The organism is Ruminococcoides intestinale, from assembly GCF_040095935.1.
Lineage (GTDB): Bacteria > Bacillota > Clostridia > Oscillospirales > Acutalibacteraceae > Ruminococcoides > Ruminococcoides intestinale.
The window spans coordinates 1-54,219 of sequence record NZ_JBBMFQ010000008.1; the positions used below are offsets into that span (position 1 = coordinate 1).

56 protein-coding genes, 1 tRNA gene and 2 pseudogenes are annotated in these 54,219 nt (G+C 36.6%); 9 read left to right on the forward strand and 50 right to left on the reverse strand.

Annotation, left to right across the window (positions count from 1 at the left end; translation table 11 throughout):
- The first annotated feature begins 99 nt into the window (after positions 1-99).
- Complete coding sequence (locus WMO31_RS10250) at positions 100-693, forward strand: hypothetical protein (RefSeq protein WP_367999649.1); 594 nt, start codon at positions 100-102, stop codon at positions 691-693.
- Between the two features lies 1 nt (position 694).
- Entirely contained in the window at positions 695-3,076 is a 2,382-nt protein-coding gene (locus tag WMO31_RS10255) for a tetratricopeptide repeat protein (protein ID WP_367999650.1), read from the forward strand.
- A 26-nt stretch (positions 3,077-3,102) separates the two neighbouring features.
- Here the strand turns inward: WMO31_RS10255 and glyA are convergent, their stop codons facing one another.
- Entirely contained in the window at positions 3,103-4,329 is a 1,227-nt protein-coding gene (glyA, locus tag WMO31_RS10260) for a serine hydroxymethyltransferase (RefSeq protein WP_367999651.1), read from the reverse strand.
- A 496-nt stretch (positions 4,330-4,825) separates the two neighbouring features.
- Between glyA and WMO31_RS10265 the strand changes: the two genes are divergently transcribed.
- The gene (locus WMO31_RS10265) at positions 4,826-5,764 is read left to right on the forward strand and encodes a tyrosine-type recombinase/integrase (RefSeq protein WP_367999652.1); all 939 of its coding nucleotides are present in this window, start codon (positions 4,826-4,828) and stop codon (positions 5,762-5,764) included.
- A 46-nt stretch (positions 5,765-5,810) separates the two neighbouring features.
- Here the strand turns inward: WMO31_RS10265 and WMO31_RS10270 are convergent, their stop codons facing one another.
- The 9 genes from WMO31_RS10270 to WMO31_RS10310 all read right to left on the reverse strand — a co-directional run bounded on the left by WMO31_RS10270 (position 5,811) and on the right by WMO31_RS10310 (position 15,088).
- Positions 5,811-6,674, reverse strand: coding sequence for a BRO-N domain-containing protein (locus WMO31_RS10270; RefSeq protein ID WP_367999653.1), 864 nt, complete (start codon positions 6,672-6,674; stop codon positions 5,811-5,813).
- A 69-nt stretch (positions 6,675-6,743) separates the two neighbouring features.
- Positions 6,744-8,306, reverse strand: coding sequence for a recombinase family protein (locus tag WMO31_RS10275; RefSeq protein WP_367999654.1), 1,563 nt, complete (start codon positions 8,304-8,306; stop codon positions 6,744-6,746).
- Positions 8,307-8,396: 90 nt separating this feature from the next.
- Entirely contained in the window at positions 8,397-8,579 is a 183-nt protein-coding gene (locus WMO31_RS10280; protein ID WP_249377485.1) for a hypothetical protein, read from the reverse strand.
- 15 nt (positions 8,580-8,594) lie between these two features.
- Positions 8,595-8,720, reverse strand: a complete 126-nt coding sequence (locus WMO31_RS10285) for a DUF3789 domain-containing protein (RefSeq protein ID WP_303999341.1) — start codon at positions 8,718-8,720, stop codon at positions 8,595-8,597.
- A 518-nt stretch (positions 8,721-9,238) separates the two neighbouring features.
- Positions 9,239-9,715: a sigma-70 family RNA polymerase sigma factor gene (locus WMO31_RS10290; RefSeq protein ID WP_367999655.1), complete on the reverse strand. Its 477-nt coding sequence runs from the start codon at positions 9,713-9,715 to the stop codon at positions 9,239-9,241.
- 197 nt (positions 9,716-9,912) lie between these two features.
- Entirely contained in the window at positions 9,913-10,782 is an 870-nt protein-coding gene (locus WMO31_RS10295) for an ABC transporter ATP-binding protein (RefSeq protein WP_303999338.1), read from the reverse strand.
- Entirely contained in the window at positions 10,772-13,207 is a 2,436-nt protein-coding gene (locus WMO31_RS10300; protein WP_367999656.1) for a hypothetical protein, read from the reverse strand. Before WMO31_RS10300 ends, WMO31_RS10295 begins: the two co-directional genes overlap by 11 nt.
- Positions 13,200-14,444 (reverse strand): hypothetical protein, encoded by a 1,245-nt coding sequence (locus tag WMO31_RS10305; RefSeq protein WP_367999657.1) that lies wholly within the window; start codon positions 14,442-14,444, stop codon positions 13,200-13,202. Before WMO31_RS10305 ends, WMO31_RS10300 begins: the two co-directional genes overlap by 8 nt.
- Positions 14,445-14,701: 257 nt before the next feature.
- Positions 14,702-15,088: a hypothetical protein gene (locus WMO31_RS10310; RefSeq protein ID WP_117848211.1), complete on the reverse strand. Its 387-nt coding sequence runs from the start codon at positions 15,086-15,088 to the stop codon at positions 14,702-14,704.
- A gap of 238 nt (positions 15,089-15,326) precedes the next feature.
- Here WMO31_RS10310 and WMO31_RS10315 point away from each other — a divergent pair, with 238 nt between their 5' ends.
- Genes WMO31_RS10315 through WMO31_RS10325 form a run of 3 tightly spaced genes read left to right on the forward strand, consistent with a single transcriptional unit; the run spans position 15,327 to position 16,546 of the window.
- Positions 15,327-15,686 (forward strand): PadR family transcriptional regulator, encoded by a 360-nt coding sequence (locus WMO31_RS10315; RefSeq protein WP_117848143.1) that lies wholly within the window; start codon positions 15,327-15,329, stop codon positions 15,684-15,686.
- Positions 15,679-16,053, forward strand: a complete 375-nt coding sequence (locus tag WMO31_RS10320; protein ID WP_367999658.1) for a DUF6120 family protein — start codon at positions 15,679-15,681, stop codon at positions 16,051-16,053. The genes WMO31_RS10315 and WMO31_RS10320 overlap by 8 nt, the downstream gene beginning before the upstream one ends.
- A gap of 13 nt (positions 16,054-16,066) precedes the next feature.
- Complete coding sequence (locus tag WMO31_RS10325; protein WP_303999332.1) at positions 16,067-16,546, forward strand: hypothetical protein; 480 nt, start codon at positions 16,067-16,069, stop codon at positions 16,544-16,546.
- Here the strand turns inward: WMO31_RS10325 and WMO31_RS10330 are convergent.
- The 3 genes from WMO31_RS10330 to WMO31_RS10340 are packed head-to-tail and all read right to left on the reverse strand — an operon-like array spanning position 16,541 to position 19,744.
- Positions 16,541-16,813 carry a helix-turn-helix domain-containing protein gene (locus WMO31_RS10330; RefSeq protein WP_367999659.1) on the reverse strand — a complete coding sequence of 91 codons (273 nt, stop codon included), beginning with the start codon at positions 16,811-16,813 and terminating at the stop codon, positions 16,541-16,543. The genes WMO31_RS10325 and WMO31_RS10330 overlap by 6 nt on opposite strands.
- The gene (locus WMO31_RS10335; RefSeq protein ID WP_367999660.1) at positions 16,806-18,845 is read right to left on the reverse strand and encodes a type IV secretory system conjugative DNA transfer family protein; all 2,040 of its coding nucleotides are present in this window, start codon (positions 18,843-18,845) and stop codon (positions 16,806-16,808) included. Before WMO31_RS10335 ends, WMO31_RS10330 begins: the two co-directional genes overlap by 8 nt.
- Positions 18,827-19,744 (reverse strand): DUF3991 and toprim domain-containing protein, encoded by a 918-nt coding sequence (locus WMO31_RS10340; RefSeq protein ID WP_367999661.1) that lies wholly within the window; start codon positions 19,742-19,744, stop codon positions 18,827-18,829. The genes WMO31_RS10335 and WMO31_RS10340 overlap by 19 nt, the downstream gene beginning before the upstream one ends.
- 188 nt (positions 19,745-19,932) lie before the next feature.
- On the opposite strand from WMO31_RS10340, the gene WMO31_RS10345 reads away from it, so the two are divergent.
- The gene (locus WMO31_RS10345) at positions 19,933-20,724 is read left to right on the forward strand and encodes a hypothetical protein (protein ID WP_304027528.1); all 792 of its coding nucleotides are present in this window, start codon (positions 19,933-19,935) and stop codon (positions 20,722-20,724) included.
- A gap of 17 nt (positions 20,725-20,741) precedes the next feature.
- Here WMO31_RS10345 and mobP3 read toward each other — a convergent pair whose 3' ends face one another.
- The 15 genes and pseudogenes from mobP3 to WMO31_RS10420 form a co-directional block, all read right to left on the reverse strand.
- Positions 20,742-22,157, reverse strand: coding sequence for a MobP3 family relaxase (gene mobP3, locus WMO31_RS10350; RefSeq protein WP_367999662.1), 1,416 nt, complete (start codon positions 22,155-22,157; stop codon positions 20,742-20,744).
- A gap of 6 nt (positions 22,158-22,163) precedes the next feature.
- Complete coding sequence (locus WMO31_RS10355) at positions 22,164-22,583, reverse strand: hypothetical protein (protein WP_367999663.1); 420 nt, start codon at positions 22,581-22,583, stop codon at positions 22,164-22,166.
- Positions 22,584-22,969: 386 nt separating this feature from the next.
- Positions 22,970-23,368, reverse strand: coding sequence for a hypothetical protein (locus WMO31_RS10360; RefSeq protein ID WP_367999664.1), 399 nt, complete (start codon positions 23,366-23,368; stop codon positions 22,970-22,972).
- Positions 23,365-23,901 (reverse strand): gamma-glutamylcyclotransferase family protein, encoded by a 537-nt coding sequence (locus tag WMO31_RS10365; RefSeq protein ID WP_367999665.1) that lies wholly within the window; start codon positions 23,899-23,901, stop codon positions 23,365-23,367. Before WMO31_RS10365 ends, WMO31_RS10360 begins: the two co-directional genes overlap by 4 nt.
- A gap of 15 nt (positions 23,902-23,916) precedes the next feature.
- A complete protein-coding gene (locus WMO31_RS10370) occupies positions 23,917-24,942 on the reverse strand; it encodes an amidoligase family protein (protein ID WP_367999666.1) in 1,026 nt (341 codons plus the stop codon).
- On the reverse strand, positions 24,939-25,178 hold the full coding sequence (locus WMO31_RS10375; protein WP_015524292.1) for a DUF6103 family protein: 240 nt from the start codon (positions 25,176-25,178) through the stop codon (positions 24,939-24,941). Before WMO31_RS10375 ends, WMO31_RS10370 begins: the two co-directional genes overlap by 4 nt.
- A gap of 14 nt (positions 25,179-25,192) precedes the next feature.
- Positions 25,193-25,348, reverse strand: a complete 156-nt coding sequence (locus WMO31_RS10380) for an NlpC/P60 family protein (protein WP_367999667.1) — start codon at positions 25,346-25,348, stop codon at positions 25,193-25,195.
- A 12-nt stretch (positions 25,349-25,360) separates the two neighbouring features.
- Positions 25,361-26,230: a hypothetical protein gene (locus tag WMO31_RS10385; RefSeq protein ID WP_367999668.1), complete on the reverse strand. Its 870-nt coding sequence runs from the start codon at positions 26,228-26,230 to the stop codon at positions 25,361-25,363.
- 108 nt (positions 26,231-26,338) lie between these two features.
- Positions 26,339-26,833 carry a helix-turn-helix domain-containing protein gene (locus WMO31_RS10390; protein ID WP_186934440.1) on the reverse strand — a complete coding sequence of 165 codons (495 nt, stop codon included), beginning with the start codon at positions 26,831-26,833 and terminating at the stop codon, positions 26,339-26,341.
- A gap of 142 nt (positions 26,834-26,975) precedes the next feature.
- Positions 26,976-27,422: pseudogene (locus WMO31_RS10395) on the reverse strand (type VI secretion protein); the annotation flags it as partial.
- A 73-nt stretch (positions 27,423-27,495) separates the two neighbouring features.
- Positions 27,496-28,026 carry a DUF4368 domain-containing protein gene (locus WMO31_RS10400; protein WP_367999669.1) on the reverse strand — a complete coding sequence of 177 codons (531 nt, stop codon included), beginning with the start codon at positions 28,024-28,026 and terminating at the stop codon, positions 27,496-27,498.
- Between the two features lie 57 nt (positions 28,027-28,083).
- Positions 28,084-29,127 carry a recombinase family protein gene (locus tag WMO31_RS10405; RefSeq protein ID WP_367999670.1) on the reverse strand — a complete coding sequence of 348 codons (1,044 nt, stop codon included), beginning with the start codon at positions 29,125-29,127 and terminating at the stop codon, positions 28,084-28,086.
- A 320-nt stretch (positions 29,128-29,447) separates the two neighbouring features.
- Positions 29,448-30,782, reverse strand: coding sequence for a relaxase/mobilization nuclease domain-containing protein (locus WMO31_RS10410; protein ID WP_295240690.1), 1,335 nt, complete (start codon positions 30,780-30,782; stop codon positions 29,448-29,450).
- A gap of 32 nt (positions 30,783-30,814) precedes the next feature.
- Entirely contained in the window at positions 30,815-31,126 is a 312-nt protein-coding gene (locus WMO31_RS10415) for a MobC family plasmid mobilization relaxosome protein (RefSeq protein ID WP_117705833.1), read from the reverse strand.
- Between the two features lie 301 nt (positions 31,127-31,427).
- Positions 31,428-32,498, reverse strand: coding sequence for an AAA family ATPase (locus tag WMO31_RS10420; RefSeq protein WP_367999671.1), 1,071 nt, complete (start codon positions 32,496-32,498; stop codon positions 31,428-31,430).
- Positions 32,499-32,696: 198 nt separating this feature from the next.
- Here WMO31_RS10420 and WMO31_RS10425 point away from each other — a divergent pair, with 198 nt between their 5' ends.
- A complete protein-coding gene (locus tag WMO31_RS10425; RefSeq protein ID WP_117931696.1) occupies positions 32,697-33,629 on the forward strand; it encodes a DUF6076 domain-containing protein in 933 nt (310 codons plus the stop codon).
- A 58-nt stretch (positions 33,630-33,687) separates the two neighbouring features.
- On the opposite strand, the gene WMO31_RS10430 is transcribed toward WMO31_RS10425, so the two are convergent.
- The gene (locus WMO31_RS10430; RefSeq protein ID WP_117931695.1) at positions 33,688-33,951 is read right to left on the reverse strand and encodes a DUF6809 family protein; all 264 of its coding nucleotides are present in this window, start codon (positions 33,949-33,951) and stop codon (positions 33,688-33,690) included.
- Between the two features lie 227 nt (positions 33,952-34,178).
- On the opposite strand from WMO31_RS10430, the gene WMO31_RS10435 reads away from it, so the two are divergent.
- Entirely contained in the window at positions 34,179-34,970 is a 792-nt protein-coding gene (locus WMO31_RS10435; protein ID WP_367999672.1) for a hypothetical protein, read from the forward strand.
- Between the two features lie 80 nt (positions 34,971-35,050).
- Here WMO31_RS10435 and WMO31_RS10440 read toward each other — a convergent pair whose 3' ends face one another.
- The 21 genes and pseudogenes from WMO31_RS10440 to WMO31_RS10540 all read right to left on the reverse strand — a co-directional run bounded on the left by WMO31_RS10440 (position 35,051) and on the right by WMO31_RS10540 (position 53,804).
- Positions 35,051-38,263 (reverse strand): C39 family peptidase, encoded by a 3,213-nt coding sequence (locus tag WMO31_RS10440; protein ID WP_367999673.1) that lies wholly within the window; start codon positions 38,261-38,263, stop codon positions 35,051-35,053.
- Between the two features lie 358 nt (positions 38,264-38,621).
- Positions 38,622-40,055 (reverse strand): VirB4 family type IV secretion system protein, encoded by a 1,434-nt coding sequence (locus WMO31_RS10445; RefSeq protein ID WP_438871057.1) that lies wholly within the window; start codon positions 40,053-40,055, stop codon positions 38,622-38,624.
- A gap of 14 nt (positions 40,056-40,069) precedes the next feature.
- Positions 40,070-40,891 (reverse strand): class B sortase, encoded by an 822-nt coding sequence (locus tag WMO31_RS10450; RefSeq protein WP_367999674.1) that lies wholly within the window; start codon positions 40,889-40,891, stop codon positions 40,070-40,072.
- On the reverse strand, positions 40,878-41,480 hold the full coding sequence (locus WMO31_RS10455; protein ID WP_367999675.1) for a hypothetical protein: 603 nt from the start codon (positions 41,478-41,480) through the stop codon (positions 40,878-40,880). The genes WMO31_RS10450 and WMO31_RS10455 overlap by 14 nt, the downstream gene beginning before the upstream one ends.
- Entirely contained in the window at positions 41,481-41,753 is a 273-nt protein-coding gene (locus WMO31_RS11280; protein WP_117705859.1) for a hypothetical protein, read from the reverse strand.
- Between the two features lie 183 nt (positions 41,754-41,936).
- Entirely contained in the window at positions 41,937-42,884 is a 948-nt protein-coding gene (locus WMO31_RS10465) for a conjugal transfer protein TrbL family protein (protein WP_367999676.1), read from the reverse strand.
- 45 nt (positions 42,885-42,929) lie between these two features.
- Entirely contained in the window at positions 42,930-43,274 is a 345-nt protein-coding gene (locus WMO31_RS10470) for a DUF3852 domain-containing protein (RefSeq protein ID WP_249376195.1), read from the reverse strand.
- Positions 43,252-43,602 (reverse strand): DUF7768 domain-containing protein, encoded by a 351-nt coding sequence (locus tag WMO31_RS10475; protein WP_367999677.1) that lies wholly within the window; start codon positions 43,600-43,602, stop codon positions 43,252-43,254. Before WMO31_RS10475 ends, WMO31_RS10470 begins: the two co-directional genes overlap by 23 nt.
- Complete coding sequence (locus tag WMO31_RS10480; protein ID WP_367999678.1) at positions 43,602-47,279, reverse strand: SpaA isopeptide-forming pilin-related protein; 3,678 nt, start codon at positions 47,277-47,279, stop codon at positions 43,602-43,604. The genes WMO31_RS10475 and WMO31_RS10480 overlap by 1 nt, the downstream gene beginning before the upstream one ends.
- A gap of 79 nt (positions 47,280-47,358) precedes the next feature.
- Positions 47,359-47,958 carry a hypothetical protein gene (locus WMO31_RS10485; RefSeq protein WP_367999679.1) on the reverse strand — a complete coding sequence of 200 codons (600 nt, stop codon included), beginning with the start codon at positions 47,956-47,958 and terminating at the stop codon, positions 47,359-47,361.
- 64 nt (positions 47,959-48,022) lie between these two features.
- The gene (locus tag WMO31_RS10490) at positions 48,023-48,730 is read right to left on the reverse strand and encodes a hypothetical protein (RefSeq protein ID WP_295243513.1); all 708 of its coding nucleotides are present in this window, start codon (positions 48,728-48,730) and stop codon (positions 48,023-48,025) included.
- Positions 48,731-48,794: 64 nt separating this feature from the next.
- On the reverse strand, positions 48,795-49,334 hold the full coding sequence (locus tag WMO31_RS10495) for a flavodoxin family protein (protein ID WP_295243516.1): 540 nt from the start codon (positions 49,332-49,334) through the stop codon (positions 48,795-48,797).
- Between the two features lie 75 nt (positions 49,335-49,409).
- Positions 49,410-49,808, reverse strand: a complete 399-nt coding sequence (locus WMO31_RS10500; protein ID WP_295243519.1) for a SpoVG family protein — start codon at positions 49,806-49,808, stop codon at positions 49,410-49,412.
- An 18-nt stretch (positions 49,809-49,826) separates the two neighbouring features.
- Complete coding sequence (locus WMO31_RS10505; RefSeq protein ID WP_295243521.1) at positions 49,827-50,114, reverse strand: AbrB/MazE/SpoVT family DNA-binding domain-containing protein; 288 nt, start codon at positions 50,112-50,114, stop codon at positions 49,827-49,829.
- Positions 50,114-50,326: a hypothetical protein gene (locus tag WMO31_RS10510; RefSeq protein WP_119252515.1), complete on the reverse strand. Its 213-nt coding sequence runs from the start codon at positions 50,324-50,326 to the stop codon at positions 50,114-50,116. The genes WMO31_RS10505 and WMO31_RS10510 overlap by 1 nt, the downstream gene beginning before the upstream one ends.
- Positions 50,316-51,269 carry a DNA adenine methylase gene (locus WMO31_RS10515; protein WP_367999680.1) on the reverse strand — a complete coding sequence of 318 codons (954 nt, stop codon included), beginning with the start codon at positions 51,267-51,269 and terminating at the stop codon, positions 50,316-50,318. Before WMO31_RS10515 ends, WMO31_RS10510 begins: the two co-directional genes overlap by 11 nt.
- A 155-nt stretch (positions 51,270-51,424) precedes the next feature.
- Positions 51,425-52,265: pseudogene (locus WMO31_RS10520) on the reverse strand (DNA cytosine methyltransferase).
- A complete protein-coding gene (gene dcm, locus WMO31_RS10525) occupies positions 52,247-52,729 on the reverse strand; it encodes a DNA (cytosine-5-)-methyltransferase (RefSeq protein WP_367999681.1) in 483 nt (160 codons plus the stop codon). Before dcm ends, WMO31_RS10520 begins: the two are co-directional and overlap by 19 nt.
- Before the next feature lie 41 nt (positions 52,730-52,770).
- Positions 52,771-53,088, reverse strand: coding sequence for a DUF4314 domain-containing protein (locus tag WMO31_RS10530; RefSeq protein WP_367999682.1), 318 nt, complete (start codon positions 53,086-53,088; stop codon positions 52,771-52,773).
- Between the two features lie 77 nt (positions 53,089-53,165).
- On the reverse strand, positions 53,166-53,324 hold the full coding sequence (locus WMO31_RS10535; RefSeq protein WP_329975342.1) for a hypothetical protein: 159 nt from the start codon (positions 53,322-53,324) through the stop codon (positions 53,166-53,168).
- 404 nt (positions 53,325-53,728) lie between these two features.
- Positions 53,729-53,804: transfer RNA gene (locus tag WMO31_RS10540), tRNA-Asn, on the reverse strand.
- Positions 53,805-54,219: the final 415 nt, after the last annotated feature.

Genomic DNA, 54,219 nt, shown 5'->3' on the forward strand with positions numbered 1-54,219 from the left:
AATAAAGGATAACTTACAATTATCAGCTATTTGCTTAACAAGTTAAGTATAATTAATGTAAAAATAAAATATTGTGATATAATACAAATGGGTGATATTATGTCAATTGCAGGAGAAAATATACATAAGTTTAAGTACATAGATTTTGAAACAAATAGTACTCTGCCGAAAGAAATAGAAGTTTATATAACTAGAAAAATCATAAGTGTTGAATCAAAACATGTTGCAGATTTACAAGATAACACTGGGATATTTTTTGAATATTCTAAAAAAGTCGGTTATATGAACACGATTTTGGGAAACCATAGAAACTCAAGTATAAAAAATGAATATGCTCGTATAAAAAATATGAGCGCATCTGAATGTGAGAGAGCTATTCGTTTTGTGATTACTAAAGACGAAAGATTATGGGCTGATAATACACATTGGGCATTAGCATACTTATTAAAATACGGTTTGAAAACTACATTATTAGATATCCCAACTTACATTATTGATTTTAGGGATTCAACACCTGTAGTTTTTGACAAAAGTGGAGTTGTATTTGATAGTGTTTTTGATATCAAAAGTTCCATTGCGTCAGCTAATAGAATTCAAGAAAGATTAACCATAGGATGGAGACATTTAGAAGTATCGTATACAATAAAGAATTTATATAATGATATTCTATCTATTATTAGTTTTGGGTGTTAATATGTCAAAGATTTACATAGATTCTCTAAAACATCTATATAGGAATGAGGAAAAAGATATTCTGAATTATGTTAATGGTAATAATATGAAAGGCCATATTTCTATATTTGGATTATCCGGTTCCGGAAAAACAGAAACAGTTTTTATTTCATTAAATAATATTAAACAAAACAACTTATATTCTGCATGTACCGTTTTACACTATGACTGTTCTTCTCTTACAGAGGATTGCTCTAAAGATCTTTTCTATAATCTGTTAATTTATAAACTTTTACAAAAGAGCAATTCTAACCAATTTAATAAAACATATGTTACGAGCGATTGTAGCTTTTTATCATTTTTAGATAGAGAAAATTATAAAGAAGAAATTAAATCAAATGCTAAAAAAGCATTAATCGCATCTCTTTCTTTAATTCCGACAATCGGACCTTTAATATATAGAATACTAAACACTAATGATGATAATCTGAAAAAAGAGTATTATTCTAATGAAATTCTTTTTAATGATTATTTACGCTATTTAAGCAATAAAACAGGAATTATTATTTTCGTTGATAATATTCAATGCCTACCTCAAGAAATAACAAAAGATTTCTTTGAATTAATTCGTCAATTAGAGGGAAATGTGTTGTTATTCACTTCTTATACATTAAAGAACGAAATAGATATTACCAAAAAGTTAGTTCAAGACCAAAGATTAGATAGTGAAAGTTTAACATTAAAATTAAGCTATATTACAATTGATCAATTTGAAGAAATATGTAATAAAAATCTAAATTTACAGCAGTTTTTTTATGTAAAAGAACGAATAAAGTATTTTTACTCATTAGTCCAATATGGCAATATGAGAGAGGTAGATGAATTTATCTTTCAGATAAAACAACATGGAACAAATAACATAACTGATATTCCTACGTTACATGGAATAAAAGCACTTGATGAAATTAAGAAAGACATAGTTAATCTAGCTGCACTATTCCCAGAAGGTATAAAACTATCTTTCATAGAACGTATAGTTAAATATAATCATAATTGTACCAAAATGCAATTTCAACAAAGTATTTCAAATCTATGCAAGATGAAATATATCCTGATAGGTGACAATGAAACCCTTAAGGTAGAACACGAAAAAATATCACAAGCCAGCAGAGATAATTTAGAATCAACTGATGAAGAAGAAAGGTTTATTGAGCTATTACATTCATGCAAAAAAGTATTTTCAGATATTCTATACGAACAAATAGATGATAGTGATTTCGTTTTTTGCATTAACGGATTACTTGAACTTGAAAAACAATTCAACTTTTTAGAACACTTAGGCGCTCTTGAAAAGTATATTAACATATTATATGATAAATTTAGGTACTTCCAAATATGCCAACTATACAGAAATTTATCAAGTCGCATAAATGATAAGAAGATTATTTTACTGTTTACGGTCAACTCTATTTTAAAAATACTTGATTCATTTCAAAAAACAAGTTGTTTTTCTGAAGGACTCGAAATAACAGAGCAATTAATTAAATATTACAATGTTGAACTTTATAAAGCGAAATTTTTACTACAGTCATATAAATATGAGAAAACTATAAAAGTGTTAGCAAACAGACTTGATAATTATGAAAGTTGGAGTATTTATTTGAACGCTTTACAACATTTAAGAATGGATAGTTTGGTTAAAGAGAAGGTAATAAATTTAATTAATAATTACAATGAATATGTCGATGTTGAGTATTATTATATAATACTTAGAAATTCAGGACATCTTTTCGAATTTAAACAAGCAATAAAGAATCTTGAGGCTTCTTTAAATTATTTCGAAAAAAACAACAATGAATTTGTAAAGTCTACTTGCTTGAACAATATTGGAATTCTGTATCTATACAGGGGCCAAGATAAAAGAAATATTCAAATTGCACGGAATTATTTTAAACAAGCACAAAAAATAATGTCTATGTTAAAGTCTAACGAAGAATATCAATCAAATATAAATCTAGGCGTAAGTTATTTTTGTGAAAATAATATCCCATTATCTCTAGAATATTTTGAAAATGCACTAACCATCGTACCAAAGAATCTAACATTTGATATTATTAAATTAAAATGTAACATTTTGATATGTAAATACATTTTAAATTTTAAAAATTTGATTGATATACGTAAGGAACTATTGAATCTTTATTCGGATGCAGAAGATTTACCTGATCCATGGATAAAGTTATTATGTATGTATAATTTATTTATCGTTGAAGATAAAGCTATTTCGAAAGATAGCGAAATTTTAAAAACGTATCCTGGTGATATATATACATACGGATTAATAGTAAACTACCAAAACAGCAAAAAATTCATGCTGGGAATATCGCCCCATTGGAGGTATTAATTTTTTATATGTGATAAAAATTATTGCTATTGAATTATTTTATATTTTTTTATAATTTCTTTTGCTAGAAAAATATCAATAACTTTTTTTTGAGTAATAGTTGATGCAATCAATGAAGCTATTTGTCGATATTCTTCTTCAGGCATATTTAGAGTTGCTAAAGTTAAGATTCCTATTCTGATGCCAGAAGCTAAACTTGCCTTTCTGGTATCATTAGGCAATTGGTTGCGATTTACTAGAATGTGTTGTTCTAACAATAAATCTTCGTAATCTTTCCCAGTCAAATTCATCTCCTTTAAGTCTATTAAAATTAAATGTGAATCAGTTCCATCAGTATATAATTTTAGATTGTGTTCCTTGAGAATTTTAATGAAAACTTGTGAAATTTTTAAAATATTATCTGTGTAACTGTCCAGGTCTATTGAGTTTAACTCTGCCAGCATTATGGTTTTTGCGAGAATTTCATTGAATTTTGGGGCTCCCTGAACAATAGGAAATGTAGAATGGTTAATTTTATTTTTGTACTCATTTTTGCACATTATTATCCCACCACGAATACCTCGTGTTGTCTTGTGAGTCGTGAAAGTAATAAAATCTGCATAACCAAAAGGTGAAATATGTTTTTTTGCTGCAACATAAATTGCAGTGTGAGAAATATCAGCAAGTAGTAATATGTTGTATTTATTGCATATTTCATGCAATTTAATGTAGTCGATTTTTCTAGGATATGAACTAGCTCCTGCAATCAATAATTTAGGTTTTTTACTTTTACAGAGTCTTTCTATTTCGTTATAGTCAATTAAATCATCTTTATTAACGTTATATGAAAATATATTGCAAAATGTTTGTAGATAATAATAATGGGAAACATGTCCACCGGATTTTGGATCCATTACTACAACATTATCTCCATATTTTAGAATTGATTGGTAAACAATTTGATTTGCTTGTGTTCCTGAATAGGCTTCAATATTACAATAATAGCCTTGACATTGAAACAATTTTTGCAAATATTCTTCAGCTATTTCTTCAAGAGCATCAATATCTTTGCAAAGAGGGAAAAATCTATTCCCCCTACTTCCCTCTGAAGGGTTAAGGTTGAATGGTGTGTTCATAGCTTCTAAAACAGATGGAAACGCATAATTAGCGCTACCTATGAGATTTATATAATTGTTCATTTGGTTATATTCGTTATCGATAATATATCTAATCTTTTCGAATCTATTTCCTAAAAAGTTTTCTAAATGATACATTTTAATTTCCTTCTACTCAATGGCACAAATACCTACTTTATACTCGCATAATAATCCTTAAATTGTTAAGCAAATAGCTGATAATTGTAAGTTATCCTTTATTCATTATTTTCAGGTAAGGTCAATAATACATTTCTGTTAACAAAATACGCTACACATCTTACATTCAACTGGTATATGTCTATGTAGTGCTTAATCTCATTCTAAGAAAAAAGTATTAAGCCTTAACTAAATCTATATTTTGGGTATGTAATATAAAAATATTTATAATCACCCTTTATGGTATTAATTATAACATAATTTGACAAATATTTAAATAACTTTTACGCAAATCAGTTATAAAATTTCACACGGTATTTTTATGTATTTTGCATAATAGAATCTTGTTCACTGCTTTATAAACATACTTTTATGCAAAATAAATCTAGGCATTTGAATAGACTTTCTTTGTTTTCTATTGCATAATAATTTTATTAAATATAAGGAGCTATATGCGATGGAAATAAAAAATGTACAAGCAAATAATCTAACAACTGATTATCTAAACTTTTGCCTTTCAAGAAAAAATCTTGATCAGAAAACGATAAAATCATACACTATTGATTTAAGGCAGTATTTTGAATTCACTATGGAATCTGCTATTGAATGGACAAACAAAAAATCCATTGAGCAATACATTGATTTACTGCATTTTAAGTACAAACCCAAGAGTGTGAAGCGTAAAATTGCTTCGCTAAAAGCATTTTTTCACTATCTTGAAATTGAGGAACTTATTGATATTAACCCTTTTCATAAGATACAAATCAAGTATAAAGAACCCTTTATTCTCCCAAAAATTATTCCCATAAATAATATTGAGCAAATTATTAGGTTTGCTTATCTACAACTTACCAAAGCTAAAACTGACTATACTAAGAAAGTTGCTCTGCGGAATACACTCATACTTGAATTACTGTTTGCCACCGGAATGAGGATTTCAGAATTATGCACACTCACGACTGAACAAATTGATTTTAATGATTACATAATCAAAATTTACGGAAAGGGCTCAAAAGAACGCCTGATTCAAATCTGCAATCAAAATGTTCAGGAGTTGCTCAAAAAGTATAATCAATCATTTAAATTTGAAATAGCAAACAACAAATTTTTCTTTATAAATAGACTCGGCAACCGTCTATCTGAACAATCTGTTCGTAATATGATTACCAACTATGCAATCGGTGCAGAAGTGCCGCTGCACATTACTCCGCATATGTTTCGTCACTCTTTTGCAACTCTACTGCTTGAAGAAGATGTTGACATACGCTATATTCAACAAATGCTGGGTCACAGCTCCATTACCACAACGCAGATTTACACACATACCAGCATCAACAAACAGAAAAACATCCTTTCTGCCAAACATCCGAGGAACAAACTTGAAATCGGGATATAATAAAAGCCTTGCGGGATTTTTTAACTCACAAGGCAATCAGAATACTTTATTCACTTTTATCAAAATCATTTTCTATTACATTGGAAATGAGATTTGAAAAATCGACGGCATTTTTTGAAGTAATCACAGGTTTTCCTGTTCTTTCCTCGATATCTTTTCGTGCATTTCCGGCGACTTCTCCGCCATCTTTTGCAACACTTCTGTTTTCAGAAAAAGATTGAGGATTTTTCTCTTTGGAAATCTCAGTTGTGGTAGCTTCTGCCAACATATTCAGTACCAACTCAAGCGTACTCATATTATCTCTCAGGTTTTCCTTTTTCAATCCTTTGAGATTTTTATACTGGCGGGTTGTCATTCCTGACCACGCTTTTGTAATTTCATCAGTCAGAATTGCATATTCTACACCCTGCTTTACACCACGAGAATCCCATTCATCAGTAAGCTCTTTTCTCACCTGTATAGCCTGAAGTCTTTGATTTATCCACTCTCTGCTATATCCTTTTTTCAGGTATGTTTCAAGAGCTCTCTCTATGGTAAGTTCGGGATCAATAGTTTCATCTATTCTTTCTCTGCCAACTTCTGCAAGCCACATTTTAAATGGTTCTGCTTTTGGTGACGGAATAGATTGAATTATTCTCAAAAGTTGCTCTGTATTTGCAACATCCGTCTTGTAATTTTTACCATCCTTAGGAGATTGCATTTTCAGTTGTACGATATTTTCGTACAACTGGTTTGCTCCTTCAGCTTTAAGCTTTCGCTTAAGATCGCTCCAGTAACGACGAGGTTCGTTACTGTCAGTCAGAACTGAAATTACATCAACTATGGAAAAATACCATTCTTCTTCCGACTCATTCCACGCAGTACGAATCTTTTTATCTTCAAAAATTTGTATCTTATTTTCTTCGCTCATATATATTCACCCACTTCTAACCTAAAATTATTATAGCAGACTGAGTTTACAAATTCAATCTATTAAGCTTTATAGAGATAGGAATTGTTCATAATTAAGGTCGAAGACAATCTCTAATTCGTATCCCCGTGATACTTTCACTTCTCTTATGAGCTGACAAGCTATCATTTTCTTCTGTTCCATTGTGGAGTTATCAAACTCATCAGCCCAAGTTCTGAACTGTGAATAATAAAAATCAAGCTTGCCCATTGCATTTTGCTGATTGGCAAGCTTGAACTTTATATCACTTAATTCAAATTCTTTTTTATGGAGTAAATCGTTTGTATTGTCAATAGAAGCTGACAGTATGTCTGGAGTAAAGCGGCTTTCGCCGAGTAAAGAGCGTCCTATTTCGGCAGATAATTCCACTACCTGTCTTTTTAGTTTATCAATCTCTTTTTCAATCTTAGTTTGCTTTCTCTTATATTCCGATATTTCTGACTTATAGCGTTTTTCGAGTGCTATATCTTTCGGTGTTGATTTGATTTTAGCGAGATAATCCCTCAGCGTTGCAAGCACAGCACCGTCAATTCTGTGTGCCACATAAGCCGACTGTCCGTCACAAGCACCTCGTTTCATTGCTTTATTTGTGCAAATGTATCTCTGCCTGCGAACCTTATACTGACTGCCATCTGCTCTATCATATTTATCAATGTAACTTGTTGATACCATCTTTTGACCGCAATGAGCGCAATAGATATTTCCGGAAAGTAATGTACTGCCTTTGGTAGTCCTTGCTATCTGTTGCTTTTCTTCATTCTTTGAGGAGCGTTGTTTCAGTATGAACTGAGCTTGGTCGAAGATATTTTCATCTATGATATGCAGTCTTTCTATATACGGTGATTCAACACCGCCTGACACAAGATAACCGCAGTACAGCCTGTTCTTTAGAATACGATTAACCGTATTACATTGAAATTTGCTGTTATTATGGGTTCTGATTCCGTGACTGTTCAGGTAGTCAGCCATTCGATATGAACCATAACCCTCTTTGACTGTCATCTCAAATATCTTCTTGACTATCGGAGCTTCATCATCGTCAATGACTATGTCCATAAGCTCTTTTCCCTTTTTATTGATTTCACCGCTTTTTATAAGTTTGTAGCCGAATGGGGCAACACCTCCGGTAAATTTGCCGTCCAATGTCATCTGGTTAAGACGAGTTTTAACACGAGCTGACGTTTTCTGGCTTTCACCGTTGGCTTGCCAAAATCGTATGTAATTCATAAGCTTATCCACATGATTATCCATACGCTGTTCGCCCTCGTTAACGCTCCACATCTCTATGCCGTGTTTGATGAACCATTCGACGACAAACGGGGTTTCGTCATCAATTCTGCCTATTCTGTCAAACATAAAGACAAGAAGTACATCGAATTCTTTCTTTTCTGCGGCAGCTTTCAAATCCTGAATAGCATCTCGATCACTTGCCGAAACCTTAAAGCCTGACACGCCTTTTTCCTGAAACTCTTTCAGAATTGTCCAGCCATTGCGCTCTGCGAATTCTCTGCACGAGGTTTTCTGCATTGGAATATCATCTTTATCAACCTGACCTTTGGTTGATACTCTGTACAAGCAATATACTCTTTTCATTTTATCACCCTTTCATACGATTTTTGCAAACCAACAATACTACATAATTTTTATAATATCCAGCAAATCTGAAAAATAACTTAAAGAAATTCAGCATCCAATCTGAGTTTTCATTCTGTTCTCAAATGTATCCAAAAGATTTTCGAGAATATTCCTTTCAACATGGTTATTTCTGTTTTTAGAAAAGTAGATTGTGACCTTACAGTCGTTTATAACAGATTCTATTTTGTGTTCAGAATCAATTTTATTTTCATTTATATAGTTTTCGTTCAAATTACCACCTGTTCCTTATTTTTTGTTTTTGTCGTTTATATGATCTTCCATCTGCTCATCAGCTTTTGCCGCTGCATTGCACAGGCACATAATGCATACGCCAATAAATACTCCTATAAAAAGTCCTATAATAAATCCCAATTAAAACACCTCTTTCATAAAGTTTACTTTTCACCGCCCGACAGCAGAAGATTTTTAATTTTCTGCTGTCGGGATAACATCAATCGTTTTGGATAGTTCTAAATTTCACACTATCCGATTGTCGCTATTTATCCTCAATACCCTGCGACAAGGAACACATCAGACGGCTATTGCATATAGCTCCATTGGAATTTCACCACCGTGAGGATCTCCCACGGCCGCCATCTTTGGTTGCGACGGTTCTATCACGCTCGACTTTTGACTTGACGGAAGTATCATTATCCCCTCTGCCTGTCATCGCCGTCATTGAATTTACCTTTCAATGTCTGAGTCCTGAAGTTCTGTATAGAAGTTCGCTCATGTGGCTTGTCCGTACCGAACAGCAGAAGGAATGTATCTGATGTGCTGATATTTTATTTTCAAAGAGCAATATCTGTTCTCTGAAAAAAGAAAACAGGCGAAAGAAAATTAATCCTCTCACCTGTTTCCTCACTTAAAAGCTAAAACACACCCCTAATTTATGAATTTTTTAAAATATTTTTAATTTTTGCCACTGCGCGATACACGGATCTTTGAATACTTTGATAAGTACAGCCTTCTTCAAACGCTATTTCGTCAAAAGTTTTTTCTTCAAAATAATACTTTTTCAGTCTGCGTTTCTGCACTTCCGGCAAATTTTTTATCGCCATGTGCAAATTTTCCATATCCTGAGTATTATCCAAGTATTCTTCCATACATTCAACATTTATAGCGCCTCTTTCGTGTAATGTGCTTTCGTATATTTCAGAGTGTTCATAATGCCTGTCGTATTCATTCATCCAAGAAATATCTTCAAGCTCAAATTTATTAAAACTATCAAATATTTTCTTAGATATTAAAACTTTTTGAATACAATTATTAGCATCTGTAAATGAGATATAGTACTTTCCCTTTTCTGTATGTAATGTGTAAGGATTATACTTATCCTTTCTTCTTTTGGAACGTTTATTGTCCATATTTTGTCCTCCAATCAATCTGAATTCAAAAAATCAAATTGACTGGAGGACTCCTGCTCTTGTATAACAACAAAGTCCTTTCTGCTTTCAATGCAAAAAAGAGCATAAAAATACCGACAGGTAATAGCATTAAAAGCTAAAACCTGTCGGCATTTAACAAGCACATATTAAATATCTTCTTATTTTTTCTGTTTTTGTTATTTCCCGTTCTCAAACACATACAGATACAAATCCTCAAGGGTTGCTTTTACGGATTGTATTTTATAGTTTTCAGGTGGGATATCAGTTACTAATCTTACAATGATTTTTTCGTCGTTATGATAGAGATTTGACACACGGTAATTATCTTGAAAATATTTAAGTTCTTCCTTATTAATTTCGACTTCAAATACCTTATTTTCAATTTCTTTTGTAAGGTTGGTACAGGTATCATGCGACACAAGCTTACCGTTCTTGAGCAATATTATTTCCCTTGCGATAAACTCAATATCTGAAACTACATGTGTTGAAAACAATATAATCTTATCCTCAGCAATCTCACTTATAAAGTTGCGAATACGAATTCTCTCTTTCGGATCGAGTCCCGCAGTGGGTTCATCAAGCAGTATTACTTTTGGATTTCCAAGCAATGCCTGCGCCAGAAGAACACGTTGCTTCATTCCGCCCGAAAAAGAACCCACCTTTTTATGTGCTACATCGGACAAATTAACAAATTCTAACAACCTGTCAGTTTGTTCCTTTGCTTCATTCTTTTTCAAGCCTTTTAATGAGGCTATATATAGCAAAAAAGCTCTTGCTGATATCTGATCATAAAAACCTTGCTGCTGTGACATATAACCAAGATGTTTTCTGAACCTATTACCGAGTTTCAAAATATCTGTCCCGTCATATAAAATCTCTCCTGAGGTCCTCTTGACATTATCAGTAATCAGATTCATAAGGGTACTTTTACCTGCTCCATTTGCTCCGAGAACACCATATATTCCATTTGAGAGCGACAAGCTGAGGTTATCCAATGCACAGTTGTTACCATAGTATTTTGTTAAATTTTTCATTTCAAGTGTCATTACCAAACCTTCTTTCTTTGCACCATTTTTGTCTTGCAAAAAAGATAGATGATATTCCCAAGATAAGCATTAAAACAAGCTGAATAAAATAAGTTGTGCCATTAGATGACAGTATTAACTTCATTGAGGCTAATGGAGGAATAACCGAAATATAACCCCAAAAATCAATTCCAAGTATATAGAGCAGAGCAGGTACAACCAACAGAATTGTCGAGATAATCATACTAATCTCATATTTTCCCAATGTAGAAATCAAACATACAATGAAGCAAGCAGAAATCATAATAAGCAGTTTTGAAATATATAATCCTAATAGAAAAATAATAAGACTGCAATTAAAAGGAATTATATTCAGGAATTCAATACTGTAAATCGGAGCATTTAAGTTTTCAATCGGGTATCTGATGCATACGCTAATAACTTCTACACAACTTGTACATAGCCATATTATTAGGGTAATAATAGTTGCTGCCAGAACCTTTTTCCTAAACAGAAATTGGCGTCCTTTAAACGAAGACATAAGCACAGGATATACCATTGACTGCTTTTCATAGGCAAAAACATTTGACAAAATAATAATAATACAAAAAACAGAAAGTAATGCAAAGTTCTGTTGCCTTGAAAAAGCCTTTGAATCCAGCAGTTCAATGTATCCTTCTGGGTTTACAAGCCAGGCATTGTCACCTTGCTTTTCAGCATAATTTATACGCTCCTGTATAATATTCAGAGCTTCTCTTTTACTATCAAAAGCATCTGATTTCAAGACATGCGAATTATAGTTATTTTGAGTAATTTTACCTTCTCTATAATCCAAATATGCTTGGGCAAGTTCAGAATCCACTTTTTCAATTTCGTCTTTCAAATTCACAGCGTATTGACGCGCAAAATCTGTTAATTGTCCACTATATTTCTCATAAAATTCGTTAACTATGCTTTCTGTTTCACTTTGATAAATTTCTGTTGTATTAACAGTATTAAAAAGGACAAATATCAGCACAGTTAAAACTATCCATCCCTTTTGAATGATTAAGAGTTTATAAAGTTCATAGCCGATAATAGATATTTTTTCAACTATCTGCCAGTATAAATCAGCTAATTTTTTAAAGAACTTATTAAGCATATTCGTTAACTTATTTCCGTTAGATTCAGGGTATTTAAACGCAGAAACCAACACTGTTATTAATCCAAAAATGAGTATAAACGCTATTAAAGAGTAAAATATAAGCCAAAATCTGTTTATAACGATATTCAAAAAATTCAGGTTATGATATTTTGCAACTTCTGTTGTTGGATCCACAAAGCAAAACAAGTTTACGCATTTTAAAATAGACAAATTACTTTGGATTGGCAATAATTTATACAATGTAAATTCAACAGCCAATATTACACCGGCAAAACCCAATGCGATATTAATTGTTCTGATAAGTGAAATTATTAACCAAACAAAAAGTATTAGGACGAATTGAGATAAGGCACTTATAAAAATATAAAATGCAATAAATCCCAGTACTGACATCGGAAATACAAAATTTTGAAATTCCTGGATTGATTGAACACTTCTAAATACATCACCTATGCCACCGTATAACAAAAAAGATGTAATAAATAAAATGGTATATGCAATAGCAGTAGACAGAAAAACACTTACCGTCAGAATTCCTATTCGCTTGATTGCAAGTGAAAATCTTCCTTTTTTAGTAGCATGGATAATATTCCAAAGACCCGATTTTCTCTCTTGAATAAAAACTATGATGATAGCTAAGTTGAAAATAAAAATTATATAATGCACTAATCCAAAATTAACTACAGAAATAATTGGTTTATCATTACCAAGCTCAAGATCTATATGTTTTAGATTTGCGTAATCGTCCGCTGTTTTTTTAATATTTGAGTTAGACAGCGAATCAGCATTTGAAAAAATACTTATTTCGTTCATTTGTTCTGATTTAGAATCAATACTATCTAAATAATCCGGATAGTCAATGATATACTCAATTTGAGTTAAAACTTCCAGAAGCACGGCTTCTTTAGCCGAATAATCATTTTCCGAATATAAGTTTTTATTTTCATCATATTCTTTCGATATTTCCGGATATAAATTACGCAACTCTTCCTCTTTATCTTGCCATACGTCTAAGTAGTTGTCTTTGTCCTCCAGTTTCATTCTCTCAAAATTAATTAATGAATTAACAGTCGAAACATAATCTAATTGTTCCGACACGATGTTTCGCGCCTGCAAAATAGTTTTATTACTTAAGTCATTAAAAAATTCTTTCCTGTAACTGTTTAGCGTTTCAACACTACATCCATTTGAATAAGTATTTTGGTATTGAGTGTAAAGAAAAAAGGAGAAGCATATTGTCATCAGTATTAAAAAGCTGAATATTATTTTTTTATTTAAGAAAACTCTTTTAGATTCATTCATTTAAAATTACTTCCCCGGTATCCGATACAGTATAAATTGTTTTCCAATTATATTTGCCGGTTCCTATTTGATTTTTTGCGAACACCTTTAGTTTTCTATCAGTTGTTTCAATATATAGATTGTCTGAAAGTCCGCCTCTGAAAAATTCACAATCTGAAATAGGAATTGTATCTATTATTTTTCCGCCCGTACTAACAACAAATATTTTGTAAGATGAGGAATCTGTAATTTCATTATCCCAATTTGTCAGGTATAAGTATTTAGTATCACCAACTATCAGCCAAGAATCATCAGGTGCATCAATAAAATTAGAATTGTTTTCTCCATTAAGTTCACATTGAAAAAACTTGTTTGAATCAAAGTAATAAATCTTATTATTCATTACTGTATAACAACCCGTTGTATTTATTATTTTTTTAGTTTGACCTGAATGTATATTAAGACGACATATATACCCGTCCCAATTATCATAACTTTCATCAGTTGCATATGAATATGAAAAATACAAATAATCTCCGGCTCCGATAAATCTCGTTATAAAGACACCATTATCATTTTCCCTGAATACTTGTTCTACTTTTTTGTCATCTAAATTCATTCGAAACAGTTGTGTACCCTTCTGTGTGTTTAATGACCAAAAAGCATATTTTCTATGAATCGTAAACACTCCTATATTATTAATATCAGAAGTTTCAAATAATTTTAATACTTCTTCTCGTTTTGATGCATCCGAGCTAATTTTGTAGAGAGAAACCGAGTTGTCGCTGTCACTGCCTCTTCCTAGCATATAGATATTATCATTATAATAGGCATAACCTTTATCAAAATAAAATATACTATTTGGGAAAAATGCATTACAGTCGCTTTCCCCCTCGTCAACATTTGTTATGTGCTGACAGTCGGGTTTTCCGCAAGCGATAACAGCTTTTTGTACTTTGTTATCATAATAATATAATGTATTGTTATAAAAAGTGTACTCTCCGCTTCCATTTGATATGTTCATACCTGTTTTTGAAATAAAAAACGGCTGATCATCTTTGCCAATTTCAAACGATGTTTTTTCATAAGCCTGAGTCCCGTAGTCTGTTACTGTATCACCGTATTCATTTGATTTTAACCCGTTATTTATTCCGTTAGTTGGATCATCAGATACAGGCTGACTATTTCCCTGCTTACCACAAGCACTTAGAGAAGAGAAAGCAATTATTAATAATAAAACAGATAGAAGTTTTTTCATTTTAGTCACCATACAAATTGTAAAGTTTTTATATAAAATCAATTAGGGGGGAGTATAAACTCCCCCCTTTCTGTTCGAAATATGGTAGTTATACAAAATATTTATTTAACTATTTTGCTTCTTACCCTTACCTAATAACACAAAACCACAGGTGGTTGGTTTTACAAGTTATTACTCATTTGTAAATCCGATACTAAGAATATTAAGATATCAGGCCCAAAAAATTGGATACTCCTGAAGAGATTATCTTAGATATATCAATTTTGCCAATAATAGTCCATAGAATATGTACTGCCCGTTCCAACCTTATATTTTGTGTAGTCATATGTGCTGCTCGCTACAAGTTTCCAGCCGGTACCGGGAGTAACACCTGCGTAAATTGATGTACCGTTTCCAGTTGAGTTTGTATCCCTTACATAAGAATAATTCGATCCATTCTTTGTTCTGCACTGCAAAGGTGAGATGATCAAATTTGTGTAACCACTCGAACGAAGTATTACGCTCACCTTAGTACTTCCCTTTGCTGTGTACTCCAAACTGTGTGTATATGCACTTGCACTGATAGCAGAAAACGATGAGATTGCACAAACCGCCGCCATAATGGTAATAACCGTTCTCCTTACTTTGCTTTTCTTTGTTTTCATTATCGAAAACCTCCTTCCATTATTTATTATTTGTCTAAATTTTATCTGTAATTTGTTGCAACAATCACAAAACTACAATAAATTGGACAATGTTACCATAATTCAATTATCTTGTGATTAAATCATATCACTATTGACAAGGCTTGTCAATAATATTTTGAAATTTAAAATATTGAAATTACAATATTTTTATATATAATAGAATTGTTGGTAAATAATAATTTTGAAAAGGTATTTTATGGGTACTAAAAATAATTTTTTCAGCGGAATAACAGAAATTCTTATTCTGGCAATTTTGAATGACCATGATAGCTACGCCTATGAGATTGTTAAGTACATTAAGGAATTTTCCGACGGGTGCCTTGCGATTTCTCCAAACACCATTTACGCTGTTACCTACAAGCTTGAAAATGAGGGTAAAATCACCCAATATTCTAAACTTGTGAGCAAGCGGAGAACAAGAATTTATTATCATCTTGAATCAAACGGAAGGGATTATTACGCCCAACTACTAAACAACTTTTTTGACGCTTACAGGGGTGTAGAAAAAATACTTTCAACATTAAAAGAAAACACGGAGGATAAGGACAATGAATAAACTATGTAAGGAATATATCAACGAAATAAAAGCTATGTTTCCTGTAAAAGGAAAAGAGGAAAGAAAATACATAAAGAATCTAAGTAAGGATATAGAGGTCTACTGTGAGGAAGCAGACGCAACAACAAAGGAAGAACTTTATAAAAACTACGGAACTCCTGTTGATGTAGTAGCTGAATATTTTTCTGCTACCGGTGTTCCCTATGTTATTAAAAAGCTTAAAATCAGCAAATATATTAAATCATTAATCGCCGTAATCATTGCAGTTGCTTTAGTTCTTTCTACTGTGTATGGCGTTATATTATGGGAAGAACATCAAGCAATCATGAGGCAAGAAGTTGTTATCGCTGAAGAAGTAATTGAATAAAGGAGTAAAAACTATGAAGAAAACAATAACTATTACATTAATTATTGCACTTATTAGTTGTATATTTTTGAGTATTCCTGTAAGTGCTACAACTGCCGACAATACAGAAAGAACCATTGAATATTTAGATAATGGTGACTATATTGAAACAATAATTACTGACGATACTGCAAATCCAGGTATTTCTTTATATGCCACAAATACAATTACAAAAACAAAAACAAGATATTACAAAAACAGCAGTGGTACTGTACTTTGGTCAGTTGCAATTAAGGCTACATTTTCATACAATGGCAGTACATCGACCTGTACAAGCTGTTCCCATATTACAACAGCTCCAGCATCTGCTTGGTCTATAAAGAGTGCATCGCACAGCAAATCAGGCAACACGGCAACAGCAAAAGCAACAGCTACATGGAAAACAAGTGCTGGATCAAAAGATTATTCAATGTCAGTTACAATAAAGTGTAGTGCCACCGGCGTAGTGTCATAACCTTAAGTTAACTGGAATTATTTTAAACAGTAAACTACTTTTCTCACCGTTGCTTCTATATCTTTGCTTGGTTGTAATTAGTTTAGCATTTTTCAAATCCTTAATTGCCCTTCTTACTGTAGCAGGCGACAGCTTTATGTCGCCTGCTATTGTTTTTACAGAGGGCCAGCATTCGCCGTTTTTATTAGCTCGGTCGTGGAGGTAGGTATATACGGCAACAGCTCGGTGAGGCAAGTCCATTTGATACAAAAAAGTTAATCTACTCATTGCTGTTATCCCCCTGTGGTGGTCGCTCGGTTCTGACGACTACTTTTCCCTGCTTATTTCTGTTCTGTTCAACACTTGAATTTTCGGGTTCTTCTGTTGGCTCATATTTCTGTTCAGAATCGATAGTATTTCCACTGTCGGCTTGTTCCGCATTTGGCGAGGTTTTAAGATTTTCATTTTTCTTCTTTTTTTCACCGCTTGCTTCATCAAAATCCGAATCAGTAACAGTCTGTTCAAGATAGTGATGGCAGTATGTTTGGATTATGTTGTTGAACAACTCAGAACGGTTGGCATAGTGAACCTCACGGTTGCCGTTTTCCATGACCTCATACTTTTCTTCAAATTTAATACCCCATTTAAAAAACAGCTTTAGTTTTACTTTCATAGGATAAAAACCTGTTTTCATAACAACAAATGTGCCTTTTGGAAGTGACTTCAACTCATCGGGAGTCATCAAAGGTCTTTCTATCATCTGCAATGATTGTGACGGATCGTTTTTGCTCCTGCTTACAGAACCACTCATAACTGTTCTTGAGCCGAGTGCTTTTGATAGCACTTCTGCACTTGTGCTGTTAGGAGCAAAGCCACCGAAGATAGTCAGCTGTGTGTTGTCGATGATAACATCAGCACCCTCTTTGCCGTAGCTGCGTTCAAGCTGTGCAAAGGATTGAATGATTGGTACTATCTGCAACCGCCTTGAACGGGAGGCTGAAAACATCATTTCTGCTGAATCAATCTTTGGTAAAGTTCCAAACTCATCGCAGAAAAACACACAACGATTTTTCAGCACACCTCCATTTTCATCTGCAACTGAAAGTATTTCACGGTAGAGCTGTTGGATTATGAGTGACACCATAAAGAAGGTGTTGGGGTTTTCTTCGGGCATTACAATGAATATTGCACACTTTTCATTGCAGAATTTTTCAGCGTCTATTTCTGTATCAAAACACAAAAGCTGTTCAAGCTCGGAATCCAGAAAAGCATTCAGCCTTGAAAGTGCCGTACTCATAACGCTTGACATAGCTTGTTCAGCGGTATTTAGAGCCGCCCCTGCAAACCATTTTGCCTTGTGGTCGTCGGGAAGATAGTCCATTAAAAGTTGAAACTGATTTTTGCCTTTCTTATTGGTCGGAGCGAGTAATTCCTGAATGATTTTGAATACCGAAACAATATGCCGTTCTTCGGGTTTGCAGAATTCCGAAACAAGCAGAATAGTTGCTGTTAAAAGTCCCTCTGCCGCATCATAAAAGTAAGCGTTTTGTCCGAACGAAGCCGAGTCCATACCGGAAAGAATAATTGTTTTTGAAATAATTTTTGCATACTTTTCTGCTCTTGCCTTGTAAACAAGCTGTTCGGGTTCAGCTTTGAATAAGTCCATATACTTATTCACAAGATGCAGAAGATTATTTCCGTGAGAGCGTGTGGGATTGCGGAGGTCGATTACGGAAATTTTGTAGCCGTAATACTTTTCTGCTATCATTCCATAGTTGCGAACAATGTCGCCCTTAGTGTCAGTTGATAAAAATGACATACCCGTTGCACAGGCATATTCAATGCACGGATAAAGCCAAAATGCAGTCTTACCGACACCCGCCGCACCAATCATCAGAGCATGAACATCGCCTGTATCAACCATTGCTGTTGTGGTGCTGACAGGTTCTTTTTTCACGATTACCTTTTTGTTTTTCTTCTTTCGGAACAAATTTCTGAATTTTCTAAAAACATAAAATACCTTGTGGGTAAGGTTAATCAAGCGACCTATTGTCCTGTTTTTACAACCGACAACGATTCCTTGTTGTGTTGGTCTGCTTTTCGGATTTTTTCTCCACTTGTTCGGCTGAAAATTTATGTGTTTGTAGGTTCTCTTTATCTCCTTTTTAGTTGCCCAACGAGCCGTACCATATTGCCCTTGTCCGACCGTCTTGTTCTTTATGCGATTGAGAGAATAGTAATTGCCGACCGTAGAAATTATTATGAACAAAGCAAACATTGAACCTGTGACAATAATCAGCGTTATAATACCTGAGGGCATATTTCATCAGTCCTTTCACCGTTTAAAATATCCTCGTTCCAGTCCTTGTGGTTTGGAATAAGGATTTCGTTTTTGATATTCATTGAATTTAATTTTTCGGCTATGCGTTTGTTTGCTGTCTGTCCTGTCTCGTCATTGTCAAAGCAGAGAAACACATTTTTGATGTTCGGATTGTCTTGCAGACATTGAAAAAGCACCCTGTCCGAAACTGAACAGGATGCCCCATAGCTGTGACTTTTCCAATTTTCCTTATGCATACTTATGAATGACAGCATATCTATCGGTGCTTCAAACAAATATAATCTGTCGCTTTTTCCATGCCAATGAAAACTAAACTCAGGTTGACTGCCTGCAACATTTCCCTTATACGGATTGCTTGTTGCAGTTCCTCTCTTGTGTGCGTTGCGAGGGTTGCCGTTCAAATCATAACCTATGAATACAGCATTGTGATAATCGGCAGATTCATAAATCATCTTTCTACGCACAAATTCATAAAGCACATCTTTATCAATACCACGAGTAAACAGCAGATAAGAAAAAAGTCTGCTCATTCTGTCATTTCTCGGCGGCAGTTCAAATGGTTTGTGACTTATTTCTATGGGCGGTGAGGTTATGATTTGACCGCCACAGTTATTCAAAAGCATTTCTACCGCTTCGGCATAGTCCTTGTTGTAAAATCTGCGGACGAAGTCAACCGCATCGCCGCCTATCTGTTCGTACTGATGATACCAGAGGTGACCTCTGATTGTAACCTTTTGCGAGCCGTCAAGCCATTCGTATTCTGAGCCTGAACGCTTGACTTGCTCACCCTGACTGATTAAAAAATTTGCAAGGTCTGTTCTCCTTGCCTGTTCTCGCTGTTCTTTTGTAAAATGAATGTAGGTTGATATTTTAATCACTTCCTTGTATATATTTTTCTTTTCTGCTGTAATATCTTATAGTGGGTAGTTATTCTCTTATCACTGTGACAGGTGGCACCTGTCAGCGTTTTGGTGCAGTTACTCCTTGGCGGGAATTAAATATCTTTCTTGTTTAAAATAACATACTGTGCTATAATTTTATAAAAGCATTGAAAGGTTGTGAAGTGATGAATGGAATAGAAAACAAATTTGCTAAATTTTCTAATCGATTAGATAAAACTCTTGGTATCAAAATCTTTGCTCTTATATCATCAGTCCTGCCATTACTTTTTTATGTTAATTCTTTTATGTTTTCAATTAACTGCCAAAATTTGTACGGCATACCATCAAAATATTTTAGTATTACTATGCACGATATCATGCCATATGCTATCCTATTTTTCTTTATTGTTGTTGCCTTTATTTATAATTATTTCTTCTATAAAAACAATAATTTAGGAAACAATCTATCAAGTAAGATTTTTTATTTAAGTGGCGCAATAGTTCCTGGTCTTGTTTTCTCTATAATTGAATTCACGCTTTTTTATATATTTTCATTAAAATTCAATTGGATTGAAAATTTTCTAACTCCTCTTTTTGTAACAGTAATTTACATTGTAATGCTTATCGTCAGCACATTCTCGTTTGTGAAAATTCCAGATAGTATATCAGGACACCTGAAACTCAAAAAAAGAATAAAAAAATCAACTGTATTCTTTTCTGTTATTATATATGCATCTATAACAATAAGTTATATTTTTCTATTTTTCAATGCAACTCCAATTAGCAAATCATATGAAACAACTACAATAAACAATAATAAATATGTTATTTTATCCGAATATGAAAGCGATTATTTAGTTGTAAAATATGATGATACAAATGAAACCACCATATTTTTTACGAGTGAATATCAACTTGTAAATAAAGAAAATCTAAATATAAAACCTTTAAGTTTCCCAAATATTGAGTATAAATAAGATCTTTTTTCGAACTACTAATGTATCCCCAATCCCTGCTTTTTATCATTAATCTTCTGTTGTAATTTTTTATCCGTCCTTTGCGCTTTCTGCTTTTCTTCAAAGCGGAGTTGATTCTGAATCATATTGCCGAGGTAGCGCAGGAGATAAAGAGAAGAAACTGCAACGCTGTTGCGGTTGGTTTTAATTGAATAATGAGGATACAGAACACCTTTGTCTGAATCAAAAACTGATTTGGCAGAGGTGTTTTCTTCATATTTAAAGGGACTTGAAACAGATTCATTGTCCGAATTTTCGCTTTTCTCAACCACATCTTCAGTGAGATTTAGTTTCAACGCTTCCTTAATTACAGCGTTCTTGATTGACTTAAATTCCTTGTTTTGGGCAAGAGGAATCCTGTCAGGCATTTCATCTGTGTAGGTGCGGATTGTATTTTCCTTTTGCTCGTACCAGAGGTCATACAGCTTTTTAATTCTATTGTCGTTGGCAAGCTCATCAACAATGGAATCAACGATTGCTTTTACATCGGGGTTCAGATAACCGTAAACCTTTTTACCTTTCGTTTTTGAAAGCCTGTCGGCAAGCTCTAACAGCTTATGCTGAATTGACGCGCTGATATATATTTCAGAGTTAATCTTTGAAACCAAATTCTCTACTATGTCACGAGCCTCAGCACGGAGCCTATCTCTATGTTCGGTTTGCCTTTCATATGTGCACAATAAATCTTGCTGAAAAATATCTTTTGCAAATGACGAACGCAGATTTTCAAGTCCCTTTTGCGTGAGATAGCCTTCGTTCTCCACAGTTGAATACGCAATCAAATGCACATGAGGGTGGTGCGATTCATTATGAAATGCCGCATACCAACGAAGATTCTCCATTGGTATTTTCAGATTTTTCGCAAGTGCTTCGGTCTGAGTGCGGAGCATATCCCGCCAACGAGTTCCGGTATTAAAACCAAGCCGTTCCGCATCCTCTCTGCGAATAGAAATTATCGCAGTCCAGATATTTCCCTTGTGTTTGTCAAGTTCTTCTGTTACTTTACTCAACTGAACCTGCACACCGTCATCTGTGAACAGTCCGTGCGAGCCGAATCTCTCGGCACGAGGACGGGTAGCAATGTAATCAGCATATGCTTTTCTGCCTGAGATTTCATAAGCGTAATCTTCCATAACTCTTGAGATAAAATCAGATGCCGAGCCTTGATTTTGCTTTTCAAGGTAATCGACATATTCAAACATATCCTTGCTGTCGGGAAAATCCTTTAAGATTTTTTCGATTAGATTCTTCTGTTTTTCTGTTGCAGGAGCAAACTTTTTAGTGTCATCAATTTTCTCAACTCCCTCACGGGTGGCAATATATTTTGCATAACCGCCTGCGCTAACTTTTCGATTCGGCTTGAGATATTTAAACTTTGTAACTAACCTTGCCACAAATAATTATCCTTTCTGCCAATCGTATGCGTCATCAAATGAGAACGAACCGTTGAGCCGTTTGACTTCCTTGACGCACTCACCACGAAGTTTTGTAAGAGTCATCTTGTCAATATCCTGTGACGAGGCAATAATATTCATTGTCATAGCCAGCTCTACAGCTAATTTAAAAATCAGTCTGCTCATTCGGTTGTCGCTCTCAGCGACTATAGACTTCAATGTAGAGGTAACCACATTAGGAAGATACTGACTGTTGTCGTTTGAGGACAGGTAACCCACATAGAAAATTATTGCCTTTTCAATAAATTCACTTCGACTCCTGCAGTTATCTTCCTCGTAGATATTCTGAACCATGTCAAGCGTGGATTCCTTTATCCAGAGTGCAAACTTCCGCTTAACTTCTTTTCTGTTATCCGTTTCATTCAAGTGCAAAACCTCCTGTTTTGTCACAACCCACAGTTGCAACTCCTTTATTTTTGGCATTTTATTCGGCTAATCGGGCAGTTAAACCCACAAGTACAACCCCAAGGCTGAAAATTAACCCCTATGGATTTTTGAGGCTGAAAAGTGCGAAAAACCGCATGGCAGTCGGCGTTGCCGTCTGCCGTAAACCGACACGAGGGAGCGACTGCAACCCCGTGTCTTTCTCCTGCTTAAAATTCCACCCTTGAAAAACTGCCCGATTTGCCGAAACTTCGATTTTTCACACCTTGCCACAAACCGCCCTGTTTCATTTTTTCTTTGAATTCGGATACTTTCCCGACTTCTTCTTTAAAAGCCGACACAGGGCGAGTGTAGCGAGAATACCGCCGTTATTCTGCTTTTATTGATTTACCGTTTATTACTTCAAAATTACACTCTGTATATGACAGTCCGTACTCCTTAACCTCACGATTCAGAATATCGAACATTGATTGTTCAATACTTCGAGGGGATAACTTAATTTCGTCCGATAGCGTATCATAGCAAATCCATTCCTCGCTCTCGGGTGTGTCCTTTACAAGAATGTCAAAGCCGAGGAGCATTTTATCGGGAGTTGGAAATACAACAGCATTGATTTTTACACAGCCGACTGTGAGTGAAGCAAAGAGAGTGTCGTGCTTGTCCTTTGGATTTTCAGAAAGTAATTTCTTGACTTCGTTCACCGACAAATACATTTTGAAAATATATTTATTACCGAGTTGCTTTTTCAATTTCTTTCTCTCGTTCATAAACTCATACCGCCAATCTCATTTGTAAAATCTTCAACCTCATCTTCATCGGGTGAATCAAACAGATTGTTCTGTTCAAGGTTTTCATAGAATTTTTCTGCACTGTCATTCACGGCTTCGTTTAAAACTTTCATATCAAAACCGCAGTCCTTATAACCTTGCGATACTGTATCGTAATAGCTTGCACTTGGCAAGCCGAAATCCTGCTTAAGATTCATAATGTAAACCATTGCAGTAAGTTCCAAACCGTTATTCAGTTTCACAGGTAATTCCTGTTTGAAGTAGTGTGACGGATAACCCTCGTAGCGGTCAAGCAATCTTTCATCTCTCGGCTGAAGCTCCCACAGTGCAACGGGAACGGACTTGCCACTGCAAGGTGCGATTGTTGCGTATGAACAGTGAGGCATACCCTTGAACTGCAATTCGTAATTTTCAATTGTACCTTTGCCAACAAGTTTGGCTGTGGGGCAACGAAATTTCATCTGTTCAAGATTGAGGTTACTGCCGTAGGCAATGTATAATTTTTTACTCATAATAGATTTCTCTCCTTACATACTCATAATAAAACCCGAAGTTTCTTCCTGTTCATCATTTGGGACAAGATTGACTTCGGGTTCGTTGATATTTATATTTTCGTTTGTGTTATTAAGTTCTGCGGCTCGTTTTTGAGCAAGTCTTTCCTTTTGCTTTTCAGCCTGCGAAGGATCCTTCCACGCAATGTTACCATCAAGATTTTTCAGCAGATGATGACGAGCTGTTTTGAACTCGTCACCTATCAAACCCAATCTCAAAAGCCACGTTCTGAAAGTGTACTTTTCATTATTTGATACAGTTTTAGCGTGTCTTGCAGACTTCTGAATCAACGCCTGATGACTGATTGCAAGGCAAAGCTGAATCGCACTTTTGACCTTTCCTGCGTGTAAAGTGGAATTGAATAGACGAAATTCAATCGTACCCTTGTAGAACACGCTGTGAAGATTCAGTGCATGGTAGCGTGTGTCATCATAGTGTCGGTAGCTGTAATCCTCGCCGTCATACCACATTGACTTGAATTGCTCCATAGACATCGGAGGACGGTTATTGATTTCATCAAGAAAGCGTGTGTCCATCTTCTGGCAGTAATGTTCTCTTGACACATTCACTTTTAACGCCTTATAAAGCAAGTCCTCTTTCGCCGCCATAATGTTTACGATATTGCGAAGTGTTTTCGGGGTATGCGGAGCCGCATTAATATGGCAATGCAGACCACAGCTTGAGTTGACTCTCGCTCCTGCACCACGAAGCTTTCTCACTAACTCCTGTATGGTTTCAATGTCATCGTAATTACAAATCGGAGTGACAAATTCAACCGAGTACAGTGAGCTTGCATTCTGCCCTGAACGGTTTTCACAACGGACGCTTGCGTCACGCATAATCTTCCACATCCTGCCGTCATTATCACGAACAGAATACGCATCATAACAGCCGCCGACATGCGTTGCGTCCGTATGAAAATAACCGGCAATCACTTTCGCCGCAGTACTTCGAGTGATGCCGGTCATTTCTATTTCTATTCCAAAGTTTTGATTTTTCAAGTTGCCACCTCTGTATTTTCTTCTTGTGGCTTTTGCTTTTTAGGCTTTGGCGGTTTTGCCAAAACAGACTTCATATCAATAAACTCTCTGACATTTGCAGGAACATATTTTGCATACAGAGAATCAACGGATTTTTCAAGCTCTTCTTTGAAATCCAAATCACGCTGTGACATATACAGTCTGATTGCATTCAGCTTTTCATCATCGTACATTATGCCTACGCTTGTTTTCTTCATAAAAAATCACCTCGTCATTTCTTGCTTTGGTTTACATATTTTATATTTGGTATTTTCAGCCACTTTGTCCATCCTCGACCTGAGAGCTGAGTTTTGACAACTCCGTAGGCTGTGCCTTGTGCTTCGATAACTTCTCCGTTGCCGATATATACACCGATGTGACCGTCCATCCAGACAGCAAGTCAGGGCGTATCGGGCATAGTTGAAATCGGGCCGCTTTCTGTAACTCTACTCCAAATGGAGTTTGCTCCGCAGTCGTTAAAACCGTTTGAGCCTGCGACAATTTCTCCGCTGTCAGAGTTGTACCAAGTATATGATTTTATCAAACCTATGCAATCACAAGCTCTCTTGCCGAGCCATTTTTCACCGAACTTTCTCATCTCACCTCCTGCCTCGTTATTTCCGGGAAACAACGACGCCTGTTGGTCGAGATATTGTTTTGTGCAGACCTGACCGTAACCGCCGTACACATAACCCCAGTCATTTTTGTATGCGTTCTCGCACCACTTGACAAGGTCGAGATTGTTCTTCGTGGTCTTGTCAGTAAAGCCTGCGGTACTGATTTCCGCACCCTTGATTGACTGCATCATCTTTTGGAACTCGTCATACTTTATCTCCGTTCCGAATTTCTGATTGACGGTTTTTATCAAATCCTCATCAGACTGATTCTTCTTGAAACAGGATACAAAGTTTTTTACAAAGTCCTCATCCTCTGATTTATCGGACAGAGAAAACAGATAGATAACCTCTGCTTGTGTGTTATAGTCGGACAACTTTTTATTTTTCAGTTGATTTTCAACCTCTGTCATCGTATCGTTGATAAGCTGTAGATTTTCCATCTGCTCTGCTGAGATATTTTCCTGTATGGACTGATAGAGCTTGTCAGTGTCAATATCCATACTGCCGTTGAAAACTGACACAACTGCAACAATCGGCATAACCACAATTATGATTATGCCGATTATTATACCGCCTATTATTTTTATTACCTTTTTATCTGTGAGCAGTGCAACTGCTATTTTCTTTAGTGCCGCACCTATGGTTGCACTCATTGAATCACCTCCGCAAATAAAAATCCGATTGACTTTCATTTAAGAAAAACAATCGGATTATAATATTTTTTAATTGTAAAAATAATCTTAAACAGGATATTGACTATCTCACTTATAAAGACAGTTTTCTACATAAATCATCATTCTGTTATTCTGGTAACCATATTCAATAAATGCTATCAATGGCACTAATCCAACAAACCATGGTTTACTGACAACAAATGGCAATACAAAAGCGACAATTATAATTAACAATAAAACAACAAAAAGTGATATATGCTCCTTACGCCATTTCTTTTTGAAATATGCTTTTCTTTCCTCAAACGAGAATGCACTTTCTTTTGAAACAGCAATTATGTTTTCATCTGCATTTTTCCGAAACTCTTCGTCTGACATCTTTTGTCCAGCCAACAATTCATTTATGCTAACATTAAATTCCTTTGCAAGTAGTTGGAGCATTTCAATGTCTGGCATATAGTTACCATTTTCCCAGCGAGATATTGTTTTGTTTGTTACACCAATTTTCTCTCCGAGCTTCTCTTGAGTTAGTCCGCTCTGCCGACGAAGCGTAGCAATAAATTTACCGATTTTTATTTGATCCATGACGTTCACCTCCGAAAATATGGTACATCAACGGTTATGAGAATTCTTTCCCACAAACAGAGAATGTGTCAAATATCAATTTATTAACCTGTTATTTTGTAATTATCATACCACAATTTTAAAATTCTGTCTATTCAAAATTTTATCTTCCACCTGCACTTCCGAAAATCTCTGCTTTATATTCAGGAGCCTGAACAAGAAGCAGATACCTTTCATTACCGCACCTATACAGGCAAGTTCCTCGCTCACCAAATTTGATTAAGGCATACTCGTTTGGCTCAACCATTAGTGCATCTTCAAAGTCCTTCGGATTGATATTGCCGGGGAAAAATAAGAAGTGATGAGTAGGAATTGAGAACAGCGGTTTTGTATATTCTTTAACGCTAGGAATCAGAAAATCGTCTATATTCTGACTGGCTAAAATCATGGCTGAATCTTTCTTGCGTACGCGCTTCATTGCGTTGCGGATATATTCAATAGCTGTAAGATTTGAAAGGAACAAATACAATTCATCTATCGATGCAACAGTGTTTCCCTCACCCAATAACTTGTTTGACATATAGGAAAGAATGTTGAACAGCATTGCATCTGCGTAATATCATTATTGTCAGAAAATATTTCTTTTACAACCGAGGGGAAATTTCGCCCCTCGGCATCTTGATTTATGCGGTTTTAATCTCTTTATGCCATACATTAAGCTGTTCCTTGCGCTCAACGGTGAAGTAAATCACAATATCATTTCCGCATTCTGTTGAATGCCATTTTGCCTTTTCGTGCACCTCAATTCTGCTGATGAATGCTCTGAGAATTTCAGGCGTCAGTTCCTGAATGTCAATGTACTTCTTTGCATTTTCAATAAAGTCTTGAATCAACTGCTCTCGCTTTTCGTTCTCATCAAGAAAGGCGTTCATCTCATTAAGCTTAGTTTTCAGTTCTGACTGCTCGGTTTCATATCCTGATGACAATGATTCGTAGCGTTCAACAGAAATTCGTCCGAGCACTCGGTCTTCGTACAGACAACGGATGATACTTTCAAGCTCTGCTATTCTTTGTTCTGCCGCTTCTTTTTCCCTCAGATAAGTTTTCATTTCACGCTCGGCTTCGGCTCTTGCATTACGGCTTGCTATTTCATAAAATTCTTCGGGATTCTCACGTACATATGCCGTTACCTCTCTCAGTTTTTGAAGTATCACAGCGTGTAAATCCTGTTCGCTGATTCTGTGTGCCGTACAGTGATTATTACCGTATCGCTAATAGGTTTTGCAAAGGTAGTTGTTTTCTTTAGGATACTTAAGCACTCGGCGAAGATACATTCTGCTTTTGCAATCGGCACAATAAACTAACCCGGCAAACACATCTGTCTTACCTGATTTATTCGGTTTTCTTCTTCCTGCAAACCACTTCTGCACCATTTCAAAGGTGGATTTATCAATGATAGCCTCGTGGGTATTTTCAAATATTAGCCAATCCTTGCGGTCGTTGTGAATTTGCTTTTTCAGCTTATTTGATTTGGTGGTGGTTTTGTAGTTCGCCGTTGTGCCGATATATACCTCGTTTACAAGCATTCCTCTAAGTGTAACATCACTCCACAGATAGGGATTATTCAGCTTCAAGCCATTTTCTTTTCTGCCGTATTTGTAGTAGGCATATGCGCTTGGCGACATAATTTTATCTCTTTCAAGAGTCATTGCAATCGTACGGGTTCCCACTCCGTTGACATACATATCAAAGATTCGTTTTACCACGGGAGCAGTGTCGGGATCGGGTACTAACCTGTTATCTTCGGATTTCATATATCCGTAAGGAAGCTTAGAGCCTATCCTTTCACCACGCTCTGCCTTTGCTCTTTGGACTGCCCTGATTTTTTTGGATGTGTCAGCAGCAAAGAAATCATTGAAGTAATTACGGATTCCGATAAATTCATTACAGCCTTTTTCGGAATCAACACCGTCATTTACGGCAATATATCTCACATCGTTCTGAGGGAATATAATTTCAATATATGTACCGGTTTTAAGGTAATCTCTGCCGAGTCGGGAAAGGTCTTTTGTGATAACAGTTCCGATTTCTCCTTTTTCCATATCGGCAATCATACGCTTGAAGTCAGGGCGTTCAAAGGATACTCCGCTGTAACCGTCATCAATATAGAACCGACAGTTGCCAAAGCCGTTATCGGCGGCATATTTTTCGAGCATACTTTTTTGATTTTTAATGCTGTTTGATTCACCCTCTAACTCGTCCTCCTGAGAAAGACGGCAGTAGAGTGCGGTAATCTTTTGTTGGTTTGATTTCATAATTTTTTCATCCTTTCCGAGCCGTTCAGGCTCTGTTGAATCAAACCGAATAGGATTGCAAGTCAACAATACTCCTACTCGGTTTGAATGTCCAGTAAAATATTTATCCCGTTTTTCGTTCAAGTAAATTTTTAATTTTTTCATCGGCACTTGGGTTGTCACCGTTCTCGGTTCCGATAGGAAATACCTATGTGACTAAAAATGTCTTTTTGCCGATTTTAACCTTATCGCTTTCGTACAGATGACGGCGGTTAAACGCAATATCGTTTCTTGTGATTGGTGTTATTCTATTTTCAGTTTCGTTCATGGCAATCCTTTCTTTACATCTTCATACCAAATCCGCCTTGTGGATTTTCTTGTATGTTCTTTCTCTCTTTACGAGGTTTTTTCATTGTAGTGCAGTCCTCTACAGGGTGGTTGCTGTCTAAAATATTTGTGAGATTTGCGACCAGATATGCAATATCATTTCCGTTATTGCTGTAATAGCTGTCGGTATCAAAGCCAGGAAAAACAGTATCCTCACATGATGATTCAGTTTCTCCTCCGCCTGACTGATACTGTATGAATATTTCTCGCTCGTGCTCCCAACCTGTTGTGAAGCATTCTTCGCCGCATTGTTTATCTGACTGACGTAATTGTTCGTCATATCCTGAAGCTCCTTCTTGAAGGTCTGCGCCATTGCATTGGAATTGTCGATAGACTTCTGCAAGGAATTCATCTGGCGGTTGAGGTATATCCGTATTTCCTCTTTCGTAGTCAGTTCTGAAATTTCGTCCAGTATTGATTTCAGCATATCTATCTGTGCTGTCTGAGTTGAAATTAATGCTTTCCAGTTCTGCTCCGTAACCGCTACGCAGGGTTCTGCTTTTGAGGCGATTTGCATTTGCTTTTTGGCTTGTTCCTTTAATTCCTGTGGTGATTTCTTCCCGTATTCTGAATTCATTTTCCATATTCTCCTTAAGATATTTTTCTTCGTGTAATTTATTATCCCTGCACTTCATTCCATTTGGTGTAGTGTAGGTAATGCTTTTTCTTTCTGCCGTCCATTTAACTTCATAGCCTTCGTTCTCCATCAGGCTTATGAAATGTTCCTTTGAGGTTGCATATTTCATAGCTTCATCAACAGCTATTGCAAGCTGTAACTTCCAGCTTTGACCTTTGTCTGCTGAACGATATTCTCTTGCCGACATCTGTTTTACTTTTGGTTGCTTAGGAATTACAACTGATAAACCGTATTTTCTGCATAGGTTGTCAGAATAATCTCTCAACCGTTGTATCTCATTTTTATCTGGATGATATTTCAATCCTGTTTCAGCACTGACAGAATTTAAAATGAAGTGTGAATGTATATGCTCTCTGTCAATATGAGTAGCAACTAAAACTTCATAACCTTTGAATTGCTCTTGTGCAAACTTCAAAGCAATTTCGTGAGCAGTTTCGGGTGTTATAGGTTCATCGGGGTGGAACGACTGAAACAAATGATAGTACATTCTGCCATCAGTTTTTCTATATTGAATTTTAGTATTCATCATTTCATTGAACGCTGACTCTGCTACACAATTCACTCCGCTCACCAGCTTTCTGCCATCGTACAAAGTTTTCTTATCCTGTTTGCAGTAGGCAAGGATTGAAGCTAACCCTTGCCGTGACTGCATTTGTTTGCTTGCGATAAATTTTACTGTTGCTATTATGACCACCTCTTTCTGTCAAGCAAATCGGTAAGTAGTTTATTCATCTCTGCATACTGATTTGTAAGTTCAGCAAGATTAAAGCAAATGACTTTACCCATATTGCAAAGTGTTGCAATTTGATTTAAGTTTCTGCCGATAGCCTTTTGCTGACGGATAATTTCATCAAGTCCGTCAACAACAAAGATTTGTTTTCCGAGGCAAGCCTTCGTTATATATTCGGTTAAAGTTAAATTTGCCTTGTCTGCTTTATTGTGAATCTTCTGTAAATCGGATTCCGATATTCTTATGCTCATTTTTCTGTCTTTCATTTAGGTTTCCTCCTTTGCCAATAAAGTGGGTTCGGGCTTCTGCCCGTATATTGCATTCGGCAGGTCAGCGACCAGCCGAATGCGTTGCTTGCCACAGCTTAAAAGCTGTGAAAATGTGAACCCCAACTTTACGCTGAATTCATAATCCGTTATATAGAATTACTTTCGCTCACAAACCGCCCAAATTTTGATTTTTGCTTGAAGTCGGGTACTTTATCCGTTTTCTCTTGAAAGTCGGACAAACCGCCAAATTCTGCCCAACATCTGCATCGTGGACGATAAGGACGATAAAAACGATAAATCAAACGGCTATATTTTCATCGTACTTATCGTACCTAACGTACTCGCTATCTGAATTATCAATCTCAAAATCATATTTGATTTCAACCTTTCTGATGTTATTTTCCTTATACGATTTGAAATAAATATGATTGTCATTCAAGTCATACTTCCACTTATTCATCATCCTTTTCAGAATGCGAGCCGAAAGATTTTTGCCTGAATAAGCATTATATCGTTCAAGAAATTCTGCATTGCTTCCGTTGAAATATTTTTCTGCTTTCATCATCTCAATGAGCAAGTTCATTTCATCAGGCAAAAGCATATTCGGATTCTCTGCGCTGTCTGCAGTCATTTTCCAAGTGCAATCCTCTTTTGAAAATGCAAGCTCAATTTCTCTGTCCTCAATATCTCTTCCCGTGCAAAATAAAGTTGCGTTGCCCTGCGTGCGATTGCTTTTTTTCAAAACAAATAGAGCATCGGCACAGCCAGCTATACCATTTGTACCTGAAATCTCATTGATTGGGTCAGAGTCGCCTTGCTTTCTTAAATGATGAACCAGAAGAATAGCAATTTTCAACTCATCAGCAAGTTTTTTGAGTTTCTGTACCTCAAGATAATCATTTGAATAGCTCGAGTCATTTTTTGCAGAACGGATAAGTTGAAACGTGTCAATGATTATCAAGACAGTATCCATATGCTCATCAACAAAAGTTTGAATCTGTTCTTCCAACCTTTCATCAAGTTTTGAACAATCCGTAACAAAATGAACATCACTCGGCACTTCATCGGTTATCGCTGTCAGCCTGTCCTGCAATCTGCTTTCATCATCTTCAAGTGACAGATACAGAGTTGTACCGCTGTCGGTATGCAGATTCCATACATCTTTGCCTTTTGCAATCCGAACGCACCAGTCAAGAACAAGCCACGACTTACCTACCTTTGGTGAGCCGGCTATAATCGAAAGACCGCTTGCAAGAAGTGAATTGATTATAAACTTCTTTCTCGGCAAATCTTTTTCAACAAGACTTGCACCGTCGATTGAATCAAATCTTGCCTTACTGCTCAACTCCAAATTTAAATTCTTAATCATTTTTCTCCTTTCCCTGTTACTCATACCTCATATGATTTCAAAATATTTTAGCTTTGGTATGGTTATTCAGTTGTAATCCAAAAGCTGTTGGAATTTTTTCACCAGTGTGATACAATAATCTCATACTTTTCAAGAAAAATATATGACAAAATGAATTGAAGTGATTTTTATAATTTTCACTTCAGGACAGAGGTGTATATGGCAAAGCACGAAGGTTTATTATTAAAAATTGATTCCAAAGGAAATATTTCCGGCTATATGCAGGAAAATAACAATAAGATTCCAATTGAAAATACTACTATCAAAAATGAGTTGATTAGTTTCTCAGAAGAAGATTTTGAAGAGTATTCTGAACTGCAAAATGAAATAAGAAAAGTTTACAGAACATATCCTGATGAAAGTGAAGAAAGATTTGCACTGATTAAAAAGTTAACTGCAAAAGCAGAAAAGGCATTGGCGGAATATAGAACTTTTTACGGTCTTTTGAACAGACTTATGATTGAGGATTTTTTAGGAGAGAACGACGGAACTGAACATTATCTGCGTGAATATGCAAGCTATCTTGACCAGATAAAAACCGTGCAGTTTTTTGTTTTGCACTTTTTCAGCGATTTATCAAATCAAATAGAAATTGATGTTAACGAAGATTTCAATTACAACAGCGTACAGATTTCCACCGTATTTTATTTTGAGGATAACAAATCCAGACAGATGTACCATATCCGTAACCTGACAGAGTATTATTTTCTGCTGTTACATTTATTTGTTGAGAACGGATACCGCCTCTGCCGCTGTCAGCTTTGTGGCAGATACTTTGTGCCAAAGACAAAAAAGAAAACCCTGTACTGCGACAGAGTTCTGAATAATGGTAAAACTTGCAAGGAATTTGCGCCGAAATTAAAGCACCGAATCTTGGCAAACAGAAATGAGGTGCTGAAAACTTTTGACACACAGCGAGGCAAAATGTATAAGCGTTATGAAAGAACACTTAACACACCTGGTACTGTGGAAAAGCCTTTAAGTTTTGAGGAATATTACGATTGGCTTGAAAAAGCGAGAACTGCGAGAGATAATTATCTTGAGGATAAAATTTCCAAGGAAGAAGCATTGAATATAATTTGTATTGAGTAAAATTTGCAAAAAGTAATCGGATAGGCAGTCAAATTTCATTGATTGCTTATCCGATTTCTTAATTATTTACTACATCAATGATAATTCTTGCACCCATCCGAAATCCGTTCAGGAATATTTCTCGCTCACTGATTTCAGAAATCTCACGATTGCAGTCCTTGTATTTTTCGAAGGTTTCTTTCTGTACCTCAGTCAGGGTTGCCACAAACTTTTCTTCATTCCTGTTGAGCAGTTTCAATAGTTCTTTGACCTCATCGTCAAGCCTTGAACATTTTTCGTGAGGGAATAAGTTTCCATAATATAAATCTTCAAGTATATCCATATCTTATGCCACCTTTCGTAGAACAAACATATCCCACATAACTTTGCATAAGTCCTGATATACTTACCTTTATTACTTTAATTAAGTTTGAAATTTATTTTTATTATTACTTTACAAAAAGCAATACAAGAAGTATAATAGATATCACAATTTAGTAAAAAATGCATAAAATCAAAAATCTCAAATAATTTCCAGTTAAAATATATAATAGGAATAGGAGCATACAAATGAAAAACAAAATCTTATCAGCAATAATATCCATCGTGCTTATGATTTCACTCGTAGGATGTCAGCAGAATAATAAAATTATTAGGCCTGATGTAGAAACAAAAACGGTAACGGAAAACAGCCAAGAAGATTATGTAACTTTTTCACTTGACGTGCCATCAGATTGGAAAGTATTAACTCAAGATTATGTTTCTATTGCCTGTTTTAGTTCTAAAGCAAATGAAACAAATGCCAGCGATAAAATTTCTCCCTACAAGTTAAGTATAGAAAACTATATCATTCCATCTCTAATGCCAATTGATGACAAATATAAACAAGCTTATAAAGATTTATTTAATGGCAAATATGATGGTATAAAAGATTTAATTTGCGATAATATTGAATATATAAACATAGGTAAGGTAATGGACAGTTTCCCAGATGTTACTTTTGAAACTCCTGAAAGCATTATGGATTACTTTAATATGCTTGTTAACGGTATAAGTACACCAGATGTTACAACGCCAGAGTCATGGAATGACAAAAAATGGGCATTTGATTTTACTTTCAGTGAATATAACGGTAAGAACGGAAATATCATTGCGGTCGAATATTCCTACATAATTATAGATAAAACATATAAAGCTATTAATTGCTACCGTGATGACGATTTTTCCGTATGCGGAGCTTTTGACGATAATACAGAACTTTCTTCGGGCGATTTAGCGCTGTGGGTTGCTGATAATATGGAAATTACCAAACACTATAAAATTGAAGATAATATGCTAAAACAAGAGGGCGTAGATTATTAAATTTTATATTTTTTAAAATCTATTTATTGTAATAACAGCCGAAGTATTTTTCTACTTCGGCTGTTATGTTATGAATATATTTATGCTTTCACAAATTCAAAAAGTGCCGCTTTATCTTGAGGTAATTCACTTACAGGATTAATTTGAGGCATAATATTTATGCGATCAACTTCTGTCCCCCAAAAATTTTTAACAACAATTTCTATTTTTTCGCTATCATATATAGTCGCATATTCGTACATTTTTCCATTTTCACCACAAAAGATCCACGAAACATGTTTATCACTTCTTCGTCTTTCGTCAAATGTAAAAACTATATCATAATTATATGAATCATTTGGTACTATTCCTTTATATTTACCATACTCACCCTTTGCAAAATCATTAACAGTAGTTTCCCAAACTACTGCAGAATATATATTAGCTCCCGACCAATATCCATGAATATCTTTCATAGATAGATTTTTTAGTGATATTAAGTTGTTGAAGAAATTACAATAATTTGATTCACCGCATTCAATATTAGCCCATCTTCTACCTGAACTTTTTGCCTTGTAGTATTTAACATCAATATATAATGACTCCCAGCTTTCAGAAAACGATGTAATACCGCCAATAACAATACCATAAATACTGCCAATAAGTGGAGCTTTATCCATTTTATCTACCAAACTATCATCAAAAGCAAGTCCTGAAATAAATTTTGCTACATCAAATGAATTTTTTACTAATCTGGTTGTTTTTTCTTCATTTATATGCTCTTCTTTATAATAAGACTTACCATTTTCATAGTATTCAATCGGATATATTTTTCCATTTATGGGATTTTTAACTGCACCATATTTATATACAGGAGCAGGCGTTGGTGCAGGAGTGCTAGTATCCTTTTTTTCAAGAACAATAGCCTGATAGTTTAAACCTTTATACGCCACTTCAACGGAAGATTTGCTATAGTAGGTTTGTGGTTGATAAGTCAAAGGGTCATTAAAAATATAATGGCTACTATCGTATCCCACTAACAGCAAACAATGTTCGGGGGCTATCCAGTTAATTGTTTTTCCGTTGTAGGTCCACGTAGAACTTATGTATGGAGTATTCATATACATAGTAGCCCAAAGAATTACCGGTATTCCTTTGTCTATGTAGTTAGAACATAAATTTTTCAGAGAAACACCATATAATTGTTTTGCAGTATATTTTTGTCCGGATAAAGCTTTATCCAATGCCTTTTTTATTACCGGTGCATAACATCCATACCCACTCGTATATCTGGGATTTCCTCCAAATGAAATATTGGGATCAAAAGGAACTCCTGTTTTAGTTAAGTACGAATCAATAAATTTATCTACAGATATATCTATGCCAATATGATTTAGTGCCATAACTGTTGTAACACTTTCGCATCCTGTTGGATATTTGCCTAATTGGGAAATAAACGGGGCTTGAATTATTTTACTATTACCTATAGGTGTTTGCGGCTTAGTATAAATTTCATTCTCCTCATATATATAAATTTCTACTCCGTTTATATTTTGGCCATCTATACCCGCATAGGAAGCCCCTGTGTCCAAAGTGCCACCTAAATTATACTTTGTCTGTACACTACGCATCCATTTTGGATCAGCATTACTTACCCAAGGCAGCCAACTTCCTCCTACATGCACTCTGTACATAACAACTACACCTGATGTTAGTTTTACATCATCCTTACTATATACTTGAATATTCAATAACTGCACAATGCCACCCGGATATCCTGCATAGTCATTTTCAGTGCTTTTAACAAAAGGATAATAGTATGATTTTCCTTCATTCCAAGTCCTGTATAAAAGGTAATATGGCTTATCCTTGTCGGTTTTAATTTTTATACCATTAATATGAACAGAGCTTGCAGTTGAAGTAAAGCTATGCCAATTAGAATCTTCGTCAATATAGCTAAGTGTTGAAGCTACTTTGCCTCCGGATAAATTACCGATTGATGATGAGATGGATTTGCCATTAAACACATAGATTTCAACACCGCTTATATTTTTACCGATAATTCCGGCATATGATGAACTGACATCCAATGTTCCACCTAAATTATAGTTTTCTTGAACATCCTGCATCCACTCCGGATCAGCATTACTAACCCATGGCAACCATCTTCCATCAACATAAGCACGATACATTACAACAACACCGGCAGTTAGCTTTGTTCCATCCTTACTATATGCACTTATACTCAGTCCCTGAATTGGTTTATTTGGATAACCTGCGTAATCATTTTCTAAACTTGTTACTTCAGGATAATAGTATGATTGTCCTTCGTTCCATGTTTTGTAACGCAAATAAAAATCCGAATTTGAATTGGTCTGAATTTTAATACCGTCAATAGGAGAAGCCATTACTTTATGATTGAAACTTTTCCAATTAGATGTACTATTTGCCATATACTGGGTTGTTATTAATTCTTCAGAACCAACGAAACTACCTGAACCCGCATTTAACGAATCTTCTTCAAAAATACGAATTTCAACGCCACCAATATTTTTACCGTCTATGCCGGCATAAGATGAACCTGTATCTAAAGTACCATTCAAACTATATTTAGTTTTTACATTTCTCATCCATTCAGGATCAGCGTTACTTACCCATGGCAACCACCTTGAATCAGTATATACTCTATACATAACAATAATTCCGGAAGTAAGTTTTGTGCCATTATTTCTATATACATTGATACTTAACCTCTGAATAGCTTTTCCAGGGGAGCCTGCATAATCATTTTCTGTACTATTTACGGCAGGATAATAAGATGACTGTCCTTCATTCCATGTTCGATAAGTTAAATAATAATCCTTGTTACTGCCTGTCTGTATTTTTATTCCATCTATTCTGGATGACAAAGTGCTTTTTGAAAAAGACTTCCAATTAGATTCATTTCCAACCATATAGCTTAGCGAAGGATTTGATTCACCACCAGAGTAGTTTCCTAACGATGATTCTTTATAAACACGAATTTCTATTCCGCTAATATTCTTTCCGGAGATACCGGCATACGAGCTGCTGGTATCTAAAGTGCCACCCAGATTATATTTACTCTGTACACTATCCATCCATTCAGGGTCAGCATTACTTACCCATGGTAGCCATTTATTTTCTACAAAGGCTCTATACATAACAACAATACCTGATACTAACTTCGTACCATCATTCCTGTATGCTTGAATCTGAAGTTGTTGAATTGGCTTACCTGAAGAACCTGCATAATCGTTTTCAGTACTTTTTACATATGGATAATATCCATTCATTCCCTTATTCCAAGTTCTATATTGTAAATAAAAAGATTCATTTGAACTTGTTTTAATCTTTAAGCAGTCCATAGTAGATTTTGTCTGATCACTAAAACCTATCCACTTTCCACCGTATAAATATGAAAGAGAAATGCTTGCTTACTCAATAATTTTTTCCTCCTAATAAATAATTAATATTTTTGATCGATCACATAGAACATATGTTCTATATATAATTTTAGCGTATAAATTCAAAGTTGTCAAGAAAATCAATAATACTTTTTTTGCAAACAAGTTAATTAAAATAGTTTTTGAAATATAAACATATTTTTCACTAAATAAAAACGAGATAAACAATAAAGGTCATCTCGTTTAATTACATCCTATTCGGTTTCGAACAATAATTATATTTAACATCTTTGAGTCTTTTGTTAGTGTCAAGCAAACCCTTAACTCCGAAACACAGGAATCTGTCATCGGTGATATTCGTGTGACCGTTGAAATACTTTGATTCAGAACCAACGCACATACTGTGAATACCCAGACAAACCTCTTGCAGGATTTCTTCTGTGTAAAGATACTTTCGCTTGTGGTCGTAGGTCATATATTCTTCCTCGCACAAATCATAGAAATCACTCATCACAGGGAAGTCAGTAGGCTTTTTTGTACTGTAATCTGTTGTGTCTGTAATGCCGAATCGTGCATACAGCTTCATAAGCAGAATTTCAATTGTATCAAGCTGTGCGTCCGTGAAATCCTTGTAGGTTCTAAAAAAGTCTTTTAGAAATGCAATATGCTGTGATAATCGGGTAACTTTGTTAAATGCAGGCGGTGCGTCTTTGTCAATCTCATCCTGTCCGTCATTCCAAGCTTTAGGCTCAAGGGGATTGATTTTGTATTTGCCCGACATAAAATCAATGTAGCAACCGCCGAGGGCATTTGTCAGATCCTCATACTCCGCTTCGGGGTCAAGGCATAAGATTTTCTTTCCGCTTTCACGAATGTTTGTAAGGATGAGTTTCAATAAATACGATTTGCCCTGACCGCTGTTTCCGAGGATAAGGATATTTGATGTAGTTTTGTCCTCTGTCCTGCGGTCGAAATCCACAAGGATATTAGTGCCGTACTTATCTCGCCCGATATACAAGCCGTTAGGGTCTGTCTTACCTGAAAAATTAAACGGGAACAGATTTGCAACAGATGAAGCAGGCAGAACACGCTCATACAAACTTCCGAATTGATTTGAACCTATGGGGTTCACCGACAAGAAGCCTTCTTTCTGTCTTAAAGTCAGACGGTCAACTTCAATTTTTGAGCGAGTAAGCTCCATTGCAATATCAGTTTGCAACTCTTTTAATTTCTGTTTGCTTTTGGCTTTAAGTTCGATGAACACAGAACAATGCAATAAAGCCTCTTTGTTCTTTCGCAGATTTGCCATCAGCGTGACAACATCCTGCAAGTTGCCCTGTGCTTCAATGGTTTCGTTTACATCGTTACCGCTTGATTTGAGCTTATTTTTGCGTGTTGCGTTCTGTATGATTTTACGCTGTTCCATACTCTCCACAAGTCTGTGATAGATGCGGAGAGTTACTCCGTTTCTGTCTGCAAGCTGTGAAAGAATCGCCTGTTCTTCAGTTGACGGCGGATATTCACGAACCGCCCATACACTGCGGTATGAGTCGCCGACAATGTAGTGATCTGTCAAGAATTTTATTGTTGACGGCAGAATCATATCAAAGAAATCTTTTGTGTAAATTTCCTCTGCCTGTTCTGGTGTGAGCACCTTTGGTTTTCTATTGAATAGTCCCATAATTTTTACCCCCTTTAATTTCGAACTGCCAACACAAGTATGCGGTCATCTTGATTGTATCCGTAACAGGTTGAAAGCGTTAGAATCTGCTGACCGTAAACAGGTGTAATTCCTGTGTCGTATATGGATTTCTCTTTTGCATATTCAATTCTTGAGTTATAGCTTTTTTCCGTTCCAACTGTTGTGAATCTGTACCAATCATCATCGGATTTTACTTTCATAACAGAAAAGACGGAGTAAGCAAATGCCCCGTCTTTCGTTTTGAGCACAACTGTCGGATGTTCCGTAAAATAAGAATAATCGGTATAGTTGTAGAGGTCTGCAAACATTGTGCCGTTGTTCATATGGTGTCCGTAAATTATGAGATTGGTGCTGTCGGCTGAACACCTTGCATCAAGAAACGGTGTACCGCTATAGCTGTACTCACCGTAAAAATTCCTATTCAGATACTTCTGCGGATTACTGGGTGTGTGCATAACAGGATAGTTTATGTTTGTTCCTGATATGTTGATCCAGCCGAAGCATTCGGAATTCATCGAAATGAGTTCCGATATTGAATGAGGTTCGTAATATGTCGTGAAATACATAGACGATTCGTCTTGAACATCATTATCACAATCACTGACTTTTAATAAATTTGGATTTATGAATTGTTCTTTTTCAGTATCATTACCTGTCGATTCCTCAGTAACAATTTCTGCAAGGTTTTTAAAACTTTCATTCTCTTTGTACTCTTTAAACACCTGCGAAAATATTGAAACCAGGCAGGCAATTATAACAACAGAAAATACGCCTATCACAATTCCTATTTTGATTTTTTCTTTATGTTTCTTCATAGGTATGCTCCTTTTCATAATACTGTTCGCCGTCATAGTCGGGCATCAAATCGCCGTTCATACTTGCGTCAAAATATATTGCAAGAAAACGCTTGATGTCGGCTTTCTTCATTCTGGTTACTTCAAAGCCTTGGTCTGAAATAATCTTCTCAACTCTGTTTGCTTTCTGCAAAACATTTTCTGATTTTGAAGATTTACACCTTGCAATGAACAGGAACTGTCTTGCGGTTGAGGTTTCGGTCTGAATACTATCGAGAAAATCCAGATCCTTATTCAATATTTTTCTGACTTTTTCATTCTGTTCAGCTTCAATTCTGCCTTTGATATAGCTTTTGTTTGTATCGAAGCACTCGCAGGAATCGGTACAGGTGATCTCAATATCCGGCACAGCAGAAAGCACCATCATCAGGTGGCGCACCTTGATTTCGATATTCGTGTGGGAAAGCACAGAAATATTTGTAGGCTGAACCATATAGAAAATAAATTCTTTCTTGCCGACCTTTAAACCGTTTTTCGTAAAGGTTTTTATGCCCATCAAATCCTGAACAGATTTACCTTTTTGTTTTGTTTTTTTCTGCTTGTTCTTCATTTATTTGCCCCTTTCTGCCCAGAAATATATCTGTTGAGTTGATATAAAATACTTTACGGCATAGCGTATGAAATCAAGAATTGTTGTATCTTCCAGTCTTATTGACAAAAAGCCGAAACAGAGAGTTACCGCAAGAGGTACTATTATTCTCGTCTGTGCAAGTATCAGTATTGATAACAAAAGTGCTATGCTCATAATTGCAAAATCCCGTAAGCTCCACAGCCATAGATTGGCTGTGGCTTTTAGGTTTTGCGGATATAAATAAGTGGTCATAATCTTTAAATTCCTTTCGTTTTAAATCGGAGCAAAGTTCTAACAAGCTTGTTTGATTAGAACTTTGCGATAGATTGCAACTTGTGCCAAGGAGCATTGCGCCTCTGCTTTTTAGCGGAAATTTTACGCTAAAAAGCAGTAATGTTCTACGCAACATAAGTGGAGTAGAACATTGGCACTAAGTTATTTAGCCGCCCTTGCAACACTTCTCGTCAGATTTACGGCAGTAGTGGTTGCGTGAACAATGCTCGTCATATTAACCTTAACTGATGAATCAAGTCCGAACTGCTGTGCAATTCTAGGAACTTCGTTTGATGCAAGCATTATTCCAAGTCCTAAAAGCATATTACCGGGGAAGGTTAGCAACCCGAGGAACAGCAGAGTTGTCTGCATAAATGCCGTAAGGCACAGTGCCGCTATCTGTTTCATCCACTGATTAAAGCCGTCCTGATATCCTCTCGGAACGCTGAACATATACAGTGCACCTACCGCCATTTGTATGAGCAGAATTCCTCCACGCTTGATGTTCGCAAAAAAGATTTTTATTACGCAGTAGGCAAAGGCTATCATGCATAACAGATTCAGCAAGCCGAATGTTGTCTGTGTTGCTACTGCAAAACTGCCCTCTAAAACACTTGTGCTTTGTCCGGCTAAATCAATGCTTTGTTGCCCTGCCATTATAGATGACAAATCCTTTGAGAATGTGTTTTGCAGGCTGATGCAAAATTTATACAGTTCCACAGGCACAACGCCGAACAGCGAACAGGCAAAGAAACCTTTTAAGACATTAATTGCAGTTGTCTTTATGTTTGCTCTGCCGTTCTGATACTCTATTGCAACATCAAACACGGCGACGACCGTGCCTGCGACGAACAATGCCCAGCCAAACAGCGTAAACAGATTTATTGTCGCCTGCACCCATTCAAGGTCAAACACATCTGCGCCCATATTTCCCATCATAGTGAAAAAGTCTGCGACAGCGTTGTAAATCGTTTCATAGAACCACTGTAACATCGTGTTCCATATAGCGTTTGAGATTTGCTCACCGAGGTAATCGAACACACCGCCTATGGCACTTCCGATACCACCGATAAAATCTCCTAACCAGTCAAAAATATAAATCACCTCCACAAAAGGCTGTTATGACTTAACACAACAGCCTTATTTTTATTGTTATCAGAGTATCGTCCAAATGTACAGTGGTGCTGTCAGCGAGAACACAAGACAACCGAAAAGAATTGCCGGCGCCGTGAACTCAAACTGCCCGTGCTTGCGATAGTCCATATACGCGGTTGCAAGTTTGACAAAGAAAAGTATAGCAAGAATCATATCTACAGCAGGAAAAACAACATTATTTACAACATTTTTAATCTGTGTTTGCGCCGAGGTCCATGTACTTTCGATGGCTGATGATACATCTCCTGCGGCAAAGACTGTTACCGCCGATATTCCGAGCATTAACAGTATTACTGATATTCCTGCCAACCACTTCAATAACTTAATTTTTCTTGACTTTATCATTTTTTACCTCCGATTTTCTTAAATCATTCTCCGATATATATCTGACTTCGATGTTCAGTTTTTCTGCAAAGCGAATTTCTGTTTTCATACTCTCAGTTATTTCATCTCCGAAAACCCAAACCGCATCACAAACCCAAAGCATAGAAAGTCCTGCGTTCATACCGAGATTCCTTTCTTTATCATTTCTGTCATCTAAAATCAGCACATAAAAATGCGGTATGAACGGAGCCATACCGCACTCTAACGCATAACGGGCATATCGTTTTGCGTTTTCAATGTTTACAGATACATTACCGCCCAAAGGCGAACAGATATATGCCCTGTGCATTATTCATCGTCCTCATCTTTCCTTTTAAATTTTATGATAAGAAATGCAATCAAACCGCCGACAGCAACAGAACCCAAGCCGATATAAAAGCCGAGATTTGAGTTATCACCAGTCTGCGGTTTTTCGGGTTCAGGCTGTGGATGAATTGTTACTGTCTGATCTGTGTCATCAATGTCGGCGTGTACGGCGATTTCAACACCATCATAATAAAGACTTTCAAACACAACGACATCAGTATCTTTTGTAATTATCGAGCCGTCAAAGGTAAAGGAGACTGTCACTTCGCTGTTTGCTTTTTCTGCTGTAAAGGTTACTTCTGAGGTGATTTCCTTACCGTCTACAAGAAATGGTTTGCCTGTTGCTTTATCCATCAAAATACCTTTAACCGTGTATTCTTTGCCGGGTACAAGGTGCTTGTATGACACGACATCATCAATAGTTACATCGCCGTTTACCGTAAATTCCTTTTTGCCGTCAATGGCTGCTGTAGTTTTCAGTTCAGGAATTTTATCGTTCAGTACGTTAATTTCAACAACTTCCTTGTTCTCTGAAATTGTCACGGGATAGCTTTCACCATTTGGAAGATATCCCGTGGCAGGCTTTAATTCACAGACAATGTATTCGCCGTATGGAACATTTTCAAAAGTGAAGATTCCTTCCTCATTTGATTCGGCTGTAAGGATTGCTATTTCTTCTGTGAATTTGATTTCATAAATACTAAACAATCCAAATAATGCGCCTGCAATATTTTCGCCTGTTTCACGGTCAATCTTTAGTCCTTTGATTGCGCCGTAGATGATTTCATTTTCAATCTCTTTACCGTCATTAACCGAGATATGAACAGTTGCTGTATCCTGTCCTGCGTATTCAAACACAACAGGGTATTTTTTCTCAGATAGGATATAGTGGCTGTCAGTGCTGATTTCCTTAACATAGTAACTTCCAATCGGAAGGTCGGTTGTAAAGGTTGCCTTACCTTTTTCATTACAGGTGATGATTTCAAGAAGTCCGTTCTCCGGAATGACTGTGCCGTTTGAAGCCTTTAAATCTTCATCAGCGTAAAGCCCGAATGAAACATTGAGGATTTCGTCATTACTGCCAATGTTGAATTTTTCGTTTTGTTCAAGAATTTTTGTAAGGTCAATTATGACTTTCTGCCTGTCATTTGTAAATGAGGTTGATGTGCTTGTCACCTTTTCGTTCTGTCCTGAGTAGGTGAGTTCTATATGATTTACAGTCTTGTTCAGAACAAATCCGTAAGGAGCTGTTTTTTCTACAACACGGTATTTACCGAGGTAAAACTCATTGCTTGTGGCTTTTCCATTCGTCCCTGTGATGATGGTATCTACAAGCGTATCTTCCTTTACTCTGACCGTTCCGTCAGGAGTTGTAATATCTTCATCTGCATAGATTTCAAACACAGCACCCGACAAACTGTTTAAAGAATATTCAGGCTGATAGACTATTTCTTTTTCTCCCGAAGAAGTTACATTTGAGAAAATTTCGCCTGTTTTTTCTACGGTAATTGTACCTTTCTGCGGAGTGTTTTTCTTCTCGGTTTTTACGATTGTGACACCGTTTTCTTCTGTTGTGTTTTCTGCTGTAATATCAAAGTAAATCGGTGTTGAATCAAGCACATATCCGTAAGGAGCCTGCACCTCAACGACTGAATAGCCTTTGCTGTAGGGCAGAGTTTCAGGTGTGATAAGGTAACCATCAGAATTTGTATAGAAGGTGTCAATAGTCGTTACTTCGGGATAGGTGTAGGTCATAGTCACGAGCTTGTCGTTAGGATCATAAATCTGAAAGCCTGCGCCTGCATACGGAATCTGTTTGCCTGTTTCGCTGTCAACCTTTACTATCTTTACATAGCTTTCAAGGCTTGCATTATTGATGAGGTATTTGTAAGTCTTATTATTTTCAGAAATAAACACATCAAAATCAGCAATGAACTCTGTACCGTTCCAACCCTTGGTCTGATGAACTGTGTATGTTCCGTAAGGCAAATCCTTTGTTTCCGCAAAGCCGTACTCGTCACATATAAGATTATCTCTTTCGGATTCTGTTGCTTTTGCATAGCTTCCCGATGATTTCAGATACACCTGAAATTCTGCACATTTTTCGGGTGTTTCAATTTTCGTACTGCCGTCATCAGTGTGCTTGATAATGGAGATTTTGCCCTTTAAAATATCCTCTGTAACGCCCATTGAAATGCTGTTGTTTTCAATGGTGTATTTCTTTGCTTCTGCGCCGATATGATACTCGGTTTCGTCAAGCAGATAACCCTCGCTTGGCTCAATTTCTTTCAGAGTCCAGTTATCTCCGCAAACATAATATGAAGTTTTAAAACTGCCATTCTTGTCTGTGGTGTATTTGTCAACCAACTTGCCGTTATTGTAGATACCGTAAACTGCTCCTGCGAGTGTTGCATCACCCTGTGCAGACTTTGTTTCAGCGTCTGTTTTTGTAACAGTAAGATTCCACTTTTTAAGCACATTTTTAAAGGTCACCGTTGCAGTTTTACCGCTTTCAACCTTAACGGTCTGCGATTTCTGGGTTTCGTACTTACTGTCTGTAATTTCGGTAACGGTGTAACTTCCGGGAAAAAGGTCAGTTAATTCAAATTCGCCCTTTGAGTTTGTCTTAACTGTCTTACTGTAACCATCGCCTTTTACGGTAAACTCAATATTTGCAACATTGCCGTCCTCGGAAGTTTTAATGAGCTTGAGATTGCCTGAGCTTGTCTTGACCTTGAAATATGCTCTTATCGGGTCAGCGTCATTTTCAACTCCTGTGATTACATCCTGAAGGCTTGCGTCACCATATGGAACAAGAGTTGTATTTCCTACGCTTGGCATTGACTTTGCAAAGTTAAATGTTACTGCATCGTTCACGGGATTTGAGGAGGTGAGCGTCAGCTTGTTGCCTGATACCGTTGCACTCACACCGCCTGTTGTCTTGAAACTGAAATCCGAAAGAATACTGTTGCTGTCTGTAAGTTTTAAAGTATATTTTCCATCTGAATACTTCATCTCATAGGTTTCAGCCTTTGAAGCGATTGCCGATGCAAAGCTTGGAACAATTGAGTAATTGGCAAGGCTTTTTGAGATAGCATTGTAAACTGACTTAACTCCGGGGTTTGCTCCGCCTGCACAGATACCGTCAATAAACTTTGTATTTGTGCATTTATAGCCTTCGCTTGTAGAACGACAACCTGAAACAAACTCCCATACAATCAGCTGTGTTGCTACCCATTTCTGATCCTCTGTTCCGCTTAAGCTTTTTCCTGAACCGGGTTTGCCGTAGAGCAGAGCGAGGTTGATTGCTTTCTGCTTTGCAGAGCCTAAATTCTTCCAAACGGTTGAACCGTCCTCGGTCAGCGTATTGCCCGAATAGAGAGTGTGACCGGGTTCAATGCAGTAGGCTTCCTTGCCGTCTGCAAAAATCTTGCACAGCTCCTCACCGGGAGTACCGACTGTGTAGCCGTTGCTGACCGTTGTCTGCTGAAATTTGATTATGTTTCCTGTACTGTCATAACAGTAGTCAAAGGTAATTGTAACTTCATCACCGCTTGCTGCACTTACAGGGAGCGAGAACATTGTTCCGAATATTACGGCAACCACGAGTAAAAGTGCAGTTATTCTTGTGAATTTCTTATTTCTGATTAACTTAGTCATTTTAAAAATCCTTTCATAAAAAATATGGGGCAAGATTTTACCCTTGCCCCGATTGACGTCTTATTCTGCTTAAATACAATCATAATTTCATCGCCTGCCCTTCATTGAAATCTTCATCTATATCATCGGACTGCTCACTGCCATCCGTAATATTTACATATTCGCCGATAATGTTCAGCGCTTCGCAGTAACTTTCCGAACTCGTAACACGACTGCACATTTCTTTTGCTTCGTAAGCCATACCGTTTTGCTTTAATGTACAGCTTGCAATTCCTAACAGATTGAATATATTGCCGTCCTGACCTATCAATGCACAGTCGGGTTTGACCTTTTCTGCTTTGCTCTGTTCATCGATAATAAAACCACCGAGCTTGTTATCTACATAATCGGAAAGCCACATTCCTGCAAAGGCTGTGTAGGATTGCAATCGCCACATTGCAAGCTTGCCGATGTCAAGGTGGACATCTTCAAAGGGATAGAGAATACAGGTTACGCCGTCACTCATGAACACCGAAATATTCTCAAACTTTGTGTTGTCAAGAAGTATTCCTTTGTCCGTAAGCATTTTATTGATGCCGTCCATCCATTCTTTAATTTCACCTCCACAGCCCTGCAAGATGAGTCCTTCCTTACCGTTCATACGGCGGAGGTCTGAGAGTGTTATACTATTGATTTTCATTGTCATCTTCCTTTCATAAAAATAAGCACCCACAATGAAGTGAGTGCCTTGCTTAATCGTATGCTCAACAGTAGACTACATATATTTTGTTGTTTTCTGCAATTACATTGAATGATAAGTCTCTCGGAGCTATGCCACTGCTTTGGAAGTAGTAGGCTACATACTCAACATCACCATAGCAATCTGCTGTCAGGCTTTGCGTATCATCATAATATGATGCGTTTGTGGGCGAGAACCAGCTTGCGTTGCCTGTGTTCAGTGAGGAATCGTATTTCATTCCAAGCTGCTGACCGTAGGCTATGCAGGCACTCACCGCATAATGAACATCAACCGTTTTTGCTTTGGTAGGCGGTTGCGTCAGTTTTACAGCAGGCTTTTGAGTAGGAGTTTCAGTTTCTTTTTTAGTAGTCGATTTTGATTCGGACTGATTACTATTCACTGTATTCTTGCTGTTGTTCTGAACCTCAGTTTGCGTTTTCTGAATCGGATTCGTTGCTGAAACAACCGCCGAATTTTGCCCACTGTCGGTTTTTTCTTCGGATTTTGTATCCTTTTCCGAAGGCTCTGTTTCATTTGAAGCGGTTGCTTTTTCGGTGGATTGCATTGTTTCGGTTGTTGCCATTTCAGAACTTTTCCCAGATGCAGAAACACCCACGGAAGTTGAAACCGTGGGTGATAAAGAACTATTATCCATTTTTTCTTCTGCCGTACAAGCTGTGAATGTTCCTGTTGCTAAAATCAATGTCAGCATTATTGCGATTTTCTTTTTCATATTCTCATCGCTCCTTTCAAGCAACAAGTATATCCAAAGAATTTCAAATGTCCAGAGCATATTCTTAAATTTTATCGCAAAACTTTATAATTTCATTCTTTCTTTGTTTCACTGCCTCCTTATACTCTACTGAACACAAGCCTAAACTATCGCAACACTCAATCTCCAAATGTCCATAGAAGTGTTCGATGCTTTCAATAACTCGGCTACATTCTCTCATACTTGGACCAGTTCTTAAAGCTATTGAATATCCTTTCTTTCCGCTACTTATGGTAGCATGAGGGTCATGAGTGTTACACCAAGGTGTGCACCTATCAATAAAAGCCTTAAATTGTCCCGGAATGTCAGCCCAATATGAAGGAGACACTGATATAATAATATCTGCCCATTCATACTGTTGAATTATTTTGACTACATCATCATCTTGAATACATTTAGCTGTATTATGACAATTTCTACACCCTTTACAAAAACTTATATCAAAATCATCAATACAAATACTTCTGACATCATATTTTTCTTTCAAACAATCTGAAACAATATTTACTATTTCAGCAGTCGCGCCATTTCTTACTGGACTACAATTCATTACTAAAACTTTCATTTTATTTATCTCCCGAAATTACCATTCAAATTGAAAGATATTATACATAAGTCTAGAGTAAAAGTCAAGGCAAAATCACATACTCTGCGTAAAGCTTTCTGATTCATCTTCCGACATATCCTCGGTTTCCTTTTCACTCTGCTGTTCATCAAGTGCCTGATGATACACTTCCATAACCTTGCTGTTTAGCATATCTCTTGACTCCTTTGAAATCGGGTGAGCAATCTCGCTGAACTTCGTTTCGCCGTTTTCATCAACATAGTTACTTGCAGGCATTGCAACAAATAAGCCTTTTCTTGAGTTCATCACTCTGATTCCGTGAATTGCAACCGCACCTCCGACAGTAACGCTTGCGAACGCCTTTGTGTTGCAATTATCAATATCAAAGAGCTTATCAATTCTTACCTTGATATACGGCAGTTTCTTTTTCTGATTATTGTTTTTGGTTCCTTTGTAATTTGTATTCTGTGCCATTATAAATTTACCTCCGATTTAGTGTTTCTGCTTTTCTGCCCACAGCAGAGAAAGATGTAAAAGTGCATCTCTCTGTTCTTCCTCGGACAGGCTGTCAAGGAAATCTTCAAGGGTGAAATTTTCCTCGAATTCTTCTGTAAGTTCGTTACAGTTATCGCAGATTTTTTCTCTCCTGACAACTACCGAGCCGTCATCCTGCTGGGTGAATGATAAAACATCGTTGTATCTGAATCCGATTCGCTGACGGATTACAAAAGGGATTGTAATTCTTCCTTTTTTACCGAGAACTCTGTATATTTTAAGCACTACTCGTCCTCGCTTTCCGCAAGCTCTGCTCTGCACTCATCACAGATACAGTTGCTACAATTACACTTGTCATCAAAATTTTCGCAATCATCATCGCACCTCTCAATTAGAATTGCTCCTTCCACAGCTGAAATCTGCACAGCACAGTCGGATGTGATTCCTGATACAATAAGTGCGTCAAGCGGTATGCTTACATAAATTCTATTTTCCATTGTTAATAATACACTCCTTCAAAATTTGTTCTAAATCAATTTGTTGTTCGGTTGTTAAGTCAAGCAGGCTTAACTGTAACGGCTTGTTTCTCTGCCTTTCATACATATCGTAGTTGCTGATTAGCAGTTTGGGGAATTGTTCGCCTGCGTTGATTCGCTGTTTCATATTGTGAAGCCTTGTGAAATCAAAAAATGGATATCCGTCATACAAATTGCGGATTTCTTCACAATCGTTGTATGGAACAAGCCATTTACCCTTTGAATTTGCAAGCGTGTTTTTCAGCCTCAGATGGTCATCCCAAGTGAATCCGCAATGATAAACATACTCGCTTGAATAGTACGGCGGATCGCAGTAGAAAAAGGCATTATCTCGGTCATAATGCTTGATTAATACCTCGAAATCCTGATTTTCAATCACCTCATTTTCAAGCCTTTTTCCCACTTGCTCTATAAGTTGAAAAAGGCTTACTACTGAAAATGGCTGACAGGCAAAGGATTTTCCTCCGCTTGAATAGCTGTATCGTAAGAGTTTAAGAAACATTACGGCTCTGCGCAAATCGTAGTCCTGTTTCATTCTGACATATAGCTCTATGATTTCTTCTGCTTTCAAGTCAGGCAGGATAATCTTCGTCAGTTCCAATTCTTCATCAAGGTACTTATCCTCAAACTTCTCCTGTCTGAAGAAATCCCTGATTGCATTAAAATCATCCCTTGAATTAAGCGGATAAAATCCGAGTTCTTTTATGAATGCCATAGGTCTGTCACGCATACAGCGAAAGAGGTTTACAAGATTATGGTTATAGTCATTGTAAACTTCGAACTTATCAGGCTTTTTCTTGCCTAAAAGTACAGCTCCCGAGCCTCCGAACGGTTCAATATACCTTTCGTAATTCAGAGGAAACAGGGCGTACAAAATATGAAGGATGGATGTTTTGTTACCCATCCAACTCACAGGGGTTTTGATATTCATCACTCCATTTCTGAATACCAATCGCCCCAGAAACGACAAAAAGCCGTTGATTAAGCTTTTAACTCAACCAACGGCTTATATATGAAAACCAATACCAGTCGTTCGGAACGATTGATATTAGTTGTTATTTAATTTTTATCGTTTACCTTTTTGATAATCTTCCCGATTTCAGAGATTACCTTCACTGTCACAGCATTTCCTGCCATCTTGTAGAGCCTGCTGTCGGATAGTCCTGTCGCTTTTGCCTTGTCAAACTGATCATCTGTGAAGCCTTGTAATTTCCAGCACTTCCTCGGAGTAAGTTTTCTTATTCTGCCGATATGAACTTCACCGTTTGGCTCAACAAAAGCAACTGCGAATTTTTCATCATCTGCAATATTCGTGCTTTCTACGAAAACACCCGAATGTTCAGCCTTGTGGTTACTGATTCCCGAATCATGTCTTGCAGTTATGCACCTTGCAATTTCTGTCAGCTTAGGTTCGGGGTTCAGGTCGATGAAATAATATGCCTGAGTTGCGGAAGTTGTCAGAGTATGCGCTATCTGACTTCCTACTCTGCCACGCCTTGAATTTTGTCCTGAAAAGGCAGTATCAATGCTGTCGCCGGGATATGCGATCTGATAACCGTCTTTGGTTTTAGATTTTATCGGCAGACCAAAATTTTCGGTATTTTCAATGAGATAAAGTCCCGAATGACCGCCGAATCCGCCCGAACCGCTTGTAAGCGTACAGCTTAGTCCTTTTGATGAGTAGATTCGTTCACCTTGCGTTGGGTTTTCTTTGTATAAGAGTTTTTCCGCTTGTTTGCGTGAAAGATAATACTTCTCCGGCACATTGTCCTCTAAGATATCCGATAATGAACACTCGATTTCGTGACTGTGGAACTCCGAAATTTTTGCTGTTAAGTACCTGCCAGCATACATCATACCCCTCGTCGGCACAAGCTCTGCTTACTCGTTTCGACCGCAAGCGGTCAAAAGCTCGTCCGCTATGCTGTGCCTCCTCTCCCCAAAAAGCTTACAGCTTTTTGGGGAGAGGAGGATTGTTTCAAATGTTTTGCCTGAGTCATGGTTAAGCAGACCGGGAACATTTTCGAGGAAGATATACTTAGGTTTTTTAACGGCAACAATTCTTGCAATTTCAAAAAACAGCGTTCCTCTTGTATCGTCAAATCCTTTTCTTGCTCCTGCGATTGAGAAGCTTTGGTAAGGAAATCCGCCGGTAATAAGGTCGAACTCGGGTAACTGTTCGGGTACGATTTTTCTTGCGTCATCAAAGTAAAGTTCACCTCCCGTGTCATACATTGCTTCATATGCCTGCTTTGCATACTTGTCGATTTCGCAGTATCCGATGCACTCAAAACCGCCTATGGCTTCAAGTCCTGAACGGAAACCGCCGATGCCTGCAAACACATCAAAAAATTTGATTGCCATAAATCTTCATTCCAACGAAGATTTATAGATTAAAACTCACCTCACATTCCCATAGTCATTCCGCTATCCTCATCAGGAGTTTCATTTTCAACTTCTGATTTAGATTGGTTTTCTGCTTCGATTTCTTCCTGAGTGAGCTTTCTGAATGAGTCCTCACCGGGAACAACTCCAAGTGAACGACCGTTGTCCCACTCGGGGAATATCGTTCCCATTGAATCAACAAATTTTACTGTTCCTCTTGTTCCTGCCGGAACAGGTGCGTAAGGGTCTTTCATACTGATAAGCTCAATTCTTGTACCCGGCGGATACAATTTCTTTGTACTTTCAGCGATTCTGCGCTGTCTTTCATATTCGTTCAAGTTATACATCTCCTATTTTTTAGTTTTGATTCAAGCAATATCCATTAGTGGGACTTCTGATTTTTATTGTCATAAAATCAACCTCCTTCTTTTTTTCTGTTTATATTGACATTTTTGTTGTCAGAGAAATGTGAGATTTCATTTTCATCACACTCATCATTGCGCCTGTCAAAATTCGGTTTCTGACGCATCTCTCTTTCAAACTTCCTGAGTTCGGGTGTGTCGGTAAAATACATTTAAAATCATTCCTTTCAATTTTTTGTAAATAAAAAAAGGCAACCGTTCTAATCAAAAAAATTAAAACGATTGCCAAATAAAAAAAGAGCCAATTACTATATCTCTAAAATAAGAAATATAATGATTGACTCATATATTTGATAATATTAAATTAAGCAGATTAGCGAAAGTAATCAGTTTTCTTTACCTTTAACTAAATTTTGTAGCTTTTCAACAGCTTCATCTTTAGTTTCAGAATCCTTTACTATTTGGATAATTGAGTTCATAAGAACATCAAATTGTTTGTCTGTCATATTTTCGAACTCCATATCTTTTCCTTTCCGATAAAACAATTATCACTTCTACCGGAAATAAATTTTGTATATAAGTAATCGAGGCTCATAGAAAAACTATGAGCCTCTTTTGGCTCCCCCAACTGGGCTCGAACCAGTGACATCATGATTAACAGTCATGCGCTCTACCGACTGAGCTATGGAGGAATATACAATTTTCTTTGAGATTTACCAAAGATTTTTGTCAAGACTGCACAAAAAGCAATCTTTTTTGTTACTTAAATCCCCGGTAGCGGATTTAAACAACATATTTTTTGTTCCTCTGGCTAAGTAATAGTTTCGAGTACATTTCTGTACACTCGCACTACCGACTGAGCTATGGAGGATTATACAATTTTCTTTGAATCGCTCAAAGATTTCCATTAAGACTGCACAAAGAGCAATCTTTTTTTGTTACTTAAGTCTCCGGTAGTGGACTTAAACAACATATTTGGTTGTTTCCTCAAACTAATCAATAGTTTCCGGTACATTTCTGTACACTCGCACTACCGACTGAGCTATGGAGGAATATAGAGCAAAACACCCGTTTGGGTGTATGCTTTGTGTTGGCATCTCCCTATCT

Excerpts from the sequence above, each read along its gene's own strand:
- WMO31_RS10250 (WP_367999649.1), top strand. The coding sequence starts at position 100 with ATGTCAATTGCAGGAGAAAATATACATAAGTTTAAGTACATAGATTTT.
- WMO31_RS10255 (WP_367999650.1), top strand. The coding sequence starts at position 695 with ATGTCAAAGATTTACATAGATTCTCTAAAACATCTATATAGGAATGAG.
- glyA (WP_367999651.1), bottom strand. The coding sequence starts at position 4,329 with ATGTATCATTTAGAAAACTTTTTAGGAAATAGATTCGAAAAGATTAGA.
- WMO31_RS10265 (WP_367999652.1), top strand. The coding sequence starts at position 4,826 with ATGGAAATAAAAAATGTACAAGCAAATAATCTAACAACTGATTATCTA.
- WMO31_RS10270 (WP_367999653.1), bottom strand. The coding sequence starts at position 6,674 with ATGAGCGAAGAAAATAAGATACAAATTTTTGAAGATAAAAAGATTCGT.
- WMO31_RS10275 (WP_367999654.1), bottom strand. The coding sequence starts at position 8,306 with ATGAAAAGAGTATATTGCTTGTACAGAGTATCAACCAAAGGTCAGGTT.
- WMO31_RS10290 (WP_367999655.1), bottom strand. The coding sequence starts at position 9,715 with ATGGACAATAAACGTTCCAAAAGAAGAAAGGATAAGTATAATCCTTAC.
- WMO31_RS10295 (WP_303999338.1), bottom strand. The coding sequence starts at position 10,782 with ATGACACTTGAAATGAAAAATTTAACAAAATACTATGGTAACAACTGT.
- WMO31_RS10300 (WP_367999656.1), bottom strand. The coding sequence starts at position 13,207 with ATGAATGAATCTAAAAGAGTTTTCTTAAATAAAAAAATAATATTCAGC.
- WMO31_RS10305 (WP_367999657.1), bottom strand. The coding sequence starts at position 14,444 with ATGAAAAAACTTCTATCTGTTTTATTATTAATAATTGCTTTCTCTTCT.
- WMO31_RS10310 (WP_117848211.1), bottom strand. The coding sequence starts at position 15,088 with ATGAAAACAAAGAAAAGCAAAGTAAGGAGAACGGTTATTACCATTATG.
- WMO31_RS10315 (WP_117848143.1), top strand. The coding sequence starts at position 15,327 with ATGGGTACTAAAAATAATTTTTTCAGCGGAATAACAGAAATTCTTATT.
- WMO31_RS10320 (WP_367999658.1), top strand. The coding sequence starts at position 15,679 with ATGAATAAACTATGTAAGGAATATATCAACGAAATAAAAGCTATGTTT.
- WMO31_RS10325 (WP_303999332.1), top strand. The coding sequence starts at position 16,067 with ATGAAGAAAACAATAACTATTACATTAATTATTGCACTTATTAGTTGT.
- WMO31_RS10330 (WP_367999659.1), bottom strand. The coding sequence starts at position 16,813 with ATGAGTAGATTAACTTTTTTGTATCAAATGGACTTGCCTCACCGAGCT.
- WMO31_RS10335 (WP_367999660.1), bottom strand. The coding sequence starts at position 18,845 with ATGCCCTCAGGTATTATAACGCTGATTATTGTCACAGGTTCAATGTTT.
- WMO31_RS10345 (WP_304027528.1), top strand. The coding sequence starts at position 19,933 with ATGAATGGAATAGAAAACAAATTTGCTAAATTTTCTAATCGATTAGAT.
- WMO31_RS10360 (WP_367999664.1), bottom strand. The coding sequence starts at position 23,368 with ATGAACGAGAGAAAGAAATTGAAAAAGCAACTCGGTAATAAATATATT.
- WMO31_RS10365 (WP_367999665.1), bottom strand. The coding sequence starts at position 23,901 with ATGAGTAAAAAATTATACATTGCCTACGGCAGTAACCTCAATCTTGAA.
- WMO31_RS10375 (WP_015524292.1), bottom strand. The coding sequence starts at position 25,178 with ATGAAGAAAACAAGCGTAGGCATAATGTACGATGATGAAAAGCTGAAT.
- WMO31_RS10380 (WP_367999667.1), bottom strand. The coding sequence starts at position 25,348 with ATGGACGGTCACATCGGTGTATATATCGGCAACGGAGAAGTTATCGAA.
- WMO31_RS10385 (WP_367999668.1), bottom strand. The coding sequence starts at position 26,230 with ATGAGTGCAACCATAGGTGCGGCACTAAAGAAAATAGCAGTTGCACTG.
- WMO31_RS10390 (WP_186934440.1), bottom strand. The coding sequence starts at position 26,833 with ATGGATCAAATAAAAATCGGTAAATTTATTGCTACGCTTCGTCGGCAG.
- WMO31_RS10405 (WP_367999670.1), bottom strand. The coding sequence starts at position 29,127 with ATGAAATCAAACCAACAAAAGATTACCGCACTCTACTGCCGTCTTTCT.
- WMO31_RS10410 (WP_295240690.1), bottom strand. The coding sequence starts at position 30,782 with ATGCAGTCACGGCAAGGGTTAGCTTCAATCCTTGCCTACTGCAAACAG.
- WMO31_RS10415 (WP_117705833.1), bottom strand. The coding sequence starts at position 31,126 with ATGAAAGACAGAAAAATGAGCATAAGAATATCGGAATCCGATTTACAG.
- WMO31_RS10420 (WP_367999671.1), bottom strand. The coding sequence starts at position 32,498 with ATGATTAAGAATTTAAATTTGGAGTTGAGCAGTAAGGCAAGATTTGAT.
- WMO31_RS10425 (WP_117931696.1), top strand. The coding sequence starts at position 32,697 with ATGGCAAAGCACGAAGGTTTATTATTAAAAATTGATTCCAAAGGAAAT.
- WMO31_RS10430 (WP_117931695.1), bottom strand. The coding sequence starts at position 33,951 with ATGGATATACTTGAAGATTTATATTATGGAAACTTATTCCCTCACGAA.
- WMO31_RS10435 (WP_367999672.1), top strand. The coding sequence starts at position 34,179 with ATGAAAAACAAAATCTTATCAGCAATAATATCCATCGTGCTTATGATT.
- WMO31_RS10440 (WP_367999673.1), bottom strand. The coding sequence starts at position 38,263 with ATGAATGGATATTATCCATATGTAAAAAGTACTGAAAACGATTATGCA.
- WMO31_RS10445 (WP_438871057.1), bottom strand. The coding sequence starts at position 40,055 with ATGGGACTATTCAATAGAAAACCAAAGGTGCTCACACCAGAACAGGCA.
- WMO31_RS10450 (WP_367999674.1), bottom strand. The coding sequence starts at position 40,891 with ATGAAGAAACATAAAGAAAAAATCAAAATAGGAATTGTGATAGGCGTA.
- WMO31_RS10455 (WP_367999675.1), bottom strand. The coding sequence starts at position 41,480 with ATGAAGAACAAGCAGAAAAAAACAAAACAAAAAGGTAAATCTGTTCAG.
- WMO31_RS11280 (WP_117705859.1), bottom strand. The coding sequence starts at position 41,753 with ATGACCACTTATTTATATCCGCAAAACCTAAAAGCCACAGCCAATCTA.
- WMO31_RS10470 (WP_249376195.1), bottom strand. The coding sequence starts at position 43,274 with ATGATAAAGTCAAGAAAAATTAAGTTATTGAAGTGGTTGGCAGGAATA.
- WMO31_RS10475 (WP_367999677.1), bottom strand. The coding sequence starts at position 43,602 with ATGCACAGGGCATATATCTGTTCGCCTTTGGGCGGTAATGTATCTGTA.
- WMO31_RS10480 (WP_367999678.1), bottom strand. The coding sequence starts at position 47,279 with ATGACTAAGTTAATCAGAAATAAGAAATTCACAAGAATAACTGCACTT.
- WMO31_RS10485 (WP_367999679.1), bottom strand. The coding sequence starts at position 47,958 with ATGAAAATCAATAGTATAACACTCTCAGACCTCCGCCGTATGAACGGT.
- WMO31_RS10490 (WP_295243513.1), bottom strand. The coding sequence starts at position 48,730 with ATGAAAAAGAAAATCGCAATAATGCTGACATTGATTTTAGCAACAGGA.
- WMO31_RS10495 (WP_295243516.1), bottom strand. The coding sequence starts at position 49,334 with ATGAAAGTTTTAGTAATGAATTGTAGTCCAGTAAGAAATGGCGCGACT.
- WMO31_RS10500 (WP_295243519.1), bottom strand. The coding sequence starts at position 49,808 with ATGGCACAGAATACAAATTACAAAGGAACCAAAAACAATAATCAGAAA.
- WMO31_RS10510 (WP_119252515.1), bottom strand. The coding sequence starts at position 50,326 with ATGGAAAATAGAATTTATGTAAGCATACCGCTTGACGCACTTATTGTA.
- WMO31_RS10515 (WP_367999680.1), bottom strand. The coding sequence starts at position 51,269 with ATGGGTAACAAAACATCCATCCTTCATATTTTGTACGCCCTGTTTCCT.
- dcm (WP_367999681.1), bottom strand. The coding sequence starts at position 52,729 with ATGGCAATCAAATTTTTTGATGTGTTTGCAGGCATCGGCGGTTTCCGT.
- WMO31_RS10535 (WP_329975342.1), bottom strand. The coding sequence starts at position 53,324 with ATGTATTTTACCGACACACCCGAACTCAGGAAGTTTGAAAGAGAGATG.